Raw genomic sequence first — 57,671 nt, forward strand, 5'->3', positions numbered from 1 at the left:
TCGCGGAGTTGGTCGATCTGGGGTCCGTGGGAGGCGTAGCCGACGTCGATGACGCGGGCTCGCAGGCCTTGCGTCTCGGCCTCGGCGACCACCGCAGCGACGTGCTCGGGCGGCCCCGAAATCACCGTAGAAGAGGGCCCGTTCACGGCGGCGATGCAAACTCCGGGCCGGTCTCCGATCAGTTCGGCGGCCTGCTCTGCGCCCGTGCCCACAGAAGCCATGTCGCCGTGCCCGGCCAACTGCCGCAATGCGTCACTGCGTACGGCGACGATCCGTGCCGCATCCTCCAGGGACAGCGCCCCGGCCACACACGCGGCGGCCATCTCTCCCTGCGAGTGGCCGATGACCGCGGCCGGGGTGATCCCGTGATCGGCCCAGACGGCGGCGAGCGAGACCATGACCGCCCACAGCACCGGCTGCACGACCTCGACGCGGGACAGTTCCGTGCCGTCCCCGCGCAGCACCTCGGTCAGCGACCACTCCACGTACGGTGAAAGGGCCTGCTCGCACTCGTCGATGCGTGCCGCGAACACCGGTGATTCATCGAGGAGTTGGGCACCCATGCCCACCCACTGCGAACCCTGGCCCGGAAACACGAGCACCGGACCGGGCCCTACGTCCCCAGCCACCCCCGACACCACATCGGCACTCGCCTCACCCGAGGCCAGTGCCTGAAGCCCGGCGGCGGCTTGGGCGCGGTCCTGGCCCACCACAACGGCCCGATGCTCGAACACCGATCGCGTCGTGGCCAGCGACCAGCCGACCTCCACCTGGGAAGTGTCCGTCGCCTCGGCCGTGAACGCGCCCAAGCGGGCGGCTTGTTCGCGCAACGCACCCGCTGTCCGGCCGGAGACCACCCACGGAACCACCGAACCCGGCGAGGCTTCCGGCGCTGGCTCCAGGGCTTCTTGCTCCGCTGTCTCTTCGGCGGGTGCCTCCTCCAAGATCACATGCGCGTTCGTACCCGAAATGCCGAACGCGGAGATGCCCGCCCGCCGGGTACGTTCCGCCGACCACTCGACCGGCTCGGCCAGCAGCCGCACGTTGCCCCGGTCCCACTGGACGTGCGGGGAGGGCGCGTCGATGTGGAGGGAGGTGGGCAGCAGGCCGTTGCGGATCGCCATGACCATCTTGATCACACCGGCCACACCGGCGGCGGCCTGCGTGTGGCCGATGTTCGACTTCACCGAGCCGAGCCACAGCGGCCGGTCGTCGGGCCGGCCCTGCCCGTAGGTGGACAAGAGGGCGTTGGCCTCGATGGGATCGCCGAGCGTGGTGCCGGTGCCGTGCGCCTCCACCACGTCGACGTCATCGGCGGAGAGCCGGGCGTTGGCCAGCGCGGCACGGATGACGCGCTCCTGCGAGGGACCGTTGGGGGCGGCGAGCCCGTTGCTGGTGCCGTCCTGGTTCACGGCCGACCCTCGTATCACCGCGAGGACCTGGTGGCCACGGCGTCGCGCCTCGGAGAGGAGCTCGAGCGCCACCACCCCGGCACCCTCGCCCCAGCCGGTACCGTCGGACGCGGCCGCGAACGGCTTGCACCGCCCGTCGGGTGCGAGACCGCGCTGCCGCGAGAACTCGGTGAACGAGCCGGGCGTGGCCATGATGGTGGAGCCACCGGCCAGCGCGAGCGAGCACTCGCCCTGCCTCAGTGCCTGGCTGGCCAGATGTATCGCCACCAGTGACGAGGAGCATGCGGTGTCGACCGTCACCGCCGGGCCCTCGAGGCCCAGGGTGTAGGAGATGCGCCCCGACACCACGCTGCCGAGGTTGCCGGTGCCGATGTACCCCTCCACCTCGCTGGCCGTCTGGCTGACCAGCGTCAGGTAGTCGTGGGCGCTCACTCCGGTGAAGACACCTGTGTCGCTGCCCTTGAGCGCCTGGGGGTTCATGCCCGCGTGCTCGACCGCCTCCCAGGCGGTCTCCAGGAGCACCCGCTGCTGCGGGTCCATCGCCACGGCTTCGCGCGGGCTGATGCCGAAGAACTCGGCGTCGAAGTCGCCCGCGTCGTAGAGGAAGGCACCGTCCCGCACATAACTGGTGCCCGGATGCTCGGGATCGGCGTGGTAGAGCGCCTCCAGATCCCAGCCCCGGTCGTCGGGGAACGCCGAGACGGCGTCGCCCTCGTTGCGCACGAGCTGCCACAGGTCCTCGGCGGACCGCGTGCCGCCGGGGAAACGGCAGGCCATGCCCACGATGGCGACCGGTTCGACCGAATCCTTGTCGTGAAGCCGTTGGCGGGCCTCGCGCAGCTCCGCGGTGACCCACTTGAGGTGATCGAGAAGCTTCTCCTCGTTCGACATCTAACCCAGGCTCCTTGGCGCTACGTGGTGATCGAGGTCATGGGGGGTGGGGGAGGGACGCTGATGGGGAAGGCGGAGCTTCGTTTTGTGAGAAGGCCAGGACTTCCCGAACGTCAGGACTTCCCGAACGTCAGGAGGTCCCGAACATCAGGACTTACCGAACTCGCTGGAGATGAGGTCGAAGATGTCGTCGGCGCTCGCGGCCTCCAGGTCGTCATGTGCCGACTCGGAACCCTCCGAGCCGCCTTGTGCCGGGCTCCACTTCGAGATGAGCACCTGTAGTCGGCCCGCGATCCGCCGACGGGCGGCCTCGTCCACCTCGCCCGCGCCGTACGTCGCGTCCCACTTGTCGAGTGCCGCGAGGACATTGCCCTCACCGGTGACGTCGCCGCCCTCGCTGCCGAGCTGTCCGCGCAGGTGTGTGGCAAGCGCCTCGGACGTGGGATGGTCGAAGATCACGGTGGCTGGCAGTGAGAGCCCGGTCGTGGTGTTCAGCTGATTGCGCAGTTGCACCGCGGTGAGCGAGTCGAAGCCCAGCTCCTGGAACGGCTTCGCCGCAGGGATGTCCTGCACCGTCCGGCCGAGCGTCGCGGCCGCGTACGTCCGCACGTGCTGGACCAGAAATCCGTGCCTCTGCGCCGAGGGTGTCTTGGCGAGTTCCGCACGGAACGCGCTGGTCTCCGCCGTGGAGCCGGTCTGCTCGGCCTCCCGCTGATTCTCCGGAATGTCGTCGAGGAACGGGCTGGGCCGCTGCGCGGTGAACGTCGGCGTGAACTGTGCCCAGTCGAAGTTCGCCACGGTCAGCGTCGTCTCGCCCGCGTCGACCGCGTGGTGCAGGGCCTTGATGCACAGGTCCGAGCCGATCGGGTGCAGTCCGAAGCGCTTGAAATACGTCAGCGACTCCTGGTCCGCGGACATTCCGGCTTCGGCCCAGGGTCCCCAGGCGATGGAGGTGGCGGGGAGTCCCTGGGAGCGGCGGTGTTCGGCGAGTGCGTCGAGGAAGTGGTTGGCGGCTCCGTAGGCGCCTTGCTGGCCGCTGCCCCATACGCCGGCGCCGGAGGAGAACATGACGAACGCCGACAGGTCCAGGTCCCGTGTCATCTCATGCAGATTCCAGGCCGCGTAAGCCTTGGAGCCGAGCACTTCGTCCAGGCGCGCGGAGGTCAGATCCCCGATCGACGTGAGGTCGGTCGTGCCTGCGGCGTGGATGACGGTGGTGAGGGGGTGTTGGTCGGGGATGTTGTCGAGGAGGTGTTGGATTTGGTCGGGGTCGCTGACGTCGCAGGCGGTGATGGTGACGGTGGTGCCGAGTTGGGTGAGTTCGGTGGTGAGTTCTTGGGCGCCGGGGGCGTGGGGTCCGCGGCGGCTGGTGAGGTGGAGGTGGGGTGCGCCTTGGTGGGCGAGCCAGCGGGCCAGGACGGCGCCGATGCCGCCGGTTCCACCGGTGATGAGAGTGGTGCCCTCCGGCCGCCAACTGGGCTGCGTCACCTCGGCATTGGGGGCATGGGTGAGGCGTCGGGCGTGGGTGCCGGTGGGCCGGATGGCCCTCTGGTCCTCGTCCTGGGGGGTCAGGGCGGCGGCCAGGCGAGCCAGGGTCTGCTGGTCGACGCGTGCCGGCAGGTCGACGAGTCCGGCCCATAGACGGGGGTGTTCGAGGGCGGCGACGCGCCCAAGTCCCCATACGTGGGCCTGGAGCGGGTGGGTGAGGGGGTCGGTGGCGCTGGTGGAGACGGCGCCTTGGGTGATGGTGTGAACGGGCGCGGTCGTGCCGTTGTCGTCGAGAGCCTGGATGAGCGTGGTCGTCGCGGCCAGCCCGGCAGGCACGGAACGATACTCGGGGTGCGGCTCCTCGACCAACGACAACAGATTGACGATCCCGGTGAGTCCGGCGGTATCCACCGCAGCCAGGGACTCACGCCGTGCGCGCCCTGTCTCGACAAGATGCGTTCGGACGGTCGCGCCGTGCTCCTCCAGCGTCTGCGCCGTGGCTCGTACGGCGGGGTGCTCGGCCTCGCCGTCAGGCACGAACAGAAGCCAGTCCCCGCCCAGCTCCGGGGCCTTCGCATCGTTGAGATGCTTCCAGGTCACGCGGTAACGCCAGGAGTCGACGGTCGCTTGCTCCTGGTGTCGCCGCCGCCATGCGGAAAGCACCGGCAGCGCGGGCTCCAACGCCCGGACCGCCTGCTCGCTGCCTTCCTCCGAGCGCAGGGTCTCGGCCAGCAGCCCGAGGTCGAGCTCCTCGATCGCCTGCCACAGGTGCGCTTCGGCCGCACCGTGCCCGCCGCTGAGGGCAGCGGTGGCTACGGCACGTTCGAGCCAGTAGTGCTTGTGTTGGAAGGCGTAGGTGGGCAGGTCGATGGTGCGGGGGGTGGGGTCGGTCGGGAACCAGCGGCGCCAGTCGATGTCGGCTCCGGCCGTGAAGGCCTGGGCGGCAGCGTGGGTGAGCTGGGTGGTGTCGCCGTGGTCGCGGCGCAGGGTGGGGACCACGGAGGCGGATATCTGCGCCTGCTCGATGGTCTCTTCCATGCCGAGGTTGAGTACGGGGTGGGGGCTGGCTTCGATGAAGAGGCGGTAGCCGTCTTGCAGCAGGGCTTGGATGGTGTCGGCGAAGCGGACCGGCTGACGCAGGTTCGTCACCCAGTACTCGGTGTCCAGGGCAGTCGTGTCGGTACGTTCGGCGGTGACGGTCGAGTAGAACGCCACCTCGGTGGCCGTGGGCCGGATGCCGCTCAGTCGGTCAGTGAGTTCGTCGCGAAGTTGGTCGATCTGCGGCCCGTGGGAGGCGTAGCCCACATCAATGACCCGGGCCCGCAGGCCTTCCGCCTCGGCTGCGGCGACCACCGCGGCGACGTGCTCGGGCGGACCCGAAATCACCGTAGAAGAGGGCCCGTTGACGGCGGCGACGCAGACTCCGGGCCGGTCTCCGATCAGCTCGGCGGCCTGCTCGGCCCCCGTACCCACAGAAGCCATGTCGCCGTGCCCGGCCAGCTGCCGCAATGCGTCACTGCGTACGGCGACGATGCGTGCCGCATCCTCCAGGGACAGCGCCCCGGCCACACACGCGGCCGCCATCTCGCCCTGCGAGTGACCGATGACGGCGGCCGGGGTGATCCCGTGATCGGCCCAGACGGCGGCGAGCGAGACCATGACCGCCCACAGCACCGGCTGCACGACCTCCACCCGGGACAGCTCCGTACCGTCCCCGCGCAGCACCTCGGTCAGCGACCACTCCACGTACGGCGAAAGAGCCCGCTCACACTCACCGATCCGAGCCGCGAACACCGGGGATTCATCAAGCAGCTGGGCACCCATGCCCACCCACTGCGAACCCTGCCCCGGAAACACGAGCACCGGACCGGGCCCTACGTCCCCAGCCACCCCCGACACCACACCGGCACTCGCCTCACCCGAAGCCAACGCCTCAAGCCCAGCACTCAGCGACTCCCGGCCCTGGCCCACCACCACGGCCCGGTGCTCGAACACCGACCGCGTCGTGGCCAGTGACCAGCCGACCTCCACCTGGGAAGCGTCCGTCGCTCCGGCCGTGAACGCGCCCAAGCGCGCAGCTTGTTCGCGCAACGCATCCGCTGTCCGGCCGGAGACCACCCACGGAACCACCGAACCCGGCGAGGGCTCCGGCGTCTCGCGCTCCGCCTCGGGCCGCGCCTCCTCGGGCGCCTCCTCCAGGATCAGGTGCGCATTCGTCCCGGAGAAGCCGAACGAGGAGACACCGGCCCGGCGCGGACGCTCGCCCCGCGGCCATTTCACCGGCTCGGTGAGCAGGCGCAGTCCGCTGCCGTCCCACTCGATGTGCGGTGAAGGGGCGTCAATGTGCAAGGTGGCGGGCAGCAGTTCGTTCTGCAGTGCCATGACCATTTTGATCACACCCGCCACACCCGCGGCGATCTGCGTGTGGCCGATGTTCGACTTCACCGAGCCGAGCCACAGCGGCCGGTCCTCGGGCCGCTTCCGCCCGTAGGCGGACATGAGGGCCCCGGCCTCGATCGGGTCGCCGAGCGTGGTGCCGGTGCCGTGCGCCTCCACCACGTCGACGTCGTCGGCGGAGAGCCGCGCGTGGTCCAGCGCCTCGCGGATGACGCGCTCCTGCGCGGGCCCGTTGGGAGCGGTCAGCCCGTTGCTCGCGCCGTCCTGATTGACTGCCGAGCCCCGGATCACCGCGAGGACCCGGTGGCCTTTGCGGCGGGCGTCCGAGAGGCGTTCGAGCAGCACCACACCGGTGCCCTCGGCCATGCCCATCCCGTCGCCGGCCGCCGAGAACGGCTTGCACCGGCCGTCGGGGGCCAGGCCGCGCAGCTCGCTGAAGCCGATCAGAGCGGCGGGCGACGACATCACGTACGTGCCGCCGGCCAGTGCCAGCGAGCACTCCTGTGTACGCAGTGCCTGGGCCGCGAGGTGAAGGGAGACGAGGGACGAGGAGCACGCGGTGTCCATGGTCACCGCCGCCCCCTCCAGACCCAGGGTGTAGGCGACGCGACCCGAGGTGATGCTGGCGGAGTTGCCGATGGTGAAGTATCCGGCGATGCCCTCGGGTATCTCGGAGGCGCCCAGGGCATAGTCGAGGCCGTCGCAGCCGATGAAGGTGCTGGTCGAACTGGATCGCAGGGAGAGCGGGTCGATGCCCGCGCGCTCGATGGCCTCCCACGCCGTCTCCAGGGCGAGCCGCTGCTGCGGCGCCATGGCCAGCGCCTCGCTCGGTCCGATGCCGAAGAAGGTGGGGTCGAAGTCACCGGCGTCATAGACGAATCCGCCCTCGCGGACGTAACTGGTGCCGATGTGCTCCGGGTCCGGATCGTAGAGGGTGTCGAGGTCCCAGTTGCGGTTGCTCGGCAGCGGAGCGACGGCGTCGCCGCCCGTGGAGACCAGCTCCCAGAACTCTTCGGGAGACCGGACTCCGCCCGGCAGCCGGCACGCCATGCCGATGACCGCGATCGGCTCGTGGCCCGCGGACTCGACCTCCTGCAGCCGGCGTTCCGTCTGACGCAGGTCCGCAGTGACACGCTTGAGGTACTCAAGAAGTTTCTCTTCGTTGGGCGCCATCCCGGTGACAACCGCTCCTCTCCGCGAGAACAGGCGGACCCCTGACTCGATGTCCGGACAGCCGAGAGAACGGCACGAGCATCGGGCAGGTGGGGCCCCGCCGGGCTGCACACTTGTCGACGGCGCTAAAGCCCTCCTAATACTCGGCTGCGCACGCCGACGCTCTCTCCCGTCCTTACTGGTGGGAGGCCCGGACGTGCCGGTGAGCGGCTTCTTAGGGGCGCTTAAGCCTGTCCTGCCAGGGTGAGCCGGTGCCAGGTCGTCACGCTCTGATCAGCTCATTCGCCCCGCTGCCCGGGGGAGTCGGTCGACCTGATCGTTGACCCGGACCACGCGAATCGAGGCATCGTGTCCCTCACGGAGAGCAAGCCCGCGGCCCCCGCACTTCCCGACCTGGTCGACCCGGCCTTCTGGTCGCGGCCGTACGAGGAACGCGTGGCACTGTTCGAAGAGCTGCGCAGGCTGCCGCATCCGGCGTTCATCAGGCAGAGCATGCCCGGTGTGCCCTGGGCGTTCGGTTACCACGCCCTGGTCAAGTACGCCGACATCGCGGAGGTGAGCCGCCGCCCGCAGGACTTCTCGTCGAACGGCGCGACCACCATCGTCGGCCTGCCGCAGGAACTGGACGAGTACTACGGCTCGATGATCAATATGGACAACCCCGAGCACTCCCGGCTGCGGCGCATCGTCTCGCGCTCGTTCGGACGCAACATGGTCCCTGAGTTTGAGGCCGTGGCGACCCGTACGGCCCAGCGCATCGTCCGGGAGCTGATGGCGCGCGGCCCCGGTGACTTCATCCGGCCCGTCGCCGCGGAAATGCCGATCGCCGTGCTCAGCGACATGATGGGCATCCCCGAGGAGGACTACGACTTCCTCTTCGAGCGGTCCAACACGATCGTGGGCCCGCTGGACCCGGACTACGTTCCCGATCGCGCGGACTCCGAGCGGGCGGTCATCGAGGCATCGCGTGAACTCGGGGACTACATCGCACGGCTGGGGGAGGACCGGCTCGCCGACCCCCGAAACGACCTCATCACCAAACTGGTCCAAGTGCGGCCGGACGGCGAGCAGTTGTCGCGCCAGGAGCTCGTGTCGTTCTTCATCCTGCTCGTCATCGCCGGCATGGAGACCACCCGTAACGCCATCTCCCACGCGCTGGTTCTGCTGACCGAGCACCCCGAGCAGAAGCAGCTGCTGCTGTCCGACTTCGACACGTACGTGAAGGGCGCCGTCGAGGAGACCCTCAGGGTTTCCACGCCCATCAACTGGATGCGCCGCGTCGCCACCCGGGACTGCGACATGAACGGCCACCGGTTCCGCAAGGGCGACCGGATCTTCCTGTTCTACTGGTCGGGCAACCGGGACGAGAGCGTGTTTCCCGACCCGTACCGCTTCGACATCACCCGTGGAGCGAACGCCCATGTCACGTTCGGTGCGGTGGGCCCGCACGTCTGCCTGGGCGCTCACCTCGCCCGCATGGAGATCACGGCCCTGTACCGGGAGCTGTTCGCCGCACTGCCCGGGATCCGCGCCGAGGGACGGCCGCGCCGGCTGGCCTCCAGCTTCATCGAAGGCATCAAGCACCTGCACTGCACCTTCTGACGGCACCCTGTGACGCGGGCCGCCGACGCCACCCGGACACACGGGAGCTCCGCACACCCGGCAGCGTTCGGTGTGCGGAGCCCTGGTCAGTGAGCGGACATCGCCAGAGGTGCGGTGAGGGGCACCTCCCCGGCGAGTATGGCCCGCTGCAGATCCTGCAACGGGCGACCGGGCTCCAGGCCCAGTTCGTCGTTGAGGGTCTTGCGCACCGACTGGTACACCTTCAGTGCGTCCGCCTGCCGCTCGGAGCGGTAGAGCGCCAGCATGAGCTGGCGATAGAACGCCTCGCGCATCGGGTTCTCGGCGGTGAGGGCGAACAGCATGCCCACTGCCTCCCGGTGGCGCCCGAGCTGGAGCTGACACTCTGCCAGCATCTCCTGGCACTCCAGGCGGATCTCGGTCAGCCAGGTCGCGAACCCGTCGATGATCGGCCCGCCCGCGGCCGGTCCGTTGCCGCCGTGCCCAAGGGTCGGCCCGCGCCACAGCGCGAGGGCCTGCTCGAAGCAGGACGCGGCCTCACAGTGCCGTTTGTCCCTGAGCAATGCCCTTCCTGAGTCGACCAGTTTGGGGAAGACGTGGGCGTCGATCTGGTCGTCCCCCTTGCGTAGCACGTAGCCCGGCGCACGTGTCTCGACGGGGTTGGTGGTCATGCCCGGCAATTTGAGGAACTTGCGCAGTTGAGAGATGTACACATGCAGTCCCGCGGTGGCGCGCCGCGGCAGGTCCTGTCCCCAGATTTCCATCATCAGCTGTTCCAGGGAGACCACCTGGTCGGCGCGGATGAGGAGGACGGAAAGGACGATTTCCACTTTACGTGCATTGATGGACGCGCAATTGTTGCCGTCCTTGATGCGGAGCGGACCCAGCATCTCGTATCTCACTGGGCGCTCCCCTTGGTGGTTTCGAGTTGCTGCTCCGCAACGTCCACGAGAGCCTCGGAAATGAGGTCCACCACGGCCTGTTGATGGGTGTCCAGGTAGAAGTGACCGCCGGAGAAGACGTGGAGGTCGAAGGGCCCTTCCGTGTGCTGCTGCCAGGCGGCCACGTCGTCCGGCGCCGTCTGCTTGTCGCGGTCGCCGGCCAGGGCGGTGATCGGGCACCCCAGTCGCTGCGAGGGCGTCCATCGGTACTGTTCGACGGCGCGGTAGTCGTTGCGGACGACGGGGAGGATCTCCGCCATCAGTTCCTCGTCGTCGAGGAAGAGAGGGTCGGTGCCGCCGATCCGGCGCAGTTCGTCGGTCAACTCGGCGTCGCCGAGAAGGTGGACGGTGCCCTTCCGGAAACGGGACGGCGCGCGGCGGCCCGAGACGAACAGCCACGCAAGGCGGCTTTCCTGCTGCTCACGCAGCCGCTGCGCGACCTCGAACGCGAGAACGGCGCCCATGCTGTGACCGAAGAAGACGAGCGGGCGGTCGATGTACGGGGCGAGCGCTGTGGTGATCCGGTCGGCAAGCTCCGGAATGTTGTCCATGAACCGTTCGCGTCGCCGGTCCTGCCTTCCGGGGTACTGCACCGCGAGGACGTCCGTCTCAGGCGGCAGTGTGGGGGAATGGGCCAGGGGGTTGTAGTAGGTGGCAGACCCACCCGCGTGCGGGAAACAGAGGAGTCGGGCTGTGGCTTCCGGATGCGTCCGGAAGCGTCGTATCCATGGATCTGACGTATCAGGGAGTGGGGAGACAGACAAGATCTTTCCCTTCGCCAGTGACTCTGACAACGATGCCGCCGCGTCGCTGGGCTCTTCGCGGCGGTACCTCGGCGACTGCGCTTTGTGATCATCGTCGACCACCCGTGGCCGCCACTCAAGCGCTACCGATCATGCACAGGTTAAAGTTCAAAGGGCAACGGCGCTAAGACGGTACGCGGGCGGAATAAGACATTCCCTATTGTTTATGGTGCAGGTTTTGGGTGATCGATTCACCCGCCGCAAGCCTAGGCCTAGTTTCAATATGAATATTTAACATTGCGCCCGTGAAAATGTGTTGCCCGGCGAGGGGCGGGCGGCCGACCCACACCGCGAGGGCCCCGGTAGCAGCAGATCGGGGCGAGTGCGGACAGGTGCGCGTTTCCGGTGGCTCGTGGATCGCCCGGGTGGTCATGCAGGCGTCTTGGGTCGTCGAAACATGGCGCTTTGTCAGGCGGGGTGGCGTATGGAGGGCTTGGCGCCCGGCCCTGCTGGTGGCCTGCGACGTAGCCGTCCGTTCAGCCGGCCAGGAGGCGGCAGGCTTTCGCCGGGGTGGCTTGCGGGTGAGGTCGCGGCGAAGTGGATTGTGGCTTGTTGTTTTCTTGCGGAGTGGCCCGATCGGGATTTGGCCTTCTCTTTGTTGTGGATGCGCCTGTACGTCGTATGGCAAGTGGAAAGTGCTGCTGACGGCCCACCAGCAGGGGTGTGCCGTAGGGAAGTTGTCACCTGTTGGGGTGACTATGTCCCGTTCGGGGTGGCCTGCCCCGCTTGGCATCGGCGATCGTCGTGGCATGGGCGAAGTGACATCAAGGCGTACTTCCCCGCTGTCCTCCGGCAGATCGGCCACCGGCCGTGCCTGCCGCCCGAAGGAGCACGAGACGATGAGTGAGAGCATGGCGTGGCTGAAGCGGGACATCCGCAGGGCACGCAAGCAGGGCACGGCCGGAGTCGCTCGGCGACAGCGTGACCGATTGGCCGACCTGATCGCCCACGCCCGCTCCACGTCGCCGTACTACCGCGAGCTCTACAGAGGGCTGCCCGAGCGGGTGGAGGATCCGACGCTGCTGCCGGTCACCGACAAGCAGAAGCTGATGGAGCGCTTCGACGACTGGGTCAGCGACCGCGACATCACCCTCGACAAGGTGCGCGCGTTCACCGACGACCCCGACCTGATCGGGCGGCGGTTCCTTGGAAAGTACCTGGTGGCCACCACCTCCGGAACCAGCGGCCGACGTGGGCTGTTCGTGCTCGACGACCGGTACATGGACGTGGGATCCGCCGTGACCTCCCGCGCGCTCTCCTCCTGGCTCGGCCCCCGCGGAATCGCACGGGCCGCCGTCCACGGTGCTCGCTTCGCCCAACTGGTCGCCACCGAAGGGCACTACGTAGGCTTCGCCGCATACTCCCGCACGGTCCGCGAGGGCGGCGCGCGCGGCAAGCTGCTCCGGGCGTTCTCCGTGCACGCGCCGATGTCACGGCTGGTGGAGCAGCTCAACGACTACCGGCCCGCCTTCGTCATCGGTTACGCGAGCACGATCATGCTGCTCACCGCCGAGCGGGAGGCCGGTCGCCTGCGTATCGATCCGGTTCTCGTCCAGCCCGCGGGCGAGACGATGACCACGAACGACACCGATCGCATCCAGAGCGCCTTCGCCACCACGGTGCGCACGATGTACAGCGCGACCGAGTGCACCTATCTCAGCCACAGCTGCGCCGAGGGGTGGTACCACGTCAACAGTGACTGGGCCGTGCTCGAGCCGGTCGACGCCGACTACCGGCCCACCCCGCCCGGCGAGTTCTCGCACACCGTCCTCATCAGCAACCTCGCCAACCGTGTGCAGCCCTTCCTGCGCTACGACCTCGGCGACAGTGTCCTGCTGAGGCCCGACCCCTGCCCCTGCGGAAGCCATCTGCCCGCGATCCGGGTCCAGGGCCGCGCGGGCGACATCCTCACGTTCCCCTCGGGCCGTGGCGACGACGTCAGACTCGCCCCCCTGGCCTTCAGCACCCTGTTCGACCGCATGCCCGGAGTCGAGCGGTTCCAGATCGAGCAGACCGCCCCGTCCAGAGTGCGCGTACGCATGGTCCTGGCCGCCGGAGCGGACCCGGACCACGCGTGGCGGACCGCCCACGAGGGGCTGACCCGCCTGCTCACGGACAACAAGCTCGACAACGTCACCGTCGAACGGGCCGAGGAGCCACCCCAGCAGGCACCCGGGGGCAAATACAGGACAGTCGTCCCACTCGCCTGATCGCCGCCCCCGGGACACTCACTGGGCGTAGGAGCGCAGCGGGGGTTCCCTGTCGGCCCATGGCTGACTGTGGATCAGGGCCTCGATCGGGAAGTCCAGGAGGCCCGGGAGCGCCTTGACGGCCTCCTCGCTGTTGAGCGGCATGATCGGCTTGGCGCAGTCCGCCCGGTCGATCCGGCCGGCGTCGGCGGGGCCGGGATGCTCGATCGCGTCGGCGACCAGGTCGTAGCTCACCTGGTCGACGACCAGGCCGATGTGAGTGGGCCACGGCCGTGCGGGGCAGATGTCCTGGACTCCGATGCGCGTGGCGCCCGGCAGTGTGGGGGCCTGCCCGTCGGCCAGCACGGACTCGTCGAAGTCGGAGTGGATCGTGGTGTAGGAGGGGCCCGCCGGCATCGGAGTGCCGTTCTTGCCGAGCGCCTTGGACCAGTTCGAGCCGCGTGAGAACTGCCACACCGAGGCCGGGCAGCCGGTGATCCCGGCGAGCGGGGCGCAGAGGCTGGCAAGCCGTGTGCCCTGGAACGGGGAACCCATCGTCACCACGTCGTCGACCTTGTCGGCCAGGTCCGGCCAGAAGCGCAGGGCCCAGGCCGCCAGGAGTCCGCCTTGGCTGTGCCCGACCAGGTCGATCTTCCCGCCGGTGTGCTTCTGGATGGTGCGCGCCGCGTACACCACGTACTCGACGGAGATCTGCATGTCCTTGAGGCCGCGTCCCGGGGAGTCCACCCAACAGGACGGATAGCCCTTCTTCTTGAGCTCGGCCATGTAGTTCCAGGCGTAGTTCTCCTCGCCCTTGAGGCCGGTGCCGGGAACGAAGAGAACGGTCGGCTTGTCGCCACCCTTGGGCATGTCCTCCAAGCCCGGTTGGCAGTGCAGAGCCTTGTCCAGTTCGGCCACCGGAGTCTCCAGGGGCGGAGACGGATCGGTGTCCGCCTCGGCGGCGGACACCGGAAGCAGCGCCAGTGTCAGCAGAGCCGCCGCTACACGGCCGACCCACGGGGATAAGCGCACAGAGACCTCCACGAGAGAGTGTGTGGGGAGCCCCCGACAGGGGAGCGCTTCATCGTGGAATGACGCCACACGAACGTCAACAGCCCCCGGAGTTATTGAGCCCCTCAACCGTCTCAGTGGCCCCCCTGGCCGAGCTCCAGCAGGATCGCCTGTCCCGCCGCGCGCTGCTGGGTGGCCGCGTCCGGGTCCGTCGCGTCGAGCAGGGTCGCGATGCCCTCATGGGCCCGCACCGCCTCGTACCGATACCCCAGCGGCGGGGCGAGCTCCAGAGCCTGCTGGTGCAGGCGCAGGGACTCTTCGGGCAGTCCCGCGAGGCGGCAGGTCTCGGCGTAGCCGTTGAGGAAGCGGACCTTCCAGTGTTCCTCGAAGAGCTCGTCGAGCAGTGCGAACGCCTTGCGGTGGGCGGTCAGCGCCTCTTCGTAGCGGCCCATGCGCCGCAGGGCCACCCCCAGGCAGTTGAGGCACCATGCCTCGTTGTGCAGGTGTCCGTCCTCGCGGGCCAGTGCCAGTGCCTTGCGCAGGTGTTCCGCCGCCTCGTCCGGTTCCTCGTGGGCTATGGCCACCCCGAGGGTGATGCGGGCCGTCAGAGTGGGCGGCCATGCGGGATCGGTGTGGGGGGTGGCAAGGACCTCGCGGGCCCGCTGCGCCGCCTCATCGCGGTGTCCCAGCTGCAGCATCGCCCAGGCCTCCGACGCGGCCGCACTGGCCGTGCCCGTGGCGGAACCGGCCTGCTCGTACAACTTCCCCGCCAGCCTGAAGAGTTCGAGCGGCTCCTCGACGTATCCTTCGTCCCACTTCAGATAGCCGCGGCGCAGGGCCAGCTCTGCCTCCGACGCGAAGTCACCCGCCTGGGCCAGCCGCACGTGCGCGGCCTCGTACGCGGCGTCGGCCTCCGCCATCCGGCCCGCGTTGTAGCGCGCGAACCCCAAGTCGCTGTGCACCTCGGCCAGTTGGAGTGGGTCGCCGAGGCGCTCGGCGGCGGACAGGGACCGCTCGAAGAGTACGTTGAGATGGGTCGTGCCGCAGCGCCGCGCGAAGTACGCCCGCAGGAAGCGTGGCAGCTCGCACACATGGGCGTCGGCCCCGACGGCGTCCGCCGTCTCGAAGGCGGCCACCAGGTTCTCGTACTCCGCGACGAGCCAGGCGAACGCCGCGTTCTTGTCCGTGAAGTGCGGCAGCGCGGCCGGGGGCCGGCCCGCCGAGGCCGGCCGGCCGGGGGACAGGAACGGCATCGCGGAGTCCGCCGCGGCCGCCGCGTGCACGTAGTAGTCGAGGAAGCGGCCGAGGGCCCCTTCCCGCTCGGCCGGTGAGTCCTGTTCCGCGCCCGCCCGGCGCGCGTGCTGGCGCACCAGGTCGTGCAGCCGGTAGCGCCCGGCCGTCGACTCCTGTACGAGGTGGGCGTCGACCAGGTCCTCCAGCATCGCCCGCGCACTGCGCAGCGGCACGTCCGCGAGCGCCGCCGCCAGGTATGCGTCGAAGGAGCCGCCCGGCAGCAGACCGAGCATCCGAAACAGACGGGCCTGGGACCGGTCCAACTGCCGTACGGACATGGCGAACGCGGTGTCGAACTCGCTCGGGCCCTCGGCCATCCGCTCGACGAGGATCCCCACGGTCCAGCCCGGCCGGTGCCGCAGCCGGGCCGCGGCGAGCCGCAGGGCGAGCGGCAGATGGCCGCACAGCCGCAGCACTTCGGCGACGGAGTCCGGGTCGCGCGCGAGGCGGCCGTCGGCGCCGCTCGGATCGCCGCTGGCACGGGCGAGGAGTTCCGCGCTCTCCTGCGGGCTCAGCACGTCGAGCGACACCGGGGGCACCTCGTCAAGGCCGAGGAGACGGTTACGGCTGGTGATCAGGGCGACGGAGGGCCCTGCGCCGGGCAGCAGCGGGCGGACCTGATCGGCGTCGGCGGCGTTGTCGATCACCACGACGACCCGGCGGCTTGCGAGCTCCGAGCGCCAGCAGGCGGCCAGTTGCTCGACGCCCTCTCGCGGGACCTTCTCGGAGGGGACGTCGAGCGCGCCGAGCAGCATCCGCAGCGCGGAGTCGGGGTCGAGCGGTTCGCGGCCCTCGGTGAACCCGTGCAGATCCACGTAGAGCTGCGCGTCCGGATAGTCGGCGGCGAGCCGGTGCGCGGCGTGCATCGCCAGACAGGACTTGCCGACACCGGCCATCCCGTCGACGGCGACCGCCCGGTGGCTGTCCACCGCGGCGAGCACGGCGGCGAGTTCGGCCTCGCGCCCGGTGAAGTCGGGGACGTCGCGCGGCAGATCGTTGCGGGGCCTCGGCCTGCCCTGGCGGCTGGACTTCGGGGGCGCGGGCAGCGGGTTGGAGGAGCGTTCCCACAGGGGGCGCAGCGGACGGGGGTCGCGCTTGACGAGGCGGCAGAGCGCGATCACCGCGGGCCAGGGCGGCAGGGTCTGGCCGCTGAGGTAGCGCGAAAGCGACGAGGAACTGAGGCCGGCGTCGCGGGCGAGGGCCCGTACGCCGAGTCCGGACAGTTCCTGGATCAGCCGTAGCCGGCCTGCCAGTTCGCTCTGCGGGTCTACCGCCGCGGTCCGCTGTATCCCATCCACCAGATACCCCCCATGTCCCGTGTCGGCAGAAACCTACCCGGCCAAGTCCGCGCAGCTCAAGGCTGTTTCAGCTGTCCCACGGTGTCCCACCGCCGTGGTCGTGGCGAGCCGATCGCGCTGATATGGAGTCACACCCCGAGGGAACGGGGTCGAACCGGAAGAAGGAGCACACCGAGATGCAGTCCCGTATGCAGAACCCCGCCGTCGTCCTGCCCGACGCGATGCCGTCCATCCAGGCGCTCTTCAAGTCCGTGCACTCCGGGGGAGTGGACGGCCAGACCCTGGAGCTGGTGCACCTGCGGGTCAGCCAGATCAACGGCTGCAGCGCCTGCGTCGACGGCGGTGCGAAGTCCGCCCGCAAGGCCGGCGTGAGCGACGAGCGGCTCGCCACGGTCGCCGCCTGGCGCGAGGCTCCGTACTTCTCCGAGGCGGAGCGGGCGGCGCTCGAACTCGCCGAGGCCGCGACGCGGCTCGCCGACCGTCCCGACGCGGTGAACGACGAGGTGTGGGACGCCGCCGCCACCCACTTCGACGAGAAGCAGCTGGCCGCGCTCGTCCTCATGATCGGCGTCACCAACCTGTTCAACCGCCTCAACGCCTCGACCCGGCAGATCGCCGGGGCGTGGGGCTGACACCCCCGTCGGGAGGAGCCGCAGCGGCGGCTCCTCCCGGGCACCACCTCTCCCCGCCCACCCTCGTACGTAAGGACACAGCCATGACGACCACGAAGAAGTCCGCCAAGAGCACCGCCGCGAAGTTCGACGGATTCACGGAGGAGGAGCGCAGCGCGATGAAGGCGCGCGCCCAGGAGCTGAAGGCCTCGTCGCGCCGCGGATCACGTGCGGACAAGGCGGCGGAGGACGAGGCCGCGGTCCTCGCGAAGATCGCCGAAATGCTGGAATCGGACCGCGTCATGGCGGAGCGGATCCACGCCGTGATGAAGGAGAACGTTCCGGAGCTCGCCCCCAAGCTCTGGTACGGGATGCCCGCTTACGCCAAGGACGGCAAGATCGTCTGCTTCTTCCAGAGCGCGCAGAAGTTCAGCGCCCGGTACGCGACGTTCGGCTTCAGCGACAAGGCGAACCTCGACGACGGCGCCATGTGGCCGGCCTCGTACGCCCTGAAGGAACTGACCGATGAGGGCGCGGCGCGGATCGGGACGCTCGTGAAGCAGGCGATGAGCTGACCAGGTGCAGGGGATCCGCTGCCGACCGCATGCTCCGAGCGTCGGGACGAGCAGCAGCAGCCCGAGGGCGTACCCCGCCTGTGACGCGGTGACGACGAGCCCCGCGAGGACGCTGCCCAGGTGGAGGTCGTGGGAGATGAGGTCGAGCATCGGCTGGGCGATGTAGTTGCTCGCGGCGGACAGGCCGGTGGCGACTGCCATGAGGAGCAGCAGGCCGCGGCCGGCAGGGGCGTGCTCGCCGGTATCCGTCGCTGGAGGGTGGTGGAGTCCCGTCTGTGTCGCGGCAGTCAGCCTGCGGTCGACCTCATTGATGAGTCCAACACATCCTTCACATCCTTGTCATGCGAACGATCGCGGATCACGACGGATCCCATGGAGTTGCAGCAACTGCGCTATGTCGTCGCCGTCGCCGAGACGGGTGGGTTCACGCGGGCCGCAGCGCTGTCGGGTGGTGCAGTCCGCGCTCAGCCATCAGATCGGGAAGCTGGAGAAGGAGCTCGGGGCGCGGCTGTTCGAGCGGACGAGCCGACGGGTCGCGCTCACCGCCGCGGGCGAGGCGTTCCTGCCCGCCGCGCGGCAGGCGTTGGAGGCGTCGGAGCGGGCCAGGGCCGAGGTGGCGGTGGCGACCGGGGAGATCCGGGGGCGCCTGGCCATCGGGGCGGTCTCGACGGTGACGGCGGTCGACGTGCCGGGCCTGATGCGGGCCTACCACGCCACGTATCCGCAGGTCACGATGCGACTGATCGACGGCATGAGCGAGGCCTTGGTGCGTGGCGTGCGGGAGGGGGCTCTGGATCTGGCGTTCTTGGGGGTGCCGCCATCGTTTCGTACGGACGATCCCGCTCTGGACGGTCGCACGCTCGTGGTCGACCGTCATGTGGCCGTGGTCGCGCCCGACCATCCGCTGGCGGCCGAGGCTTCCGGCGAACCGCTTGCGCTCGAGCGGTTCGCGGACGAGGTGTTCGTGGACTTCCCCGCGGGCATCGCGGCGCGGGCGCAGACGGACGAGGCGTTCCAGGCCGCCGGGCTGCGGCGCGATGTGGCGTTCGAGGCCAAGGGGCTGGAGTTCTTCGCCGACCTGGTGCGCGGCGGGCTCGGCATCGCGCTGCTTCCCTCGCGCCTCGTGCCGCGGCTTCCGCGGCTGACGGTGGTGCCGGTGCGGGGTGGGCCGGTCCGCGAGGAGCGGCTGGTGTGGAGCCGGGCGCGGAACTCACCGGCGGCGGCCGCGTTCCTGGAGACGATGCCGGATTGAGCGGCGGCCGGACGGCGGAAGCCACTGGCCTTGGCCGTCCGAGGACCCGCCCCGCCGATCGTCCGGGTGAGCCGTGTCTCACCAGGGCGGTGCCACTTGTTTATGCAACGAGTTGCATAGCAGGATCGGGGCATGGCGCTAGAGCACGCGATTCTCGTCTCGCTCCTTGAGAAGCCGGGCTCCGGCTATGAGCTGGCCCGGCGGTTCGAGCGGTCCATCGGCTACTTCTGGACCGCCACCCACCAGCAGATCTACCGCGTGCTCAAGCGCATGGAGAGCGACGGCTTGATCGACGTCCGCGAGGTGCCGCAACAGGCACGGCCGGACAAGAAGGAGTACTCCGTCGCCGCCCTCGGGCGCTCCGCACTCTCCCAGTGGCTGCACGAGCCCATCGAACCCGAGAGCGTGCGCCACGAGCTCGCCGTGAAGATCCGCGGCGCGGCCTTCGACGACCCGGCCGCGCTGATCCACGAGGTCGAGCGGCACCGCCAGGCGCACACCGACCGGCTCGCGCGCTATCTCGCGGGGGAGCGGCGTGACTTCACCGGACCCGACGCGCCCGCGCCCGACGCCGGGCAGGAGCTCCAGCACGTCGTCCTGCGCGGCGGCATCGCGTACGAACGCATGACGCTCGCCTGGCTCGACGACGTGCTCGCCACTCTCCACCGGCTCGCCCCCAAGGGCTGAACCGGCCTGGCGCACCACGCCACCACCGCACCGAACCTCCCGAGCACCGAACCCCCCGAGCCGGAAAGGCGAACACCCATGGCCGACCCGCTGCTGTTCAACCCGCGCACCTACGACCCGACCCACTTCGACCCCGAGACCCGCAGGCTGCTGCGCGCGACCGTCGACTGGTTCGAGGCCCGTGGCAAGCGCCGGCTGATCGAGGACTACCGCGACCGCGCCTGGCTGGCGGACTTCCTGGAGTTCTCCGCCAAGGAAGGCCTCTTCGCGACCTTCCTCACCCCGGCGTCCGCGGCCCCGGGCAAGCAGGACGCGCGCTGGGACACCGCCCGCATCGCCGCCCTCAACGAGATCTTCGGCTTCTACGGGCTCGACTACTGGTACGCGTGGCAGGTCACCATCCTCGGCCTCGGCCCGGTCTGGCAGAGCGAGAACGCGGCCGCCCGCACGCGCGCGGCCGAACTCCTCTCCCAGGGCGAGGTGTTCGCCTTCGGCCTGTCCGAGAAGACGCACGGCGCCGACATCTACTCCACCGACATGCTCCTGGAGCCGGACAGCGACGGCGCCGGGGGCTTCAGGGCCAGCGGCTCCAAGTACTACATCGGCAACGGCAACGCGGCCGGGCTCGTCTCCGTCTTCGGCCGCCGCACCGACATCGAGGGCCCCGACGGCTACGTCTTCTTCGCGGCCGACAGCCGTCACGAGGCGTACCACCTGGTCAAGAACGTCGTCGACTCCTCCAAGTACGTCAGCGAGTTCCGCCTCGACAACTACCCGGTCGGCCCCGACGACGTACTGCACACCGGCCGCGCCGCCTTCGACGCCGCCCTCAACACAGTCAACGTCGGCAAGTTCAATCTCTGCACCGCCTCGATCGGCATCTGCGAGCACGCGATGTACGAGGCCGTCACCCACGCCACGGGCCGCATCCTCTACGGCCGCCCCGTCACAGCGTTCCCGCACGTGCGGCGCGAGCTGGCCGACGCGTACGTACGGCTCGTCGGGATGAAGCTGTTCAGCGACCGCGCCGTCGACTACTTCCGCTCCGCGGGCCCCGACGACCGCCGCTACCTCCTCTTCAACCCCATGACGAAGATGAAGGTGACCACGGAGGGCGAGAAGGTCATCGACCTGATGTGGGACGTCATCGCGGCCAAGGGCTTCGAGAAGGACACCTACTTCGCGCAGGCGGCCGTCGAGATCCGCGGCCTGCCCAAGCTGGAGGGGACGGTCCACGTCAACCTGGCGCTGATCCTCAAGTTCATGGGCAACCACCTCCTGAACCAGGCCGAGTACGAGCCCGTGCCGACCCGCTTGGACGCGGCCGACGACGAGTTCCTCTTCCGGCAGGGACCGGCCCGCGGCCTGGGGGCCATCCGCTTCCACGACTGGCGCCCCGCCTACGACGCCTACGCCGAGGTGCCCAACGTCGCCCGCTTCCGCGAACAGGCCGACGCCCTCTGCGAGTTCGTCACCACGGCCGCCCCCGGCGAGGAGCAGAGCCGCGACCTCGACCTCCTGCTCGCCGTCGGCCAGCTGTTCGCGCTGGTCGTGCACGGCCAGCTGATCCTGGAGCAGGCCCGCCTGACCGGCCTGGACCAGGACGTGCTCGACGAGCTGTTCGCCGTCCTCGTACGCGACTTCTCCGCGCACGCGGTCGAACTGCACGGCAAGGACTCCGCCACCCCGGCCCAGCAGAACTGGGCCCTGGCCGCGGTGCGCCGCCCGATCGTCGACGAGGCCCGCTCGGCCCGGGTCTGGGAGCGGGTGGAGGCACTGGCCGGGGAGTACGAGATGGCGCCGTAGCCTTCCCTGGCTCCTGTGATGCAGGCCTTCGGTCCGATACGCGGCCGGGGGCCTGCCTCGTTGCGCTCCCGGGCAGCGGCTGCCTGCCAGTGTGGGAGGAGACCGGTCGTCATCTCTGGGGGTGGGTCAATTGGTAGCCGCAACTTCGTTGGTCATCTCGGCCGCCGCGCTACTGGGTGTAGTGCTCTCCCTCGTCTATCAGTCTCGCCAGACGAGGTTCGCCAGGGACGAGAATGTGAGGGCATACCATCGCGAACTGATCGGTATGGCCATCAACAACACGGACCTGCGCCTGTGCTGGGGCGGTGTGCTGGCCACGCTGCCGCAGGAAAAGGCCCGGCAGGTCATGTTCAGCAACCTGATCGTCACCTGGTGGCATTCCTCCTACATGGTGAAAGATCTCAATGACGAGCAGCTGTCACTGTCTCTTGACGTCTTCTTCCGGGGAGAAGTCGGAAGGCGGTACTGGCTCGAGAACGGATCATTCTGGGTGAGTTTGATGGGGGCCGCGCGTTCGGGGAGGAGCAGGCGCTTCGTGGCCATCGTGAACGCGCGGTATCGGCACGCCGTGGCCGAACACGCGTAGCTACGCGCGGGCGCAGTCCGGGCACAGGCCGCGGTACGTCACGTCGACGTCGGAGACCGTGAAGCCGAACCGCTCCGAGGGCGGGAGCTCGGCCAGGGGGTCGCCGCCGGGGTGTACGTCGCGGATGGCGCCGCAGCCCGAGCAGACCAAGTGCTGGTGGGGGTGGTGGGCGTTCGGGTCGTACCGCTTCGCGCGGCCGGTCGACACCTCGATCACCTCGCCCAGGGAGACCAGCTCACCGAGCGTGTTGTAGACGGTGGCGCGGGAGATCTCCGGCAGCCGGGCGGTGGCGCGTGCGAGTACCTCGTCCGCGGTCAGGTGCACGTGCTCGCCGTCGAGGACCTCGGCGACCACCCGGCGTTGAGCGGTCATCCTCCAGCCACGTCCGCGGAGCCGTACCAGGAGATCGCTCATGCTTACCAGCCTAACTGTGCGTCGTCTGACGACTTGAATTCGTACGGACCCGTCTGTCGTATTGACTTGGACTTGGTCCATCGTAGGATCAGTTCCGGCCGACGGCCAAGGGACAGGGCAACAGCAGGGAACAGCACGTGACTTCAGGAGGCGGGTCCGGTGGCCCCGGCATCCGGTACCCCGCTCGCGGAGAAGCACTCCCGAGAGCAGGCGGATCTCCTCGGCCTGGAACCGGGTCTCCTCGGCCTGGAACCGAGCCGGCTCCGCCTGGAACCGACCGTGCCGTCCCTGGGCGCCCCCGACTGTTCTGCCGTTCGCAGTTCCTGAGCACCGTGATCCGCCCCGTCCGGAAGGATTCCCATGACTGACAACCATGACGCGATCGTCACTGACCCCGAGCCGGAAGAGACCGGCGGTTGCCCGGTCGCGCACGGTCGCGCGCCGCACCCGACCCAGGGCGGTGGAAACCGCCAGTGGTGGCCGGAGCGGCTCAACCTGAAGATCCTCGCCAAGAACCCCGCCGTGGCCAACCCCCTCGGTGAGGAGTTCGACTACGCAGAGGCGTTCAAGACCCTCGACCTGCCGGCCGTGAAACGCGACATCGCCGAGGTCCTGACCACCTCGCAGGACTGGTGGCCCGCGGACTTCGGCAACTACGGCCCGCTGATGATCCGCATGGCCTGGCACAGCGCGGGCACCTACCGGATCAGCGACGGCCGCGGCGGCGCCGGTGCCGGTCAGCAGCGCTTCGCCCCGCTGAACAGCTGGCCGGACAACGTCAGCCTCGACAAGGCCCGCCGGCTCCTTTGGCCGGTGAAGCAGAAGTACGGCCAGAACCTCTCCTGGGCCGACCTCATGGTCCTCACCGGGAACGTCGCCCTGGAGACGATGGGCTTCGAGACCTTCGGCTTCGCCGGTGGCCGCGCCGACGTCTGGGAGCCCGACGAGGACGTGTACTGGGGCCCCGAGACCACCTGGCTCGACGACGAGCGCTACACCGGCGACCGCGAGCTGGAGAACCCGCTCGGCGCGGTCCAGATGGGTCTCATCTACGTCAACCCCGAGGGCCCCAACGGCAACCCGGACCCGGTCGCCGCGGCCCGCGACATCCGTGAGACGTTCCGCCGCATGGCGATGAACGACGAGGAGACCGTCGCCCTCATCGCCGGTGGCCACACCTTCGGCAAGACCCACGGCGCAGGCCCGAGCGAGGCCATCGGCGACGACGTCGAGGCCGCGCCCATGGAGCAGCAGGGCTTCGGCTGGAAGAACTCCCACGGCACCGGCGTGGGCCCCGACGCCACCACCAGTGGTCTCGAGGTCATCTGGACCACCACCCCCGCGCAGTGGGGCCACGACTTCTTCAAGCACCTCTTCGAGTACGACTACGAGCTCACCCAGAGCCCGGCGGGTGCGAACCAGTGGGTGGCGACGAACGCCGAGGCGATCATCCCCGACGCCTTCGACGCGTCGAAGAAGCGCCTCCCGATGATGCTCACCACCGACCTGTCGCTGCGCTTCGACCCGGTCTACGAGCAGATCTCGCGGCGTTTCTACGAGAACCCGGACCAGTTCGCGGACGCGTTCGCCCGCGCCTGGTACAAGCTGACGCACCGCGACATGGGCCCGATCGTGCGCTACCTCGGCCCGGAGGTGCCCTCCGAGGTGCTGCTGTGGCAGGACCCGCTGCCGGCGGCCGAGGGCGAGCCGGTCGACGCCTCGGACATCGCCTCCCTCAAGGAGCAGATCCTCGCCTCGGACCTCACCACCGCACAGCTGGTCTCCGCGGCCTGGGCCGCGGCGTCCTCCTTCCGCGGCAGTGACAAGCGCGGTGGCGCCAACGGCGGCCGTATCCGCCTGGAGCCGCAGCGCAGCTGGGAGGTCAACAACCCGGACGACCTCGCGCAGGTCCTGCGCACCCTCGAAGGCATCCAGTCGTCCTTCAACTCCGGTGCCAAGAAGGTCTCGCTGGCCGACCTGGTCGTCCTCGGCGGCTCCGCGGCGGTCGAGAAGGCGGCCAAGGACGGAGGCGTCCAGGTCGAGGTGCCGTTCACGCCGGGCCGTGTCGACGCCGCGCAGGAGCAGACGGACGTCGAGTCGTTCGCCGCGCTCGAGCCGACCCATGACGGCTTCCGCAACTTCGCAGGCAAGGGCAACCGCCTGCCGGCCGAGTTCCTGCTGGTCGACAAGGCGAACCTGCTGACCCTGAGCGCGCCCGAGCTGACGGTCCTCGTCGGCGGTCTGCGCGTCCTGGGCGCCAACCACGCCGCGTCGAAGCGCGGCGTGTTCACCGACAAGCCGGGCACCCTGTCGAACGACTTCTTCGTCAACCTGCTCGACATGGGCACGACCTGGAAGTCGACGTCCGCGGCGCAGGACGAGTTCGAGGGCCGCGACGCGAGCGGCGCGGTCAAGTGGACCGGCACCCGCGCCGACCTGGTCTTCGGCTCGAACTCCGAGCTGCGCGCGCTCGCCGAGGTCTACGCGAGCGACGACGCCAAGGAGAAGTTCGTGAAGGACTTCGTCGCGGCGTGGACCAAGGTCATGGACCTCGACCGGTTCGACCTGGTCTGAGCTCTTTGATCGCGACGTCTGGGTCGGCCCGCGCGGGCCGACCCTGACGTCTTCTGGGACCGTGACAGCGTCGCCACCCACCTGAAGGGTCTGACCTGGTGAGCCTTCCGCACCCGCTGCCCGGAGCCATCGGCCTCTCGCACCTGAGCGCCTACGGCTGGGAGGCCGCCGACGGCGTGTGCGGCGGCAGCCCGCATCTGCACCTGGTCTGCACGGAGGCGTACGTCGTCACCGGCGGCCGAGGCGCCGTCCAGACGCTCAGCCCGGGCGGCTACCGCGAGGTCCCCCTGGAAGCGGGCTCCATCGCGTGGTTCACCCCCGGCACCGTGCACCGCATGGTGCAGGGCGGCGACCTGCGGATCACGGTCCTGATGCAGAACAGCGGCCTGCCCGAGGCCGGGGACGCCGTCTTCACCTTCCCGCCCGACGTGCTCGCCGACCCCGAGCGGTACGCCGCCGCGGCGAAGCTCCCCGCCAAGGAGGGACCGGAGGCGGAAGCAGCCGCCCGCAAGCGCCGTGACCTGGCCGTCGAGGGATATCTTCCGCTGCGCGAGGCCCTCGAAGCCGGGGACGACGGCCCCTACCTGGAGTTCCAGCAGACAGCGGCCCGTCTCGTGCGGGACAAGATTCCCACCTGGCGTGAACTGTGGCGGGCCGGGGCCCTCGCCACTGCCGAGCGCACCGGCGCGCAGCTCGACGCCCTCGAATCCGGCGACCCCGGCCACCTCGCGGGATCGGACTCGTACGACAGCCGTCCTTCCCGCCTGGGCGGCTACGGCATGTGCGGGCGCCGCGACGAGTACGAACTGCCGGGCACCACACTCCCGTACCAGGGTGATTAGCCGCTCTCTTCAAGCAGAAGCTCGCCCGCGCGGTGGGCGAGGAACATGAATTCCCTGCCGGGGCGGTCCGGTGCGTCGCGGACTTCGTCCACCACGTAGCCGTGGGAGGTGAGCGAGGCGGCCACCTCGTCGCGCTCGCGGAAGCGCAGGGTCGAGTCCGAGGTGAGGGCCTCGCCGGTCGCGGTCAGGACGACGGTTGCGCGGAAGGTCACCAGCGGCCAGGTGACGCCGGTGACGGCCACCCAGGTCTCGACGTCACCGATGCCCTCGACGGCGACCGTGCGGCGGGTCGCGGCGTACGTCCACTCCTCCCACGCGCGCCGGGCCGGGTCGCGGGTCTCGAAGACGAGGTGGCCGCCGGGCCGCAGCGCGTCATGGATGCCGCGCAGGGTGCCCTCCCACGCCTGTGGGGCCACGATCGCCTGGGCCACGTTGGCGGTCATCGTGGCCAGGTCCACCCGCATCTCGGGGAGCGCGGTCGCGTCGCCGTGGATCCACCGCACGCGCTCGCCGCCGGGCTTGGAGCGCGCGACGTCGAGGGAGGCCGCAGCCGGTTCGACGCCGGTCACGCGCAGGCCGCGGTCGGCGAGGAGCAGGGCGAACGTGCCCGTGCCGCAGCCCACGTCGAGGATCTGATGTGCTCTCAGTTCCGCTGCTACAGCGGCGTATACGTCCAAATCGCCGCGGTCCGCGTCGAGCGGATCGTAGAGCGCCGCCAGCCTTGGGTTCTCGTACGCCTCGTCTGCCACGTCCGGCACGCTAGCAACGGGGGCGAGGGCGGGGGCACTCCTTTTCGTGCCCCCGCCCTCGCCCCGGCCGTGATCTATCGGTTGACGGTCAACTCCTGGATGCCCGCGGGCTTCTTCGCGTCCTTGGAGGTGAACTTCACCCGGATGTAGCGGGCCGTCTCCCCGTCCGGGGAGGCAGCCTTCCAGTGCTGCCCGTCGAGCGAGGTGAGCACGGTGTGCTTCGTCGGCTTCACGTCCGTCCAGTGCGGGGTGATCTTGGAGATACGTGCGGCCTTGCCGAGGTCCGCGGTGAGGGTGGCGCGGGCGGTGTCGGGCACCCAGGCGGTGGCCCTGTTGCCGTCGAGTGCGGCATTGGCATACTGGCCGGGCTGCTCCGAACTCGCCTTGCCCGTGCGGCACCTGGCGAGGTTGTCGGTGGGTTCGAGATCCGGGCGGCGGGTCTTCAGGTGTGCGGGAGCGCCCTGGCTGACGACCTGCTTGCCCTGCGGCGTCTCGATCTCGAAGGGCTTGCCGTGCGTGAGGCGCACCGTCGTCTCGTGGGCGCCGATGGAGATGTCGTACGTACGGCCCTGCCAGTGCTGCCCGTTCAGCTTGACGCCCTGGGACAGCTGGGGCGGCAGCATCGGGTCGAGGTGCACGCCGTTCTCGCGCAGCCGCTGGCCGGTCAGGCCGTTGGTGAAGACCTGGAGGAAGCCACCCTGGCCGGTCGTGAAGTTCTGCGCGGGGGAGCCCGACAGGGGGTCGGTGGCCCCCGCCTTGTCGCCACGCGCCTCGGAGAAGAGGTCGAACGGGCCACGCACGAAGGGCCGGATGGAACGCTCCAGGTACGTGTATGCGGAGCAGCCGGGTTCACCGATGGCGGCGGCGTCGATGGCGTGCACCGAGTCGGTCATCGCGGGGCCGTCGGGGTCGGTGCGGGCCGCGTAGTAGTCGAGGGTGTTGGTGGCGGCCTGCTTAGACATCGGCCACTCCAGCGGATACATCAGGAGCACGGTGTCCGCCTGCTTGATCACCGAGCCCTTGTAACCGTCGTACTGCTGGAAGACCTGCTTCTTCTTGTCATAGGGGATGCGCAGCTTGTCGGCGACCGTGTTCCAGTGCGCCGGGGCGTCCTGGCCGAGGATCTTCGCGGCGCGGGCGGCGGTACGCAGGGTGGTGGCGGCGCCCGCGTTGGTGAAGACGCCGTCGTCTACGCCGTTGCTGTACTCGTCGGGCCCTGCGACGTCCTTGATGGAGTAGCTGCCGTCGGCGTTGCGCGTGGCGCGGTCGGCCCAGAACTCGGCGATCCCCTGGATCACCGGCCAGCCGCGGGTGCGCAGCCACTGGGTGTCGTTGGTCGCGAGGTAGTACTGCCAGGCGGCCAGGGCGACATCGCTCTGCAGATGGTTCTGGGTGCGGCAGTGCGGCGGATCCACGCTGTGGCACTCGGACGTGAGATTGCCCTTGCTCGCGCTGGTCCAGGGGTAGAAGAGGCCGGGGTGGCCGAGCTTCTTCGCGTTGGCGCGGGCTCCGGCGCGGGTGCGGTAGCGGTAGTCCACCACGGACTTGGCGAGGTCGGGGTGGGCGGCGAGCAGCGCCGGGTACATCCAGGTCTCCGCGTCCCAGAAGACGAGGCCCGCATAGTTGTCGCTGCTCAGACCGGTGGGAGAGATGCTGTTGGCGGCGCCGGCGCGGGTGCTGGAAAGCAGCCCGTACTGGGAGGAGCGCACCCACGACTGGAGCTCGCCCCCGTCCCTCTGCCGGGGCACCTCGATGTCGCTGCGCCACAGCTTGCGCCAGGCGGCGGTGTGGCCGGCGAACAGCGCGTCCCAGCCACGCCCGGCCGCGCGCTGCGAGGCCGCGACGGCGGCGCGCTCGGGCGATCGGGACGTGAGCGCGGTGTCGACGCCGACGTACTTGGTGAGCTCGTAGGTCCGGCCGGAGCGGACCGGGACCCCGACGGACTGATGGGCGCTCAACTTACGTGCGGCAGCCGAGGGTTGTTCACTTCCTGTACGCACGCCCTGCCCCGCGCGGAGGGTCGACGCGACCGCCCCTTCGGTCTTCGTGCCGTCCGTGCGGAACCCAACCGCCATGGTCCGCCCTCCGGAGCGGGCGCCGCCGCCGGTGGGCGTCATGCGCCGCGCGCCGCGTCCGTCGATGCGGTCGGTGACCTTCGCGCTGCCGTTCCAGTGCGGGGTCATGCGCAGGCGTACGGCGCCGACGTGCGGATCGTCGCGGTCCGCGAGGACGTCGTAGGCGAGATCGGTGGCCCGACCGTCGGCCGCCGTCCAGGTCAGCTCGGTGCGCACCAGGCCGCGGCGCAGGTCGAGGCTCTGGCGGTAGTGCGAGATCCGGGAGGACGGCGTCGCGGAGGTGAACGTCTCGGACCCGGATCCGCCGGTGGACACCGTGAGCGGAGTCCAGGTGGGGACGGCGGCGGCGACCTGGCGGTTCTCGGTGGTGTCCTTGTTGTGCGCGTAGAGCCCGGAGACGAACGAACCGTCGTAGCGGGGGGTGAACAGCGGCCATCCGGTCTTGGAGCCCTCAGAGGCGGAGTAGCCGGTTCCGTTGGGTGCGACGCGCTGGCCGAGATAGCCGTTGCCGACGAAGGCGTGGTACGTGTCCTTCGCGTCGATACGGTGCGACGTCAGCGTCCAGCCGTCGCCGGGGGAGGGGGCGGGCGTCGCCGGATCCTCGGATCTCGGGTTCGCGATGTCGGCCGCCGCTGTGGGGGGAACGGCCGCCGCAAGCACACCCACGAGGAGGGGTGCGATGAACCGGGCCGTGCGGGGGAGGGACCTCATTGTGCTCCGTTGCGGGGTCGCCGGGGAAGGTCGGAAGGTCAGGCGACCATAAAGATGTGAACGGTCCGCGTCAATGAATCGCGCAGTGCGTTGAAGAATCAAACGAACCCGTGAGTAGGGCCTCCTGCGGACTACTCCTTCGCGCCGCGCGCCCACAGCGAGCGCACATGCCCCAGATGGCGGTTCATGCACTGCTCCGCGCCCTCCGCGTCACCCGCCACCATCAGGTCGAGGAGCTCGATGTGCTCCTGCGCCGACGGGATCAGCCGGCCGCGCTCGTCCAGCGCCGTCAGGCCGTACAGGCGGGAGCGCTTGCGCAGGTCGCCGACGGTCTCGACGAGCCGGTCGTTGCCGCCGAGCGCGAGCAGGGAGAGGTGGAACTGCCGGTCGGCCTCCAGATAGCCGATGAGGTCGTGGTCGCGGGCCGCGCGCACGATCTCATCGGCGACGGGACGCAGCCGCTCCAGGTCGGCGCGCGACGCGGACCGGGTGATGCGGCCGATCATCGGGACCTCGATGAGGGTGCGGATCTCGGTGTACTGGTCGAGATCGCGTTCATTGACCTCGGTGACCCGAAAACCCTTGTTGCGGACCGGCTCCACCAGGCCCTCGCGGGCCAGATCGAGCATCGCCTCACGCACCGGCGTCGCGGATATCCCGAAGTCCTCGGCGAGGACGGGCGCCGAGTAGACCTCGCCGGGCCTGAGCTCACCGGATATCAGCGCGGCCCGCAGATGGTGGGCGACCTGGTCACGCAGCCGCTCCCGGGGAGTGATGAGGGTGCGCTGTGCGAGATGGCCCATGGTGGTGATCCCTTCGTGGCCCCGCAGGTCGTGGCCCGCGCGCCCGCCCCGAGTGGTTCACCAGCGTACAAGGTCACATTGTTCTCGCCCCAAGATCTGGTGCGCCGTCGGAGTGCGCACGCACTGGCTGAACGGCCGGGGTGTTCAAGGGAGTTGTGAGTCGTCCTGGCGTCTGAGGGGTTGTCAGTACCATTTCACATTACTACGTTACGCATCACATGGCGCGGCCTTCGCTCTTCAACTACTCCGTGCTGCACAGCTGTTGACGCCAGGAGTAGTCGCCGCGCCGTGCGCACGCACCGCTTGCCCCACCTCCCACACACCAGGAGCCTGTCGTGCACCAACCCCGAACCCTGCGCAGATCCGTGGTCGCCGCGGCGATATCCGTGACGCTGTGCGCCACCGCCGCGCCGGCCGCCCATGCGGACGCCCCCGCTCCCGACCCGCGCACGGCCACCGCGTCGCCCGCCGCGCCGGGACCGGAGGCGCCGAGCCCGTTCGACCGTGTCGATCGCCGCGCGAAGGCCCCCAAGTCCGCCGCCTGGAAGGTCCCCGCGCCCGGCGGACTCGCCGAGGGCCGTGTGCCCGGCGCCCGTACGAAGAAGGCGAAGGTCGCGGCCGACGTGCCGCGTGCCACCGTCGGCAAGGTGTCGGTGCCCTGCACCCTCGACGGCGTCAAAGGTCTGTCACCCGCGCAGTTCGTCGACTTCCTCGCCGATCCGGCCGTCACCGCCGACGGCTGTCTGCGCGGTCTCATCTGGACCTGGGACCAGCGCCTCGCCCCGGTCATGTCGCGTGCGCACATCCAGGCCGTCTCCCAGCGCATCAGCCAGCTCGCCGCATCCCACGACGGCACCAACGGCAGCCATCTCCTGGAGCTGTTCACCTACCTGCACGCCGTCTCCTACCAGGCCTTCTCGCACGACGAGGTCGACATCGCCGACCCGTCGACCCTGGCCGCCATGCGACGGGCCGTGGAGGCCTTCGGGGCGGCCGCCCACGCCTTCGACGTCACCCGCTCCAACGCCGAGACCCTCCGTGAGGCGCTGACCGCCGCCAGCGCCACGGGGCTGCGCCAGTACCAACTTCCGCTCGGCAAACGGGTCCTGGCGACCATGGACGCCGCCCACCCCGACACCGCCCAGGACACCGCCTGGGCAGGCGCCGCCCTCTCCGCCCTGAGCCTGAACTACCTCGGTGTCCACCCCGGCAACCAGGACACCGCGTTCCGTGCCGCGGTGGCCGCCGACCCCTCCTACCGCGCCGCGTTCAAGGCCTTCGGCGGACACACCCACCTCAAGGGCAAGCCCAACGCCTGGGTCGTGCGCGACGCGGTGAGCGAGTACGGCAGGATCGGCCAGATCGACGCCCTGCGCACCGAGATCGTCGCCGGTCTCGGCCCGCTCCTGGAGACCACCGCCCGCAACTTCGGTGACGGCAGCGCGCCCTGGGCGAAGGCCGTCACCTGGCTGATCGAGTTCGACGCCTGCAAGCCGTACCAGGTGTGCAAGGACGACATCGAGCGCCGCCTCTTCCCGCAGACCTACGCGTACGACGAAGGAGGGATGAAGGTCCGCACCGCCCTCGACCGCGACACCGTCGACCAGCTCTACTACGCGAGCAAGCAGGTCAAGGCCCAGTTCCACCGTGTCGTCGGCACCCAGGAGCCGCTCGGCGGCGACCCCAACACCGCCCTGAACACCGTTCTGTACGCCTCGCGCGCCGACTACGAGAACTTCCACCCGCTGCTGACCGGCATGGGCACCGACAACGGCGGCGTCTACATCGAGCGGGGCGCGACCTTCTACACCTACCAGCGGCGCGTGCCCCAGGACTCCTCGCTGACGCTCGAGGAGCTGTTCCGCCACGAGTACACGCACTACCTCAACGGCCGCTGGGCCGTGCCCGGCTTCTTCGGTGAGGGGCCTTGGTACGAGGGCGACCGGACGACCGCGATGGACGAGGGCACCGCGGAGTTCTTCGACGGCGCCACGCGCGACGACGGCGTCAAGGTCCGCAAGTCCCTGGTCCAGGGCATCATCGACGACACCGCGAACGGCGGTCCGCGCATGAGCGTGGACCAGCTGCTGCACGCCACCTACGACGGGGACGGCTTCCGCTTCTACGACTACGCGGGCACCTTCTTCGAGTTCCTGTGGACCGAACGCCCCGCGCTGCTCAAGGAGATGTACCGCCACCTGCGCGCCGATCGTCCGGGCGCCTTCGACGCCTGGCGCGACCGGCTCGGCAGGGACACCGGGCTGCAGAGCGCCTACGACGCCTTCCTCGACCGGCAGATCGCGCACGTCGACGACCTGTTCGTCCCCGACACCGAGTACGTCCCCGTCGACCGGCTGCGCGCCGGCACGGCCGACCAGGTCCGCTCCTCGTTCGTCGCGACGACAGGCATCACACCCGCCTGCCGCTCCACCAGCGCCCCCGCGCGCCCGCGGTTCGTGTGCACCGGCCGGATCACCGCCACCCTCACCGACGCGGCCCGGCCCGACCTCGTCTTCAAGGACATGTCCGAGACCGTCGACTACTTCATCCTCGACCGTGCCGCGGGCGGCGACAACAACCTCACCGACATGAACTGCACCTTCGGCGAGGTGGACATCTGGACCGACGGACGCGCCGGAACATCGGACTACAGCTGCGAGGGCCCGCTGCGCGGCTGAGCCGTCGACACGGACGACGCTGCCGCCATCCGTGCGACACCGGTGATTTCGCCGATGTCGACACACCATCAGGAGCGCCACGGTGGGGACCGCCAACGAACACGGCGGTCTCCACCGGGGCGTATCTCCCTCCTCCCGCGTGGTCCGCCACGATCGAGAGGACCCCTCCGTGCGCCTGCACGTCTTCTCCCGCCCCGTGGTGCGGGCAGCCCTGGCCGCCGCGGTCGCCACCGCCGGACTGCTCGGCACCGGCCTCGCGCCCGGCGCCCAGGCCGCCGCCGACAACCCGTACGAACGCGGCCCCGAACCCAGCGTCTCCAGCATCGAGGCGTCCCGCGGCTCCTACGCCGTCTCGCAGACCAACGTCTCGTCGCTGAGCGTGTCCGGCTTCGGCGGCGGCACCGTCTACTACCCGACGTCCACCGCCGACGGCACCTTCGGCGCGGTCGTCATCTCCCCGGGCTTCACCGCCTACCAGTCGAGCATCGCCTGGCTCGGCCCGCGGCTCGCCTCCCAGGGCTTCGTGGTCTTCACCATCGACACCCTCACCACGCTCGACCAGCCCGCCAGCCGCGGACGCCAACTCCTGTCGGCACTCGACTACTTGACCAAGACGAGCTCGGTGCGCAGCCGCGTCGACGCCACCCGGCTCGGCGTGATGGGGCACTCGATGGGCGGCGGAGGAACCCTGGAGGCCGCCAAGAGCCGAACCTCGCTGAAGGCGGCGATCCCGCTGACCGGCTGGAACACCGACACCACCTGGCCCGAGCTGCGGACGCCGACGCTCGTCGTCGGCGCGGACGGCGACACCGTCGCCCCCGTCGCGAGCCACTCCGAGCCGTTCTACCAGTCGCTGCCGGGCTCCCTCGACAAGGCGTACCTGGAGCTCAACGGCGCCACCCACTTCACGCCGAACTCGTCCAACACGACGATCGCGAAGTACAGCATCTCCTGGCTGAAGCGGTTCATCGACGACGACACCCGCTACGAACAGTTCCTCTGCCCGCTGCCCAGGCCCAGCCTCACCATCGAGGAGTACCGGGGCAACTGCCCGCACACCTCCTGATCCTGACGCCCCGTCATGGGGGCCCGTCGTCCGTCGCCGGTCAGCCGGCGGCGGACGACGTGTGTCGTCCCCAGGGCCGCTCCCCGGGTTCGGGACTGTGCTCGCGCACACCCGGACGCGGTCACCGTTGGGGGCCTGCCCAGCCGTGCGGACGCAGGGCTTCCGGGCCGTGTTACGCGGAAGTAACGTGCGGGCGTGACCCCTTCGACGACCGTACCCGGCGCGCTCAGGCCCCCCGAGCTCCACGGCCGCGGCGAGGAGACGGCAGCCGTGGAATCCCTGGTGGGGCGATTACGGGCCGGGCTCGGCGGGGTGCTCGTCCTGACCGCGCAGCCAGGGCTCGGCCGCACCGCACTCGTGGAGTACGCGCGGAGCTGTGCCTCGCGCGCCCCGCTCCCCGCGGTCCGGCTGACCGCGCCGGCTGCGCTGCCGCGCCAAGGCCCGCTGCTCGTCTGCGTCGACGACGCGCACACCTGGCCGTCGGCGGCCCGGTCCGCCCTCTTGAGCGACCTGCGCCGCCTGCCCGCCCAAAGCCCCGTGGCCGTACTGCTCACCCTCGCCGAACATCGCGTAGGAGAAGGGGAGTTGGACGGGCTGACCACCCTGCGCCTGGCGCCGCTGGACGACAGCGCTGCCGCCGTCCTGCTCGACCGGCTCACCGAGGGCGCCGCGGACCCGGTCGTCGGCGCCTGGCTGATCCGCGAGGCCACCGGCAACCCGCGTCTGCTCCGCGCACTGGTCACGGCCCTCACCCCCGGCCAGCTCGCCGGACGCACCCCGCTGCCCGATCCCCTGCCCGGCGGAGAAGACCTCCTCGGCGACTACGCCGCCCGCGTCGAGGCCCTGCCCGCCGATGCCCGCACCCTGCTGCTGCTCGCATCCGCGGCCGGGGAACACGAGCCCGACGGAGCGGGCGCGGACCTCGCCCTGCTGCTGCGGGCCGGCGGCGACGCCTCGGGACTCGCACCCGCCGAGGCCGCGGGCGCGGTCGTCGCAGCGGGCGGGCGCGTCCACTTCACCCACCCGCTGCTGCGCCGCGCCGTGCTGCGCCGCGCACCCCTCGCCCGCCGCGGCGCCGCCCACGCCCGCCTCGCCGCGGCCTGCCGGGACCCTCTCGCCCGCCTCGTCCAACTGGCCTGCGCGGCAGGGGATCACGACGCGCGGCTCGCCGAAGCCCTCGCCGATGCGGCGACCGCACCCCGCCCGCACGCCGAGCGCTCCGCCGTCCTGGCCCGCGCCGCCGCGCTCACCGCCGACACCGGGCTGCGCACCGACCGGCTCGCCGCCGCCGCGGAAGCATCCCGGCTCGCGGGGGACCCCGTGCGGGCCCGCGCCCTGCTGGCCCGCACCGCCGCCGCCCCGGCCCACAGCGGCGTCCACCGGGTGCGCGGACTGCTGTGCCTCGCCGACGGACCAGCAGCCGACGCCAGGGAGGAACTGCTCACCGCCGCCGTGCTGCTCCCGCCCGAACCGGCCCGCCACGCCCTGATCGGCGCGGCCGAGGCAGCCTGGGCGATGGGCGACGCGGCGGCCTACCGGGAAGCCATGGCGCGCGTTCCCGCCTGCGCCGACGACCCGTCCCTGGAGGCCTACCGCGCCGGGATGTGCGCGGTCCTCGCGGGCCGCAGCGCCGAGGGCCACGCCCTGCTGCGCCGCTGCCTGGACGACGTACCCGGGCCGGGCGATCCGGCGGGGCTGCTGCGCGCCGGAGCCGCCGCCCTGGTCGTCGGCGAGGTGGAGACCGCCTGCCGAGCGGGCGCCCGCGCACTTGCTGCCGTACGCGCCTACGGCCCCGAGGTCCTGCTGCCGCGCGCTCTGGAGCACCTGGCCTACGGCGAACTGCGCGCGGGCCGCCATACGCGGGCCCGCGCGCACGCCCTCGAAGGGCTCCGGGCCGCGCACCGCATCGGGCAGCCCAACGTCGCGGTCTCGCTGCACGCCGTCCTGGCCCTCGCGGCGTCCGTGGAGGGCGACGCGGAGGCCTGCGCGACGCACGCGGCAGCCGCGGCGGCGGGCGCGGGAGCGCACGGTCTCAACCAGGCCGCCACGCTCGCCGTCTGGGCGGTCGCCCGAGCGGATCTCGCCGTCGGGCGCCCGGGGGACGCGGCGGCCCGGCTCGCCCCGCTGGTCTCCCCGGGACCGCGCCGCGGGCACTTCGCCGTCCGGATGCTGGCCGTCCCCTGCTTCGTGGAAGCGGCCGTGCAGGCGGGGCGGACGGCGGAGGCCCGCAGCGCCACGGCGGAGTTCACCCACTGGGCCGAGGCCACCGCCGACCGCCTCGCCCCGGCCCAACTGGCCCGCTGCCGGGCCCTGTTGGCCCCGACGCAGCAAGCGGCCGCAGCGTACGAGAGCGCGCTCGCGCACCACGACCGCACGCCGGGCGAGTTCGAACGGGCCCGTACGCAGCTGCTGTTCGGCCAGTGGCTGCGCCGCAGGCGCCGTACCCGCGAGGCGCGCGGCCCGCTGCGGGACGCCCTCGTCGGCTTCGAGCGGTGCGGCGCACGCGCCTGGGCGGACCGCAGCCGCGGTGAACTGCGCGCCGCGGGCGAGGCGGTGGCGGGGGAGCCGGGCCCCGGGCCGCTCGCGGCACTGACCCCGCAGCAGCAGCGTATCGCCCGGCATGTGGCGGAGGGCGCCACCAATCGCGAGGTGGCGGTGCGCCTCTCCGTGAGCCACCGCACCGTCGACCACCACCTGCGCAATGTGTTCGCCGCGCTGGGCATCCGCTCCCGCGTCGATCTGTCGAGGCTGCTCGCCGGCGACGGTGGGTTGCCGGACCGTGATGAGGAGATTGCCGCACACCTCTAGGTACCGACCGGGCGGTATGCCATTCTTCGGGCGTCAGGAAGATCCGGCAGCGAGCACACTCCCCGGAGGCCCCATGCCACACGTCCTGCGGTCACGGGTCGGGACCCTGCACGAAGTGCCCGCCATCACCCCGCTCGTTCCCGGCCCGCGCTCTCTCCTCGACGCCGACGCCGTCGCCGTACTGCACCGGGCGGCCCGCGCCCTGCTGCGGGACCTGGCCGCGATGACCGACCGGCTGGTCGCGGAGCTCGGCGAGCAGGAGCCCGCCTACCGGGCGGACATCGAGACCCGCCCCACCGAGGTGTGGCAGGAGGTGCACCGCTCCCTGCGGCACAGCGTCACCTCGCTCCTCCAGCCGGGCGAGACCAGAGAGGCCGCCCACCGCACGTCCACGCAGATCGCCGGGGTACGCGCCGAACGCGGCCTGCCGCTCGACGCGTTGCTGCACGCCTTTCGGCTCGGCGGGGCGATGGTGTGGCAGGGCCTGGTCGACGAGGTCTCCCGCGGCAACCCCGACGACATGCGGCTGCTCATCCATGTCGCCACGGACGTCTGGAACTTCGTCGACGAGCACTGCGGCATCGTCGCCGACGCCTACCGCCGCACCGAGCGGCGCATGGCCTGGCGGCACGAGAACCGCCTGCGCCTCCTGACCGCGGGCCTCCTCGACGGAAGCGCCCGGCTCACCGACCTGCCCACCGCCGCCGACGTCCTGGGACTGCCCGAGGACGGGTGGTACGCGGTGGTCGCCGTGGCGGGCGAGGACGTCCGCCTCACCCTGCCGACGACGACGCGGACACTGCGCCACTGCGCCGCCGGAGTCGAGTACGCCCTGGTGCTGCTGGGCGGCGCCGATGACGACCCTGCTGCCGAACTGTCCGCGCTCGGCGCCGGACTCGCCCTGCCGCCCGGGGCCCGCGCCGGCATCGGCTCACCCGTGGAGGGCCTTGCCGCCGTCCCCTACGCCCGCCGCCTCGCCGACACCGCACTGCGCGCCTGCCCCCGCGGCGGCGGCACGGTCCTCCTGGACGAACGGCTGCCCGACGCCCTCGTCGTCTCGTCGCCAGAACTCGCGGAGGCGCTCGCCGAACGGGTCCTGGGGCCGCTGCGCTCCCTCGACCCCGCCGACCGTGACCTCCTCCTGGACACGCTCGTCGTCTGGCTGGAGAGCGACGGCTCCGCGCAGCGCGCGGGCACCCGCCTCTACTGCCACCGCAACACCGTCCTGAACCGGCTGCGACGCGTCGAACAGCTGACCGGCCGCAGCCTCACCCGCGTCGGCGACCTCGTGGAGATCTCGCTCGCCCTGGGCGCCCGCAGGCTGCTCGGCGGGTGACCCCGGGGACGGAGGTGGGGCGGCAAGGGAATCCCCTGCCGCCCCACCGAAGGGTCGTACGCCCGAATCAGACCACCGGCGCCGGGTAGGTCGGATACTCCACGCCGGAGACGTGCTGGACGACGCGGATGACCTGGCACGAGTAGCCGAACTCGTTGTCGTACCAGAGGTAGAGGATCGCGTTGTCGCCGTCGACCTTGGTCGCGCCCGCGTCGACGATCGACGAGTGGCGCGAGCCGACGAAGTCCATGGAGACGGCGTCGGGGGCGGTCGTGAAGTCGATCTGGCGCTTCAGCGGCGAGTGCAGCGAGACGTCACGGAGGTAGTCGAGGACTTCCTCGCGGGTGGTCTCGCGGCCCAGGCGCAGGCTCAGGATGGCGATCGAGACGTCCGGGACGGGGACGCGGATCGAGCTGCCGGTGATCGGTGCCTTGAGGTCGGGCAGCGCCTTGGCGACGGCGGACGCGGCACCCGTCTCGGTGATCACCATGTTCAGCGGCGCGGAGCGGCCGCGGCGGTCGGCCTTGTGGTAGTTGTCCAGGAGGTTCTGGTCGTTGGTGAACGAGTGGACGGTCTCCACGTGGCCGCGCAGCACGCCGTACTCGTCGGCCATGGCCTTCAGCGGCGGGACGATCGCGTTCGTGGTGCAGGAGGCGCAGGACAGGATCTGCTCGTCCGGCTTGATCGTGTCGTGGTTGACGCCGTGCACGATGTTCGGGACGTCGCCCTTGCCCGGCGCGGTCAGGACGACCTTGTCGATGCCGGGGCGCAGGTGGTTGGAGAGCCCCTCGCGGTCGCGCCACTTGCCGGTGTTGTCGATGAGGATGGCGTCCTTGATGCCGTACGCCGTGTAGTCGACCTCGGAGGGGTCGTTGGCGTAGATCACCTTGATCGCGTTGCCGTTGGCGATGATCGTGCTGGTCGCCTCGTCCACGGTGATCGTGCCCTGGAACTGGCCGTGGATGGAGTCACGGCGCAGCAGCGAGGCACGCTTGACGATGTCCTGCTCACCGCCCTGGCGCACGACGACGGCGCGCAGGCGCAGGCCGTTGCCGGAACCGGCCTTCTCGATGAGCAGCCGGGCGACGAGGCGGCCGATGCGGCCGAAGCCGTAGAGGACGACGTCGCGTCCCTCGCGGCTCTCGATCTTGTTGGCGCCCGTGGCACCGGCGACGGCCTCGGCGGCGAACTCCGACACCGACAGACCGCGGTCGTCGGTCCTGTACGCCTCGGCGAGCAGGCCGACGTCGATCTGGGAAGGGCCGAGATCGAGCTCGGTGAGGGCCTGGAGGAACGGCAGCGTCTCGGTGACGGAGAGTTCCTCACCGGCGATCTGCCGGGCGAATCGGTGGGTCTTGAGGAGGCTGACCACCGACTTGTTCACCAAGGAGCGGCTGTGGAGCAGGACGGTGACGTCCCGCTCCCGGTGCAGCTTCCCGATGATCGGGATCATCGACTCCGCGATCTCCTCGCGGTGCTTCCAATTGGTGAACGAGTCGTCATTGACAGTCACAGGTTTATCTTTCGAGCTAGGCGGCGCTCATATGCTAACCCGATGCCGCCTTTGATCTTGCAATGGGTGCCGAGGGGCGCCGCCCGCCCTTGCTTCAGGGGGATTCAGAGGGGAACGGCGACGGCGTTGAACGTCGTCCCGGGCTCCTGCGGGCTGCTGAAGCGGGCGTTGACGAGGTAGAGGCGATCGCCCCAGCGGGCCGCCGTGGTGGGGATGTCGAAGCGCGGGTCGGTGATCGTGCGGCGCAGGGTGGCGGTGTCGGCCTTGGCGTCGAGAGCGAACACGCTGACCGCGTTCAGCCGGTTCTGTACGACGTAGAGGGTGCGGCCGGTGCGGAGGAGGCCGTCGCCGTTGGCCACGCCGTCCGCGCCGACCAGTTTGATCTCGGTGGCGTATCCGGTCTTCAGGTCCACTCGGTAGAGCTTGCCCGGCGAACTGCTGACCACGATCAGGCCCCGGCCGTCGGGGGTGGAGACGATGCCGTTGGCGTTGATCACGTCCGGCGTCTGGACCCAGTCGCCGCCCAGCGGCAGCGCGCGCACCGTGCCCTTGCGTCCGCGCGGGACGCCGTACAGCACGCTGTCGCGCGAGTCGGTGAACCAGGCGCGGTCGCCGAGCAGGGTGACGTCGTTGATGAAGTGGCCTGCGGCCTGCGTCAGTTGGTGCGTGGCCACCAGCTTGCCGCTGCGGGTGTCCAGGACTCGTGCGACCCCAGTGTTTCCGGCGATGTAGAGCAGGCCGTCGTCGTCCAGCTTCAGGCCGACCGCCACCATGCCGGCGGCCCCCTCGTGGAAGACCTCGCCCCGGCCGGTGCGCAGGTCGGTGCGGTAGACGGCGCCGTTGGCGCGCGAGCCCATGTAGGCGTAGGGCCTTCTGCCGATGGCGATCCCTTCGGGGAGGAAGCCGTCGGGGAGGGGGAACTCGGTCGGCCATGTGGCGCCCCGCGCGGCGGCGGCTGAGGCCGTTCCGGTGCCGGTCGCCGCTGCCAGGGCCGCTGAGGTGGCGCCGCCGATGACGGCCCGCCGGGACGGCCGGGGGTGATTGCGGCTGTTGCCATGGTTACGGTTCATGGTGCCGGGCCTCCGTGGGGCGGGACGGGAGTCTGCGAACTCGGCTCCAACTCGCTGACGAGCTCGGTGAGTTGAAAACGCGGCGCCGCCCGGCGGAGTTCCCTCGCGCCCCGCTCGTCTCTCCATGTGCCGCACGGACCCGCTGAGCTGCCCGCCGACCCGGCGCGGGTCAAACTCCAACTATGCGACCCCATAAGCTGCCCTTATGGGGTCATAGGCCCAGCCCGAGTACTAACTTAGGATTGCCTTAGTTTAGGCTTCCCGACGAGCCCCATGTCTTCGCTCGAAGGGAACCTGATCATGTCTCGCCCTCTGCGGGTAGCTGTTGTCGGAGCCGGTCCGGCCGGCATCTACGCCGCCGACGCGCTGCTGAAATCCGCAGTGGCGGTCGAGCCCGGTGTGTCGATCGACCTCTTCGAGCGGATGCCCGCGCCCTTCGGTCTCATCCGCTACGGGGTCGCCCCCGACCATCCCCGGATCAAGGGCATCGTCACGGCCCTGCACCAGGTCCTCGACAAGCCGCAGATTCGTTTCTTCGGCAACGTCGACTACCCCCGGGACATCGACCTGGACGACCTGCGCGCCTTCTACGACGCGGTGATCTTCTCCACCGGCGCGACGGCCGACCGGGCTCTCGACATCTCCGGCATCGACCTCGAGGGCTCGTTCGGCGCCGCGGACTTCGTCTCCTGGTACGACGGGCACCCGGACGTGGCGCGCACCTGGCCGCTCGACGCGGAGAAGGTCGCGGTCCTCGGCGTGGGCAACGTGGCGCTCGACGTGGCGCGCATCCTGGCCAAGACCGCGGAAGAGCTCCTGTCGACGGAGATCCCGCCCAACGTCCACGAGGGCCTCAAGGTCAACAAGGCGCGTGAGGTCCACGTCTTCGGCCGTCGCGGTCCCGCGCAGGCCAAGTTCAGCCCGCTGGAACTGCGGGAGCTCGACCACTCCCCGAACATCGAGGTCATCGTCGACCCCGAGGACATCGACTACGACGACGGCTCGATCGCGACCCGGCGCGGCAACAAGCAGGCCGACATGGTCGCCAAGACGCTGGAGAACTGGGCGATCCGCGACGTCGGCGACCGGCCGCACAAGCTGTTCCTGCACTTCTTCGAGTCGCCGACCGAGATCCTCGGCGAGGACGGCCAGGTCGTCGGCCTGCGCACCGAGCGCACCACCCTCGACGGCACCGGCAACGTCAAGGGCACCGGCGAGTTCAAGGACTGGGACCTCGGCGCCGTCTACCGCGCCGTGGGCTACCTCTCCGACGAGCTGCCCAAGCTGCCCTGGGACGTCGCGTCGGGCACCGTGCCGGACAAGGGCGGCCGGGTCATCGAGGAGACCGGCGAGCACCTGCAGTCGACGTACGTCACCGGCTGGATCCGCCGCGGCCCCGTCGGCCTGATCGGTCACACCAAGGGCGACGCCAACGAGACGGTGGCCAGCCTCCTGGACGACCACGCGAACGCCCGCCTGCACACGCCGACGGCCCCCGACCCGACGGCGGTGGAGGCCTTCCTCGGCGAGCGGAACGTCCGCTTCACCACGTGGGAGGGCTGGTACCGCCTCGACGCCGCGGAGAAGGCGCTGGGCGAGGCGGAGGAGCGCGAGCGCGTGAAGATCGTCGAGCGCGAGGACATGCTCAAGGCGAGCGGCGCCTGACCGTCTTCCAGACGTCGCAGGGGTGTCGGGGGTGGCCGTCAGCAAATGTCGCGGGCGGCCATCCGGAGGGTGAGTCCGCGGGGTGGGCTCAGGGGCCCGGCTCATCGCCGCCCGACGCGTGGCGCGCCCCGGAACGCACCGTGCTGCGCACCACAGCCTCTTTGAAGACCGCCGCGGCGCGTCCTGTCAGGACCAGCCCGCGCGGGCGGTCGTCGGCGTGGGTGAACTGGACGACGCCGTCGTGCCGGCCCAGGCTGATGTTGGTGAAGGCGTACCCGATCCGGACGGGCCCGGGTTCCCGGCCTGCCAGCCGAGCAGCGACGACATCGGCCACGCCCCGGCCCATGGGCAGCGCCGCCTGGCAGGACATTCGGCTCGGTGTCCCGTCCGCCGACACCCCGGCGGCCGCGTCGCCGATGGCGTACACCTCAGGGTGCGAGACCGAGCGCAGGGTGGCGTCGACGAGCATCCGGCCGCGCTCATCCGTGGCGAAACCCGCCACGCGGGCCAGCTCCGGCACACGGAACCCAGCAGTCCATACAACGGCGTCAGCGGCGAACGATGTGCCGTCGCGGGTGTCCAACCCGTCCTCCCGCACCGCAGCGACGACGGTCCTCGGGTGGACCGAGACGTCCAGCCGGTCCAGGGCGCGCCGCAGGTGCGTCCGGGCTCGTGGCGCGAGCCCGGCACCGACGTCATCGGCAGCGGTGAACAGCCCGACGCGCAGCTCGGGGCGACTGTCGGCCAGCTCCGCTGCGGTTTCCAGCCCGGTCAGTCCTCCGCCGACGACTGCGACAGTGCCGCCCGAGGCGATCTCGGCAACCCTGTGCCGCAACCGCGTCGCCTGCTCGAGGCCGGCGACCGCGTCGGCGTGCTCGACCGCCCCGGGAACATCGTCGAGCCGCGCCTGGCTGCCCACCGCGTACACCAGGGTGTCGTAGCCGATCGCTCGGGGCGCGGCGGCGATGCACACGGTCCGGCGGGTTGAATCGATCGCGGTCACGCGTCCGACGACCAGCTGGACCGGTGTACCGCCGAGCTGTTGACGCAACGACAGCTCCGTCAATCGCTGGCCGGCGGCCAGTTGATGGAGCCGCACCCGCTCCACGAACCGGTCCGAGGCATTCACCAGCGTGATGCTGACATCGCTGTGGCGGAGCTTGCGGGCGAGGCGCTTGGCCGCGAGCAGACCGGCGTAACCGGCGCCTACGACTACGAGACGATGGCTCATGGCATGGCTTCCTTCGGGCTGTTCGGGATGTTCGGGATGTTCGGGATGTGAGGACTTCGGGCGGCTTCAGCGCACCGCGCAGAATCGGTCGCCGCGCATCGGCGTCAGGCCGCGGACCTTGCCACGGCAACCGCCCAGGCGATGTACAGGACGTTCACCGCCAGCCGGGCCACCGCACCCGACGGCCGTTCCAGCAGCCGGGGCCGGTCTGGGTGTGCCCGCCGCAGCGCGTCCATGTGGGACACCTGGTAGCCGGTGATCAGGACGGCGGCGGCCCAGCCACCGGCCGGTCTGCCGCACGGGACCAGCACCAGCGCACCCACCACGACCTCCGCCGCCCCGCTGACGGCCACCAGGAGCCGCTCCCGGCCGAGCCATGCGGGTACCAGCCTGCGGAAGTAGCCGGGGGTCAGGAAATGCATGACTCCCGTGACGACCAGGAACACCGCCAGAGTGACGGCAGCGATAGCGTGCACGGCACGATGATCCATTCACCCCGCGCCTGGGTTCTTGAACAGAACGATCGCCGCACCGTCTTCGCCTCGGGCCCCGAGGCGACGATGTTCGCCGAGTCCCGCCCGTTCCGCGTCGCCTCACACCGGCTGCCCGCATGGAAAGCCGTGCTGCCGATCGGCGGCCACGCTGAACTCCTCCAGCCGGGCGGGCCCATGGTGGCGGCGCCCGGACTGATCGTGCCGCCCCAGCTGGCCCACGCCTGCGCGGCGACCTCGCCCTACCTCGCCCTCTTCATCGACCCCTGGCAGCTGCCTTCCCGCCCGGAGCCGATACTCCTCGAAGCGGACGAGGTACGGCGCCTGCTCGCCGCGCTCGGCGCCACCGATTCCGACGGGCCCGGCACCCACGTGGACCTGGCCGCCGGGTATGCCGAGCTGCGGGCACTCGCCGGGCGCCCGATCTCGCTCGACCCCAGAGTCGCCCACGCCGTCCACCTGTGTACGTCGCACGATCCGGACCTGCCTGTCGCCTCCATCGCCACCGAGGTCGGCCTGTCGGCGGTGCGGCTGCGGGCCCTGGTCCGGCAGGACGTGGGCATCGCGCTGACGCGTTTGCGCCGCTGGGGGCGGCTGCGGTCCGCGATCGCCGAGCTGCCCGGTTCGACTGCCGCCCTGGCAGCAGCCACCGCGGGCTTCGCGGACCAAGCCCATCTCACCCGTACCGCACGGGACTTCATCGGGCGTACGCCTGCCTCTCTGCGACGCATCGAGACGTAGGACGCCCTTGACGTGCCGTCACGCGCCGCACGACTGAGAGCTCCGCCGGCCCGGGAACCAGAAGCGACCCGCAACCGACCACTGGTGCGTACGGACGACGAACGCCCACTGGATCGAGGCCGCCGCAGCATGCACTGGTACGAGGACGACGGATTCTGGTCCGATTTCTCCGAGACGATGTTCTCCGAGCGGCGGCGCGCGGAGACGGCGGAGGTCGTCGCGCGCTCGCCGCTGCTCGGGTTCCCGGCGGGCAGCCGCGTACTGGATCTGTGCTGCGGGCCCGGCCTGTACCTGGAGCCGCTCGTGCGCCGCGGCTACACCGTCACGGGCGTGGACCTCAGCGCGGAACTCCTGAAGCGGGCCCGGGTCGGGTGCGAGGACGCCGGGGTCGATGTCCGCCTGATCCGGGCGGACATGCTCACCCACGTCGAGCCGGACGCGTACGACGTGGTGCTCAATGTTTTCACCTCCTTCGGGTACTTCGACGACCCGCGGGACAACGCCCAGGTGCTGCGCAACGCCCACGACTCGCTGGCCCCCGGCGGGCAGCTGCTGATCGACGTGATGGGCAAAGAGGTGCTCGCGGGCTGGATCGGCCGCCCCCAGATCGTCGAACTCGACGGTGCCTACGTGGTGCAGCGCGACACCGTCCTGGACAGCTGGACGCGGCTGCGGACCGACTGGACGCTCGTGCGCGACGGGGTCGCCCGCGAAGCCTCCATCACCTCCTTCCTCTACAGCGCGGCCGAGCTGCGCACCCTCTTCGAGGACGCCGGGTTCACCGGCGTGGAGTGCTTCGGCGGCTTCGACGGTGAGCCCTACGACCAGCGCTCCCGGCGCCTGATCGTGCGCGGGACCAAGCCCGGCCGATGACCGGGAGCGACCGGGGGAGTGGTTCGGGGAGCGACCGGGGCGGTTCGTGAATCTCCGGGAACTGAGCGGAGGCGCTCGACGACTACTGGATCGTGCCGCGCCGCGCAGGAGCGGCCGCACCGCCGCGAACCGTCCGACGGGTGAAGGGACTTCATGACCGAGGCCACAACCGGGGCCGCCTCCCCGGCGGCAGCCGCCCTCCCCGAGCCGACGGCGGGCAAGGCGGGCCGCGGGCGGCTCGTGACCACCCTGACGGTGCTCTCCGTGACGCTGGTCGTCTCCGTCATCGCCGGGATCGCCCTCGGCCCGACCGTCGTGCCGCTCGGGGACGTCGTGCGGTTCCTGACCGCCGCCCTCACCGGCGGCAGCATCGGCGCGGACGAGGTGAGCGGCTACTCCATCGTCTGGCACGTGCGCACCCCGCGGGTGCTGCTCGCCGCCGTGGTCGGGGCGGGGCTCGCGGTCGTGGGCGTCGCCATCCAGGCGCTGGTGCGCAACGCCCTCGCCGATCCCTTCGTCCTCGGCATCTCCTCCGGCGCTTCGGTCGGGGCCACCGCGGTCGTGGTGTTCGGGGTCTTCGCGGGTCTCGGCGTCTACGCCCTGTCCGCCGCCGCGTTCCTCGGGGCGCTCGGCGCCACCGTGCTCGTGTATCTGGCCGCGCGCGGGCCGCTCGGCCTGACGCCCTTGCGGCTCGTCCTCACCGGCGTCGCGCTCGCGTACGGGTTCCAGGCGCTGATGAGCGTGCTCGTCTTCCTCTCCCCGAACGGCCAGGCCGCGCGCACGGTGCTTTTCTGGCTCCTGGGCAGCCTCGGCTCGGCGTCCTGGGAGTCGCTGCCGCTGGCGGCCGGCGCCGTCCTGGTGACGGTCGTGGTGCTGCTGCGCCAGAGCCGCTCCCTGGACGTGCTGTCGCTGGGGGACGAGACCGCGGCCAGCCTGGGCGTGGACGCGGAGGCCCTGCGACGACGCCTGTTCCTCCTCACGGCGGCGGTCACCGGCCTGATCGTCGCGGTCAGCGGCGCGATCGGCTTCGTCGGGCTCGTCCTGCCGCATGTCGTGCGCATCCTCGTCGGCTCGACCCACCGCAGGGTCCTTGCCGTAGCGCCGCTCGCCGGAGCCTGCTTCCTGGTCTGGGTCGACCTCGTCGCCCGTACCGCCTTCGCCCCCGAGGAACTGCCGCTCGGAGTCATCACCGCGCTGATCGGCGTACCGGTGTTCATCGTCCTCATGCGCCGCCGCGGGTACCTGTTCGGAGGGCGCTGAATGACCCTCGTACTGCGGGATCTGTCGGTCGAGACGGCCGGGCGAGCCCTCGTCGACCGGCTGAACATCGAGGTGGACGCGGGGCGGATCGTCGGGCTCGTCGGCCCCAACGGCAGCGGCAAGTCCACCGCCCTGCGCTGCGTCTACCGGGCGCTGAAACCGACCTCCGGCGCCGTGCTCCTGGACGGCACCGACCTGACGTCGCTCAAGCTGCGCGACAGCGCCCGGTCGATCGCCGCGCTCACCCAGGAGAGCCACACCGAACTGGACTTCACCGTCGAGGAGGTCGTGGCCCTGGGGCGCGCCCCGCACGCCAGCGGCAACCAACCCCTCACCGCACGCGAACGCGCCCTGTGCGGGCAGGCCATGGACCGCCTCGACGTCACCCATCTCGCGGACCGCAGCGTGCTCACCCTCTCCGGCGGCGAGCGCCAGCGCGTGCTCGTGGCGCGCGCCCTCGTCCAGGAACCCCGCGTCCTGGTCCTCGACGAGCCCACCAACCACCTGGACATCCGCCACCAGGTGGAGCTCCTCTCCTTCCTGCGCGGATCGGGACTCACCGTGCTCACGGCCCTGCACGACCTCAACCTGGCGGCCGCCGCCTGCGACAGCATCGCCGTCCTCAGCTCCGGATCCCTGGTCACGACGGGCACCCCGGAGGAAGTCCTGAACCCCGAGCTGATCCGCAAGGTGTTCGGCGTCGACGCCACCGTCGTGCACCACCCGCGCACCGGGACGCCCCAACTCGTGTACGACCTCGCCCCCACCGGCACCCCGGCACCCGCCGACGCCCTTGCAGAAGGACCGCACTCATGATCCGACCACCGCTGCCCCGCGCCCTGGCAGCCGCCCTGCTGCTGACGGCCGGGCTTCTGACCACCGGCTGCGGCGCCGAGGTCGAGCCGACGGCGAAGAACAAGGCTCAGACGGTCACCGTCTCCAACTGCGGCAAGGACGTCACGTACACCCGTCCACGGCGTCCTGTGGCCTATGACGTCAGCGGCGCCGAGAAGATGTTTTCCCTCGGCCTCGCCGACCGGATGCGCGGCTACGTCATGAACAAACTCGGCGACCCCTCCATCAAGGGCTCGCCCTGGCGCGGGGATTACACCGACGTGGAGCGGCTGGGCACCGAGCGCATCACCCGGGAGATCGTGGTCGACGCCAAGGCCGACTTCGTCCTCGCCGGGTGGAACTCCGGCTTCAGCGAGGAGCGCGGCATCACGCCCGCCCTCCTGAAGAAGGTCGGTTCCTCCAGCTATCTGCACACCGAGACGTGCTGGGACTACGGCGACAAGACCGTCGACGTCACGCCCCTGGAGGCGCTCTACACGGACCTGGACAACCTGGGCCGGATCTTCGGCGTGGAGAAGCGGGCCGGGAAAGTCGTCACCGGACTCAAGGAGCGGGTCAGCGCCCTGAAGAAGACCTGGCCCCAGAAGGGCGACCCGGCCAAGGTCTTCGTCTACGACTCGGGAACCGACCAGCCCTTCACCGCCGGACGTCACGCGGCCCCGAACGACATCATCGAGGCCGCGGGCGCCGCCAACGTCTTCGACGACCTGGACAAGGGATGGACGACGGTGGGCTGGGAGCCCGTGATCAAGGCCAAGCCCGAAGTCATCGTCATCATCGACTACGCCGACCAGCCCGCCAAGGAGAAGATCGCCTACCTCAAGTCGCTCTCCAGTCTGAAGTCGGTCCCTGCCGTGAAGGAGAACCGCTTCTTCGTCATGTCCTACGGCGACGCCGTCAGCGGCCCGCGCAACATCAAGGGCGCCGAGCGCCTGGGCGGCTACCTCCGGTCGGTCGGGCGGTGACCCCCCTGCACACGGCGGCGGCCCCGGTGGCCACCGTCCACGGGCACATCACCGACGCGATGAAGGCTCCCGACCTGCTGCGGCTCACCGACAACGTGGTCCTCGCGCGCTTCGAGACGATGAAGGTGTACGCGGCGCTCGGCGCGGTCCGCACCCTCCTCGAACGCGGGACCGTACGACCCGGCCAGACCCTCGTCGACAGCTCGAGCGGCATCTACGCGCTGGCCCTCGCCATGGCCTGCCACCGTTACGGCCTCGGCTGCCACATCGTCGCCTCCACCACCGTCGACGCGGCGATGCGCGCCCAGCTGGAGATCCTCGGCGCCACGGTGGACCAGATGCCGCCGTCCGACAGCCTGCGCCTGGACCAGGAGCGGCGGGTGCACCGCGTGCGGCAACTGCTCGTGGAGCGCGCCGACTTGCACTGGATGCGGCAGTACCACGACGGCGTCCACTACACCGGATACGAGGAGTTCGCGGACCTGGTGGAAGCCGCGCTGCCCGACGCCCCGCTGACCGTGGTCGGAGCCGTCGGCACCGGAGCCTCCACCGGCGGGCTCGTCCAGCCGCTGCGTCAACGCGGGCGTGAGGTGCGGCTGTTGGGGCTACAGCCGTTCGGCAGCGTCACGTTCGGCAGCGAGGGCTTCAGTGATCCCGAGGCGATCATCGCCGGGATCGGCAGTTCGATCCCCTTCGACAACGTCCGCCACGAGCTGTACGACACCCTCCACTGGGTCGACTTCCGGCACGCCATGGCGGGAGCCGTCGACCTGCTGCGTACGCACGCGGTGTTCGCGGGCCTGTCCACCGGGGCCGCCCACCTCGTCACGGCCTGGGAGGCGGCCCGCAACCCGGACCGCATGCACCTGGTGATCGGCGCCGACACGGGCCACCGCTACACCGAACGGGTCTTCTCCCGTCACCAGGAGGCGCTCGACCCGCGCACCCTCGCACCGCACCGGATCACGGACCTCGCCGACCTCGCGCTGCCCTGGTCGGCGATGGAGTGGAACCGGCGCGGCTACGACGTACGCACCAAGAAGCACGAGAAGCACGAGAAGGAGGGGAAGGCATCGTGACCATCGCCGCCCTGGAAGCACTCACCTTCGGCCTCGGACGCCTGGTGGAGGCGGCCGGTGCCGCCGGACACCGGCTCTGCCTGCTCACCGGCGACCGGTCCGTCTACCGGCACGAACTGGACCGCCTGGAGCCCGGAGCGCTCGACGTCGTCGACGTCGACACCCGTGACGCGACCGCGTCCGCCGCGGCCCTGGCCGCCGTGCCCGACTTGAAGGGGCTCATCAACTCGACCGACACCTGGAGCGTGCCGGGCGCGGATCTGGCCGCCGGACTGGGACTGCCGGGGCCCGACCCGGCCGCGGTCCGTCTCCTGCGGGACAAGTCCCGGGTGCGCAATCTCCTGCACGAAAAGAACCTGAGCCGCGGCCCCGCCCTCACGATCCCGGCCGACCCCGCAGCGGCCGACGAGGTGCTCCGGCAGATCGGACTGCCGGTGGTCCTCAAGGACTCCGCGGGCACCTCGTCGCGCAACGTCTGGCTGGTCCGCGACGAGCGGCAGCTGCACACCGCTCTGCGTGAGGCCGCCCAACGCCCCTTCTCCGGGCGGCTGTTCGCGGAGCCGTTCCTCGCCGGGCCCGTCTACAGCGCCGAGACGCTCAGCTGGGCGGGGGAGACGAAGCTCCTGGGGGTCCTCAGCCGCCAGATGTCTCCCGAGCCGTCCGTCCGGGAGGAGGCCGCCGCCTTCCCCGTGGCCCTGCCGGAACCGGAGTTCGCCCTGATCCAGGACTGGGTGGGGCGCGTCCTGAAGACGGCGGGCCACGACGCGGGTTTCGCGCACGTCGAGTTCGTCCTCACCACCGAAGGACCGGAGCTCGTCGAGATCAACCGGCGGATCGGCGGCGCACTCGTCGGCGAGGCGCTGTGCCGCGCCCTGCGCACCAACGTGTACGACGCCATGGTCGCCGTGGCGCTCGGCCTGCGCCCCGCCCTGCTCGACGCACCCGCGGCCACGGGCCCCGCCACGGCGTTCGTCCTCGTCTACCCCGACCGCCCCGGCACCCTCACCGGCTGGACCGGCGTGGACGGCATCGCAGCCTTCCCCGGCTCACCCGAGTGGTACCCCACCGCGGCCCCCGGCGACCGCCTGGAGCACGTGAGCGATCAGCGAGGCTGCACCGGCATCCTCCTGGCCGAGGGCGCGACCGCCGAACTCGCCCTGCACCGCGCGCTGAGCGCCGCCGGGAGCATACGGCCGCTGGTCGCCGCCCACCCCTCGGAGTGACGCTCCTCGGGAAGCCGCGCGGGCGCCTGCGCTCCGGTCTCGCGCGGCTCACCGGGCCGCAACGCTTCCTGCTGGCCGGATCGTTCCTGATCCCGCTCGGCAGCTTCGCCGTCCTGCCCTTCATGTCGGTGCTGCTCCACGAGCGGCTCGGCATGGGCCTCGGCACGGTCGGCGTCGTGCTCGCCGTCGCCTCGCTGGTGCAGTTCTCGGGCGGTGTGGTGGGCGGCGCGATCGCCGAGCGCATCGGGCTGCGGCGCACGATGCTGCTCGCCCTGGTGATCCGTACGGCCGGGTTCGCCTGCTTCCTGCCGGGGCTGAGCCACCCGGCTGCCGCCGTCTTCGCGCTCCTCCTGGTCTCCGTCGGCGCCGCGCTCTATCTGCCCGCGAACAAGGCCTACTTGATACACGAGGTCGACGAGGAACAGCGCCCCCTGCTGTTGTCCGCGAGCGGCTCCGCGCTGAACGCGGGCATCGCCCTGGGGCCGCTGGCGGCGGCGCCCTTCGTCCTCGGAGCGTCGGCCGGACTCTTCACCGCGGTCACCGCGCTGTTCGCGGCGATCACCGCGGGCCATGCGCTCCTGCCCGTGGAGAGCCCCGACCACGGGCAGAGCATCAGGGCCGGGGGAGGGCAACAGGCGGGCCGGGAACGGCCGTTCGCCGGTCTCGCCGTGCTGCCCTTCGCGACCACCGTGCTGAGCCTGTACGTCTTCATGTTCTTCCAGCACTACCTCGCGCTGTACGCGGTGCCGCGCACCTCGACGACGTACTACGGCCTGGTCCTCGCGCTCTACGCCCTTCTGCTCGTCGTCGCGCAGCCCCTCCTCTCGGACTGGATCGCGCGCCTGCCCTACGTCCGCGCCCTCTGGTTCGGCTTCGGCGCGATGGCCGCGGGCATGGCCACGCTCGCCGTCGGCAACCACGCCGCGATCCTGGGCGGCGCCCTGCTCGTCTGCCTCGGCGAGATCGTGCTCTTCTTCAAGAACGACCTCGAAGCCCTGGCCCGATCGCCCCGCGCGCCGGCCGTCGTGTTCGGCCGCCAGCGGCTCGCGGCGGGAATCGGCGCCTTCGCCAGCGGAGTCGCCGGCGGCGAGGGCTACCAGTTTGCCGAACGCGCCGACAGCGCCGGTCTGTTCTGGGTCGCGGTCGCGGCCCAGTGCGCGCTGCTGCCGCTGTTCCTGACGCGCTGGTCGGCGGTCACAGGCCGAGGTCACTGAGCCCGGGGGAGCCGTCGGGGCGGCGGCCCAGCGGCCAGTGGTACTTGCGGTCGGACTCCTGGATGGGCAGGTCGTTGATGCAGGCATGCCGCACGCGCATCAGGCCGTCGTCGTCGAACTCCCAGTTCTCGTTGCCGTACGAGCGGTACCACTGGCCGGAGTCGTCGTGCCATTCGTAGGCGAAGCGCACCGCGATGCGGTTGCCGTCGTGCGCCCACAGTTCCTTGACGAGGCGGTAGTCGAGTTCCCGGTCCCACTTGCGGGACAGGAAGGCGACGATCGCGTCGCGCCCGGTGACGAACTCCGCGCGGTTGCGCCAGCGGGAGTCCTCGCTGTAGGCGAGGGCCACCTTCTGGGGATCGCGGGAGTTCCAGCCGTCCTCGGCGAGCCGGACCTTCTCGGCCGCGGTCTCCTGGGTGAACGGAGGTACTGGGGGTCGCGTGGTCATGGCTCTCCTGAACGTGGCAGCACAGTGGAGAACGGGCGTTCTCCATCGAGGGTGTCCACGATAGGAGAACGCTCGTTCTCGCGCAATGACGCGGTCGTGTCCAGGGTCGTAGTAGGGTCGGAGAACGTCCGTTCTCACTCTTCGGCCCGCGTCTTGGCCTTTGTCCCCCTTGGAGCCCGCATGGATCGCGCCGAAGCGGAGGTCAGGCTTCTCGACGCGGCCGAGGAGCTCTTCTACGAGCGCGGGATCCAGGCCGTGGGCATGGACCAGGTGCGCGCGGCCTCGGGTGTCTCGCTCAAGCGGCTGTATCAGGTCTACCCCTCGAAGTCGGAGCTGGTCCTCGCCTGCCTTGAGCGCCGCGACCTGCGCTGGCGGACCCGGCTCGCCGAGTACGCGGAGGGCGGGCCGGGCGGGGTGGAGCGGGTCCTCGCGGTCTACGACTGGCTGTACGAGTGGTTCCGCGAGCCGGAGTTCCGCGGCTGCGCCTTCATCAACTCCTTCGGCGAACTCGGCGCCGCGGACCCGGCGGTGGCCGCCGCCGTCCGGGCCCACAAGAGCGCCTTCCACGACTACATGGCCGGACTTGTGGCCGCGGCGGGCGAATCGGGGCAGACTGTCGGCCCGTTGGTCCTGCTCGCGGAGGGGGCCATGACAACGGCCGCGATTTCAGGTTCACCCGAACCGGCGCGTCAAGCCCGCCTGGGAGCAGCCCAGTTGCTGGCGGCGCGGTAACCGCCGGTCGCCCGACAGGAAGATGGCTCATGGCGAAGACGTATCGCATCGGTTTCGGCACGCGCCTGATCAACGGCGTGTTCCGGACGATGACCCGGTTCGGGATCGGCAAGGACTACCGGCACATGCTGACCGTGCGCGGCAGGAAGTCGGGCCGTCTGTTCTCCACGCCGGTCGACGTGATGTCGGCCGGTGGCGAGCGCTGGGTCGTCGGGGCGTACGGGGTGAGCAACTGGGTGCGCAACGCGCGGGCGGCCGGGGAGGTCGAGCTCAGCAGGGGCGGCAAGTCCCAGAGCGTGCGTGTGGTCGAGCTCGGCCCCGAGGAGAGCGTCCCCGTCCTTCGCCAGTACTGGCGGGAAGTGCCCGTCACGCGGCCCTACTTCGACGTGACGGGCGACTCGACGGACGAGGAGTTCGCCGCCGAGTCGGCACGTCATCCGGTGTTCCGCCTGGGCTAGGTCAGCCGGTCTTCGCCCCGGTGTGCAGGGCCAGGGAGCTGTGGGCGGGGAGAGTCGTCTCGATCTTCCCGTCGTCCCCGACGGTGACCGTGTCGCCCGCGCAGCTGTCCGGGGACGCCTTGGCCACATTGCAGTACGTGCCGCCGGGCAGGGAGGTGGCGAACGTCTGGGCCAGCTCGCCGTCGCCGTTGTTGAGGGCGACGAACCCCTTGTCGCCACGGCCGAAGGCCAGCGCGCTGCCGCCGTTGTCCCACCAGTCGGTCAGCTCCGCGCCGCCCACCTCGTTGCGGAACCCGACCAGGCCGGTGATCGCTTGCTGGGCGTGCGTGTTCGTCCAGCCGTCCGCGCCGCTGGGCGGGCCCGCGTCCTTGTCGGACCACTCGTAGCCGGAGTACACGTTCGGTGAGCCGTAGGGGGACGCGAGCATGAACACATTGGCCAGGGTGTAGGACGCGCCGTCCTTGTAGGTGAGCGTGGAGCCGCCCCGCTCGGTGTCCCAGTTGTCGACGAACGTGCGCGCCGAACCGCTGCCCAGCTTGCCGTCCGCGACCGACTTCAGCTGGGCGATGTCGCCGCCCTGGAAGGCACTCTTGAGGTGCCCGCCGTAGCGGAACTCGTCGACGTCCCCGATGCCCGTGTACTCGTCGGGCTGAACGGCCTCCCCGCCCCCGTGGATGACCTCCGAGACCCAGAACCCGGGGTCGCTCATCTTGCCCTTGACGGCGGCGACGTCGTCGGCCGCCATGTGCTTGGCGGCGTCGATGCGGAAGCCGTCCACGCCCAGGGAGCGCAGGTCGTCGAGGTAGGCGGCGATGGTGGCGCGCACCGCGTCGCTGCCCGTGTCGAGATCGGCCAGGCCCACCAGTTCGCAGTTCTGGACGTTGTCGCGGCTGGTGTAGTCGTTGATGCTCGTGCGGCAGGCGTGGAAGTCCGCGTCCTGGAAGGAGCCGGGGTATTCGTACTTGCCGTACTTCGTGCCGCCGGTGCCCGTTCCCGCGCCGGCCGCCATGTGGTTGACGACGGCGTCCGCGACGACCTTGACGCCTGCCTGGTGACAGGCGTCGACCATGCTCTTGAAGGCGGCGCGGTCGCCGAGGCGGCCCGCGATCTTGTAGCTGACGGGCTGGTACGAGGTCCACCACTGGTCGCCCTGGATGTGCTCGGAGGCGGGCGACACCTGGACGTAGCCGTAGCCCGCCGGGCCGAGCTGGTCGGCGCAGGCCTTGCCCACGTCCGCGTACGGCCGCTCGAACATGGTGGCGGTGACGGTCTTGTCGCCGGGCGGTGTCGCCTGCGACTGCGAGGGCGCGAACGTCGCGAGGCCGGCCGCGGCCAGGACCCCGGCCGACGTGGCGCCGAGCAGGCGGGAACGGTACTGCATGGGGCGGCTCCTTCGAGGCCGGGCACAGCTGTGCCGACTGTGCCCATGGAAGGCAGTTGCTCGTGGGGGAGGCTGCCGTGGGGGGATTCCGAGTGGGAGCCTGCCGCCCACGCATGTACGCGTCAATGCTTTCTGCAAGATATTTCAACTACCGGTGCCTGGTGAGGCTTTGGCGTGCGAAGTTGCGGGGGAGTGGTGGGGGTTGGCTGCCTGAGTGGGGCTGCCGGGTGGCCTGACCTGTGTGGGGGTGTTGCTGCAAGAACTTGCGTGAATTCAGTTCTTACTCGGGGGTAGGCTCGCCGCTCCCCTTGTTATACGGTCTGTCTAACAAGCGGGCCGCGGCGCGTTGCGGGACGGCGCCCCGGGTCGTTGCCTGAGCGAACAAGAGAACGTACGCATCAGAGTCAAGGAGCCGCAGCATGGCAAGCAGCACTGTTCGGCCGACACCGCAGGATCGCCCCGAAGAGGACGACGTGGCCCGGCGGTTGCTCCACTCGGCCGCCGTGTTGGCCTACGACCCGGCCACGGAAGTGGACTGGGACACCCCGCTCGACCGGGACTTCCACGGCGCGAGCCCGGAGTGGTGCTCCCTGTACGGCACGCCGTACTGGCAGGAGCTCACCGACGCGCAGCGCAAGCAACTGACGCGGCAGGAAGCCGCGTCGGTGGCCAGTACGGGCATCTGGTTCGAGATGATCCTCCAGCAAATGGTTCTTCGCGACGTGTACATGAAGGACCCGACCAGTGCCGAAGTGCAGTGGGCGCTCACCGAGATAGCCGAGGAGTGCCGGCACTCGATCATGTTCGCCCGCGGCGCCGAGAAGCTGGGTGCGCCCGCCTACCGGCCCAAGCGGTTCGCGATGGAGCTCGGCCGGGCGTTCAAGACGCTGGCCTTCGGTGAGGCCGCGTACGCCGCGATCCTCGTGGCCGAAGAGGTGCTCGACGTCATGCAGCGCGACTGGATGCGCGACGAGCGCGTCGTGCCGTTCGTCCGCACGATCAACAACATCCATGTCGTCGAGGAATCGCGGCACATGAAGTTCGCCCGCGACCAGACGAGCAAGCGTCTCTCCGGGGCGGGCCGACTGCGCCGCCAGATCAACGCGCTGGTCGTCGCGATCGCGTCGTACTACATCGTCACCAGCATGGTGAACCCCAAGGTGTACGCGAACGCGGGGCTCGACGAGAAGCGCGCCCTCGCCGAGGCGAAGGCCAACGAACACCACAAGTCCATGATGCGCTCCAGCTGTTCGGGCCTCATGGAGTTCCTGGCCTCCTCCCGCCTGCTCACCAGGCCCGCGCTGGCCTTCTACAAGCGCGCCCACCTCATCTGAGCCGAGTGAGTCGAGCCGACGACATGACCTACGCCATCACCCAGACCTGCTGCAACGACGCCACGTGCGTCGCCGTGTGCCCGGTCAACTGCATCCACCCGACGCCGCAGGAGCGGGCGTTCGGCAGCACGGAGATGCTGCACATCGACCCCAAGACCTGCATCGACTGCGGGGCCTGCGCCGACGCCTGCCCGGTCGACGCGATCTTCCCGGTGGACAGCCTGCCCGTCGCACAGCAGGAGTACGCGACGATCAACGCGGCGTACTACGCGGACCAGGCGCTCGAACCGGCCCCGGAAGGACCGAACTTCCACGCCTGGGACGAGCCGTCCTTCCCGCGCGTCCTGCCGTCGGACTTCGCGCCGCTCAAGGTCGCCGTCGTCGGCACCGGACCGGCCGGGATGTACGCGGTCCAGGACCTGCTCCTGCACACCAGCGCCGAAGTGACGCTGATCGACAGGCTGCCGGTGACCGGCGGCCTCGTACGCTTCGGCGTGGCGCCCGACCATCCCGCGACCAAGAAGGTCGGTGACACCTTCGCCCGGTTCCACACGCATCCGCGGGTGCGAATGCACCTGGGGCTCGACGTGGGGACCGACGTGACCGCGCAGGAGCTGGCCGCACACCATGACGCGGTCATCTACGCCGTGGGCGCATCGGCCGACCGCACCCTGGCCGTCCCCGGCGAGGAACTGCCCGGCAGTATCTCCGCCCGGGCCTTCGTCGCCTGGTACAACGGCCACCCGGAAGCGGCGACGGACGCGATCGACCTGTCCGCCGAGCGCGTCGTCGTCGTCGGCAACGGCAACGTCGCGCTCGACGTCGCCCGGATCCTGCTCGCCGATCCCGACGGCCTCGCCCGCACCGGCATCGCCGACCACGCGCTGAAGGCGCTGCGTGCGGGCAAGGTGCGCGAGGTGGTCCTGCTCGGGCGGCGGGGGCCCGAGGACGCCGCGTACACGAAGTCCGAACTGCTCGCCCTCAAGCACGTGCCGGGCCTGGACCTGGTCGTCGACGACCACGACCCCCGGACCGCGCCGGCCATCGACGAGACCGATCCGCAGGCCGACCCGAAGGGCAAGGCCGCC

General features: G+C 70.5%; 43 protein-coding genes (1 of these 43 running past the window's edge). 27 read left to right on the forward strand and 16 right to left on the reverse strand.

The window, feature by feature from the left end; genetic code table 11:
* A partial coding sequence (locus ACFUPX_RS11630; RefSeq protein ID WP_383319783.1) for a type I polyketide synthase occupies positions 1–2,303 on the reverse strand: 2,303 nt, incomplete at its 3' end.
* Positions 2,304–2,450: 147 nt separating this feature from the next.
* A complete protein-coding gene (locus ACFUPX_RS11635; protein WP_383319785.1) occupies positions 2,451–7,361 on the reverse strand; it encodes a type I polyketide synthase in 4,911 nt (1,636 codons plus the stop codon).
* Between the two features lie 348 nt (positions 7,362–7,709).
* Between ACFUPX_RS11635 and ACFUPX_RS11640 the strand changes: the two genes are divergently transcribed.
* A complete protein-coding gene (locus tag ACFUPX_RS11640) occupies positions 7,710–8,963 on the forward strand; it encodes a cytochrome P450 (RefSeq protein ID WP_383319787.1) in 1,254 nt (417 codons plus the stop codon).
* 86 nt (positions 8,964–9,049) lie between these two features.
* On the opposite strand, the gene ACFUPX_RS11645 is transcribed toward ACFUPX_RS11640, so the two are convergent.
* Together ACFUPX_RS11645 and ACFUPX_RS11650 are read right to left on the reverse strand one after the other, a co-directional pair.
* Entirely contained in the window at positions 9,050–9,844 is a 795-nt protein-coding gene (locus ACFUPX_RS11645; RefSeq protein WP_383319789.1) for a BTAD domain-containing putative transcriptional regulator, read from the reverse strand.
* The gene (locus tag ACFUPX_RS11650) at positions 9,841–10,749 is read right to left on the reverse strand and encodes a thioesterase II family protein (protein ID WP_383319791.1); all 909 of its coding nucleotides are present in this window, start codon (positions 10,747–10,749) and stop codon (positions 9,841–9,843) included. The genes ACFUPX_RS11645 and ACFUPX_RS11650 overlap by 4 nt, the downstream gene beginning before the upstream one ends.
* A 776-nt stretch (positions 10,750–11,525) precedes the next feature.
* On the opposite strand from ACFUPX_RS11650, the gene ACFUPX_RS11655 reads away from it, so the two are divergent.
* Positions 11,526–12,896, forward strand: a complete 1,371-nt coding sequence (locus ACFUPX_RS11655; protein WP_383319793.1) for a phenylacetate--CoA ligase family protein — start codon at positions 11,526–11,528, stop codon at positions 12,894–12,896.
* Between the two features lie 18 nt (positions 12,897–12,914).
* Here the strand turns inward: ACFUPX_RS11655 and ACFUPX_RS11660 are convergent, their stop codons facing one another.
* Positions 12,915–13,907, reverse strand: coding sequence for an esterase/lipase family protein (locus ACFUPX_RS11660; protein ID WP_383319795.1), 993 nt, complete (start codon positions 13,905–13,907; stop codon positions 12,915–12,917).
* A 113-nt stretch (positions 13,908–14,020) separates the two neighbouring features.
* Complete coding sequence (locus tag ACFUPX_RS11665) at positions 14,021–16,477, reverse strand: tetratricopeptide repeat protein (protein ID WP_383319797.1); 2,457 nt, start codon at positions 16,475–16,477, stop codon at positions 14,021–14,023.
* Between the two features lie 176 nt (positions 16,478–16,653).
* On the opposite strand from ACFUPX_RS11665, the gene ACFUPX_RS11670 reads away from it, so the two are divergent.
* From ACFUPX_RS11670 to ACFUPX_RS11695, 6 genes are all read left to right on the forward strand, one after another.
* Entirely contained in the window at positions 16,654–17,109 is a 456-nt protein-coding gene (locus ACFUPX_RS11670; protein ID WP_383319799.1) for a carboxymuconolactone decarboxylase family protein, read from the forward strand.
* Positions 17,110–17,192: 83 nt separating this feature from the next.
* On the forward strand, positions 17,193–17,663 hold the full coding sequence (locus ACFUPX_RS11675; RefSeq protein ID WP_383319800.1) for an iron chaperone: 471 nt from the start codon (positions 17,193–17,195) through the stop codon (positions 17,661–17,663).
* 448 nt (positions 17,664–18,111) lie between these two features.
* The gene (locus tag ACFUPX_RS11680) at positions 18,112–18,915 is read left to right on the forward strand and encodes a LysR substrate-binding domain-containing protein (protein ID WP_383319802.1); all 804 of its coding nucleotides are present in this window, start codon (positions 18,112–18,114) and stop codon (positions 18,913–18,915) included.
* 132 nt (positions 18,916–19,047) lie between these two features.
* Positions 19,048–19,602, forward strand: a complete 555-nt coding sequence (locus ACFUPX_RS11685; RefSeq protein WP_383319804.1) for a PadR family transcriptional regulator — start codon at positions 19,048–19,050, stop codon at positions 19,600–19,602.
* 78 nt (positions 19,603–19,680) lie between these two features.
* On the forward strand, positions 19,681–21,408 hold the full coding sequence (locus ACFUPX_RS11690; RefSeq protein ID WP_383319806.1) for an acyl-CoA dehydrogenase family protein: 1,728 nt from the start codon (positions 19,681–19,683) through the stop codon (positions 21,406–21,408).
* A 121-nt stretch (positions 21,409–21,529) separates the two neighbouring features.
* A complete protein-coding gene (locus ACFUPX_RS11695; protein ID WP_383319808.1) occupies positions 21,530–21,994 on the forward strand; it encodes a DUF6082 family protein in 465 nt (154 codons plus the stop codon).
* Here ACFUPX_RS11695 and ACFUPX_RS11700 read toward each other — a convergent pair whose 3' ends face one another.
* A complete protein-coding gene (locus tag ACFUPX_RS11700) occupies positions 21,995–22,408 on the reverse strand; it encodes a Fur family transcriptional regulator (protein ID WP_383319810.1) in 414 nt (137 codons plus the stop codon). It abuts the gene before it with no gap.
* A gap of 360 nt (positions 22,409–22,768) precedes the next feature.
* Here ACFUPX_RS11700 and katG point away from each other — a divergent pair, with 360 nt between their 5' ends.
* Together katG and ACFUPX_RS11710 are read left to right on the forward strand one after the other, a co-directional pair.
* Entirely contained in the window at positions 22,769–24,982 is a 2,214-nt protein-coding gene (katG, locus tag ACFUPX_RS11705; protein ID WP_383319812.1) for a catalase/peroxidase HPI, read from the forward strand.
* A gap of 98 nt (positions 24,983–25,080) precedes the next feature.
* A complete protein-coding gene (locus tag ACFUPX_RS11710) occupies positions 25,081–25,824 on the forward strand; it encodes a cupin (protein ID WP_383319814.1) in 744 nt (247 codons plus the stop codon).
* Here the strand turns inward: ACFUPX_RS11710 and ACFUPX_RS11715 are convergent.
* The 3 genes from ACFUPX_RS11715 to ACFUPX_RS11725 form a co-directional block, all read right to left on the reverse strand.
* Positions 25,821–26,573, reverse strand: coding sequence for a class I SAM-dependent methyltransferase (locus ACFUPX_RS11715; RefSeq protein WP_383319816.1), 753 nt, complete (start codon positions 26,571–26,573; stop codon positions 25,821–25,823). The genes ACFUPX_RS11710 and ACFUPX_RS11715 overlap by 4 nt on opposite strands.
* Positions 26,574–26,647: 74 nt before the next feature.
* Positions 26,648–29,359 carry a discoidin domain-containing protein gene (locus tag ACFUPX_RS11720; RefSeq protein ID WP_383319818.1) on the reverse strand — a complete coding sequence of 904 codons (2,712 nt, stop codon included), beginning with the start codon at positions 29,357–29,359 and terminating at the stop codon, positions 26,648–26,650.
* Positions 29,360–29,490: 131 nt separating this feature from the next.
* Entirely contained in the window at positions 29,491–30,162 is a 672-nt protein-coding gene (locus tag ACFUPX_RS11725) for a GntR family transcriptional regulator (RefSeq protein WP_383319820.1), read from the reverse strand.
* Between the two features lie 335 nt (positions 30,163–30,497).
* Between ACFUPX_RS11725 and ACFUPX_RS11730 the strand changes: the two genes are divergently transcribed.
* The 4 genes from ACFUPX_RS11730 to ACFUPX_RS11745 all read left to right on the forward strand — a co-directional run bounded on the left by ACFUPX_RS11730 (position 30,498) and on the right by ACFUPX_RS11745 (position 38,050).
* Positions 30,498–32,840 (forward strand): collagenase, encoded by a 2,343-nt coding sequence (locus ACFUPX_RS11730; RefSeq protein ID WP_383319822.1) that lies wholly within the window; start codon positions 30,498–30,500, stop codon positions 32,838–32,840.
* A 169-nt stretch (positions 32,841–33,009) separates the two neighbouring features.
* Complete coding sequence (locus ACFUPX_RS11735; RefSeq protein WP_383319824.1) at positions 33,010–33,906, forward strand: alpha/beta hydrolase family protein; 897 nt, start codon at positions 33,010–33,012, stop codon at positions 33,904–33,906.
* 195 nt (positions 33,907–34,101) lie between these two features.
* A complete protein-coding gene (locus tag ACFUPX_RS11740) occupies positions 34,102–36,714 on the forward strand; it encodes a LuxR C-terminal-related transcriptional regulator (protein ID WP_383319826.1) in 2,613 nt (870 codons plus the stop codon).
* A 73-nt stretch (positions 36,715–36,787) separates the two neighbouring features.
* The gene (locus ACFUPX_RS11745) at positions 36,788–38,050 is read left to right on the forward strand and encodes a PucR family transcriptional regulator (RefSeq protein WP_383319828.1); all 1,263 of its coding nucleotides are present in this window, start codon (positions 36,788–36,790) and stop codon (positions 38,048–38,050) included.
* Positions 38,051–38,117: 67 nt separating this feature from the next.
* Here the strand turns inward: ACFUPX_RS11745 and ACFUPX_RS11750 are convergent, their stop codons facing one another.
* Together ACFUPX_RS11750 and ACFUPX_RS11755 are read right to left on the reverse strand one after the other, a co-directional pair.
* The gene (locus ACFUPX_RS11750) at positions 38,118–39,563 is read right to left on the reverse strand and encodes a glyceraldehyde-3-phosphate dehydrogenase (protein WP_383319830.1); all 1,446 of its coding nucleotides are present in this window, start codon (positions 39,561–39,563) and stop codon (positions 38,118–38,120) included.
* 104 nt (positions 39,564–39,667) lie between these two features.
* The gene (locus ACFUPX_RS11755) at positions 39,668–40,633 is read right to left on the reverse strand and encodes an SMP-30/gluconolactonase/LRE family protein (protein ID WP_383319832.1); all 966 of its coding nucleotides are present in this window, start codon (positions 40,631–40,633) and stop codon (positions 39,668–39,670) included.
* A 300-nt stretch (positions 40,634–40,933) separates the two neighbouring features.
* Here ACFUPX_RS11755 and ACFUPX_RS11760 point away from each other — a divergent pair, with 300 nt between their 5' ends.
* Positions 40,934–42,298: an FAD-dependent oxidoreductase gene (locus ACFUPX_RS11760; protein WP_383319834.1), complete on the forward strand. Its 1,365-nt coding sequence runs from the start codon at positions 40,934–40,936 to the stop codon at positions 42,296–42,298.
* Positions 42,299–42,386: 88 nt separating this feature from the next.
* Here the strand turns inward: ACFUPX_RS11760 and ACFUPX_RS11765 are convergent, their stop codons facing one another.
* Complete coding sequence (locus tag ACFUPX_RS11765) at positions 42,387–43,529, reverse strand: NAD(P)/FAD-dependent oxidoreductase (protein WP_383319839.1); 1,143 nt, start codon at positions 43,527–43,529, stop codon at positions 42,387–42,389.
* Positions 43,530–43,633: 104 nt separating this feature from the next.
* Positions 43,634–44,005, reverse strand: a complete 372-nt coding sequence (locus tag ACFUPX_RS11770; RefSeq protein ID WP_383319841.1) for a MauE/DoxX family redox-associated membrane protein — start codon at positions 44,003–44,005, stop codon at positions 43,634–43,636.
* A 6-nt stretch (positions 44,006–44,011) separates the two neighbouring features.
* On the opposite strand from ACFUPX_RS11770, the gene ACFUPX_RS11775 reads away from it, so the two are divergent.
* The 8 genes from ACFUPX_RS11775 to ACFUPX_RS11810 all read left to right on the forward strand — a co-directional run bounded on the left by ACFUPX_RS11775 (position 44,012) and on the right by ACFUPX_RS11810 (position 52,230).
* Positions 44,012–44,761, forward strand: coding sequence for a helix-turn-helix domain-containing protein (locus tag ACFUPX_RS11775; RefSeq protein WP_383319843.1), 750 nt, complete (start codon positions 44,012–44,014; stop codon positions 44,759–44,761).
* 129 nt (positions 44,762–44,890) lie between these two features.
* Positions 44,891–45,634 (forward strand): class I SAM-dependent methyltransferase, encoded by a 744-nt coding sequence (locus tag ACFUPX_RS11780; protein ID WP_383319845.1) that lies wholly within the window; start codon positions 44,891–44,893, stop codon positions 45,632–45,634.
* Positions 45,635–45,787: 153 nt separating this feature from the next.
* A complete protein-coding gene (locus ACFUPX_RS11785; RefSeq protein WP_383319847.1) occupies positions 45,788–46,894 on the forward strand; it encodes a FecCD family ABC transporter permease in 1,107 nt (368 codons plus the stop codon).
* Positions 46,895–47,710 (forward strand): ABC transporter ATP-binding protein, encoded by an 816-nt coding sequence (locus ACFUPX_RS11790; protein ID WP_383319849.1) that lies wholly within the window; start codon positions 46,895–46,897, stop codon positions 47,708–47,710. It begins immediately after the preceding gene.
* A complete protein-coding gene (locus ACFUPX_RS11795; RefSeq protein ID WP_383319851.1) occupies positions 47,707–48,714 on the forward strand; it encodes an ABC transporter substrate-binding protein in 1,008 nt (335 codons plus the stop codon). The genes ACFUPX_RS11790 and ACFUPX_RS11795 overlap by 4 nt, the downstream gene beginning before the upstream one ends.
* A gap of 59 nt (positions 48,715–48,773) precedes the next feature.
* The gene (locus ACFUPX_RS11800) at positions 48,774–49,793 is read left to right on the forward strand and encodes a pyridoxal-phosphate dependent enzyme (RefSeq protein WP_383320044.1); all 1,020 of its coding nucleotides are present in this window, start codon (positions 48,774–48,776) and stop codon (positions 49,791–49,793) included.
* The gene (locus ACFUPX_RS11805) at positions 49,790–51,016 is read left to right on the forward strand and encodes an ATP-grasp domain-containing protein (protein WP_383319853.1); all 1,227 of its coding nucleotides are present in this window, start codon (positions 49,790–49,792) and stop codon (positions 51,014–51,016) included. The genes ACFUPX_RS11800 and ACFUPX_RS11805 overlap by 4 nt, the downstream gene beginning before the upstream one ends.
* Positions 51,013–52,230: an MFS transporter gene (locus ACFUPX_RS11810; protein ID WP_383319855.1), complete on the forward strand. Its 1,218-nt coding sequence runs from the start codon at positions 51,013–51,015 to the stop codon at positions 52,228–52,230. Before ACFUPX_RS11805 ends, ACFUPX_RS11810 begins: the two co-directional genes overlap by 4 nt.
* Here the strand turns inward: ACFUPX_RS11810 and ACFUPX_RS11815 are convergent.
* Positions 52,211–52,678 (reverse strand): DUF1348 family protein, encoded by a 468-nt coding sequence (locus ACFUPX_RS11815; RefSeq protein WP_383319857.1) that lies wholly within the window; start codon positions 52,676–52,678, stop codon positions 52,211–52,213. The genes ACFUPX_RS11810 and ACFUPX_RS11815 overlap by 20 nt on opposite strands.
* Before the next feature lie 180 nt (positions 52,679–52,858).
* Between ACFUPX_RS11815 and ACFUPX_RS11820 the strand changes: the two genes are divergently transcribed.
* Together ACFUPX_RS11820 and ACFUPX_RS11825 are read left to right on the forward strand one after the other, a co-directional pair.
* Positions 52,859–53,410, forward strand: a complete 552-nt coding sequence (locus ACFUPX_RS11820; protein WP_383319859.1) for a TetR/AcrR family transcriptional regulator — start codon at positions 52,859–52,861, stop codon at positions 53,408–53,410.
* Positions 53,411–53,439: 29 nt separating this feature from the next.
* Positions 53,440–53,868, forward strand: coding sequence for a nitroreductase family deazaflavin-dependent oxidoreductase (locus ACFUPX_RS11825; protein ID WP_383319861.1), 429 nt, complete (start codon positions 53,440–53,442; stop codon positions 53,866–53,868).
* A 1-nt stretch (position 53,869) separates the two neighbouring features.
* On the opposite strand, the gene ACFUPX_RS11830 is transcribed toward ACFUPX_RS11825, so the two are convergent.
* Complete coding sequence (locus ACFUPX_RS11830) at positions 53,870–55,249, reverse strand: alpha-amylase family protein (protein ID WP_383319863.1); 1,380 nt, start codon at positions 55,247–55,249, stop codon at positions 53,870–53,872.
* Between the two features lie 419 nt (positions 55,250–55,668).
* On the opposite strand from ACFUPX_RS11830, the gene ACFUPX_RS11835 reads away from it, so the two are divergent.
* Together ACFUPX_RS11835 and ACFUPX_RS11840 are read left to right on the forward strand one after the other, a co-directional pair.
* Positions 55,669–56,583, forward strand: a complete 915-nt coding sequence (locus ACFUPX_RS11835; protein ID WP_383319865.1) for a diiron oxygenase — start codon at positions 55,669–55,671, stop codon at positions 56,581–56,583.
* Positions 56,584–56,606: 23 nt separating this feature from the next.
* Positions 56,607–57,671, forward strand: the 5' portion of a protein-coding gene (locus ACFUPX_RS11840; RefSeq protein WP_383319867.1) for an FAD-dependent oxidoreductase. Its footprint extends 477 nt past the window's final position; 1,065 of the gene's 1,542 nt are visible here — the first part of the coding sequence; it begins with the start codon at positions 56,607–56,609; its stop codon lies beyond the right edge, outside the window.

The sequence above is a fragment of the Streptomyces sp. NPDC057302 genome, assembly GCF_042667685.1.
Taxonomy (GTDB): Bacteria; Actinomycetota; Actinomycetes; order Streptomycetales; family Streptomycetaceae; genus Streptomyces.

Excerpts from the sequence above, each read along its gene's own strand:
- ACFUPX_RS11635 (WP_383319785.1), bottom strand. The coding sequence starts at position 7,361 with ATGGCGCCCAACGAAGAGAAACTTCTTGAGTACCTCAAGCGTGTCACT.
- ACFUPX_RS11655 (WP_383319793.1), top strand. The coding sequence starts at position 11,526 with ATGAGTGAGAGCATGGCGTGGCTGAAGCGGGACATCCGCAGGGCACGC.
- ACFUPX_RS11670 (WP_383319799.1), top strand. The coding sequence starts at position 16,654 with ATGCAGTCCCGTATGCAGAACCCCGCCGTCGTCCTGCCCGACGCGATG.
- ACFUPX_RS11675 (WP_383319800.1), top strand. The coding sequence starts at position 17,193 with ATGACGACCACGAAGAAGTCCGCCAAGAGCACCGCCGCGAAGTTCGAC.
- ACFUPX_RS11685 (WP_383319804.1), top strand. The coding sequence starts at position 19,048 with ATGGCGCTAGAGCACGCGATTCTCGTCTCGCTCCTTGAGAAGCCGGGC.
- ACFUPX_RS11690 (WP_383319806.1), top strand. The coding sequence starts at position 19,681 with ATGGCCGACCCGCTGCTGTTCAACCCGCGCACCTACGACCCGACCCAC.
- ACFUPX_RS11700 (WP_383319810.1), bottom strand. The coding sequence starts at position 22,408 with ATGAGCGATCTCCTGGTACGGCTCCGCGGACGTGGCTGGAGGATGACC.
- katG (WP_383319812.1), top strand. The coding sequence starts at position 22,769 with ATGACTGACAACCATGACGCGATCGTCACTGACCCCGAGCCGGAAGAG.
- ACFUPX_RS11720 (WP_383319818.1), bottom strand. The coding sequence starts at position 29,359 with ATGAGGTCCCTCCCCCGCACGGCCCGGTTCATCGCACCCCTCCTCGTG.
- ACFUPX_RS11725 (WP_383319820.1), bottom strand. The coding sequence starts at position 30,162 with ATGGGCCATCTCGCACAGCGCACCCTCATCACTCCCCGGGAGCGGCTG.
- ACFUPX_RS11745 (WP_383319828.1), top strand. The coding sequence starts at position 36,788 with ATGCCACACGTCCTGCGGTCACGGGTCGGGACCCTGCACGAAGTGCCC.
- ACFUPX_RS11755 (WP_383319832.1), bottom strand. The coding sequence starts at position 40,633 with ATGAACCGTAACCATGGCAACAGCCGCAATCACCCCCGGCCGTCCCGG.
- ACFUPX_RS11760 (WP_383319834.1), top strand. The coding sequence starts at position 40,934 with ATGTCTCGCCCTCTGCGGGTAGCTGTTGTCGGAGCCGGTCCGGCCGGC.
- ACFUPX_RS11765 (WP_383319839.1), bottom strand. The coding sequence starts at position 43,529 with ATGAGCCATCGTCTCGTAGTCGTAGGCGCCGGTTACGCCGGTCTGCTC.
- ACFUPX_RS11775 (WP_383319843.1), top strand. The coding sequence starts at position 44,012 with ATGATCCATTCACCCCGCGCCTGGGTTCTTGAACAGAACGATCGCCGC.
- ACFUPX_RS11780 (WP_383319845.1), top strand. The coding sequence starts at position 44,891 with ATGCACTGGTACGAGGACGACGGATTCTGGTCCGATTTCTCCGAGACG.
- ACFUPX_RS11785 (WP_383319847.1), top strand. The coding sequence starts at position 45,788 with ATGACCGAGGCCACAACCGGGGCCGCCTCCCCGGCGGCAGCCGCCCTC.
- ACFUPX_RS11790 (WP_383319849.1), top strand. The coding sequence starts at position 46,895 with ATGACCCTCGTACTGCGGGATCTGTCGGTCGAGACGGCCGGGCGAGCC.
- ACFUPX_RS11795 (WP_383319851.1), top strand. The coding sequence starts at position 47,707 with ATGATCCGACCACCGCTGCCCCGCGCCCTGGCAGCCGCCCTGCTGCTG.
- ACFUPX_RS11800 (WP_383320044.1), top strand. The coding sequence starts at position 48,774 with ATGAAGGCTCCCGACCTGCTGCGGCTCACCGACAACGTGGTCCTCGCG.
- ACFUPX_RS11815 (WP_383319857.1), bottom strand. The coding sequence starts at position 52,678 with ATGACCACGCGACCCCCAGTACCTCCGTTCACCCAGGAGACCGCGGCC.
- ACFUPX_RS11820 (WP_383319859.1), top strand. The coding sequence starts at position 52,859 with ATGGATCGCGCCGAAGCGGAGGTCAGGCTTCTCGACGCGGCCGAGGAG.
- ACFUPX_RS11825 (WP_383319861.1), top strand. The coding sequence starts at position 53,440 with ATGGCGAAGACGTATCGCATCGGTTTCGGCACGCGCCTGATCAACGGC.
- ACFUPX_RS11830 (WP_383319863.1), bottom strand. The coding sequence starts at position 55,249 with ATGCAGTACCGTTCCCGCCTGCTCGGCGCCACGTCGGCCGGGGTCCTG.
- ACFUPX_RS11835 (WP_383319865.1), top strand. The coding sequence starts at position 55,669 with ATGGCAAGCAGCACTGTTCGGCCGACACCGCAGGATCGCCCCGAAGAG.